General features: G+C 71.1%; 38 protein-coding genes, 1 tRNA gene and 1 pseudogene. 22 read left to right on the forward strand and 18 right to left on the reverse strand.

The window, feature by feature from the left end; translation table 11 throughout:
* Positions 1–244: SLATT domain-containing protein (locus tag ADK36_RS38480; RefSeq protein ID WP_159391250.1), on the reverse strand; the 244-nt coding region annotated here is incomplete at its 3' end.
* 318 nt (positions 245–562) lie between these two features.
* On the opposite strand from ADK36_RS38480, the gene ADK36_RS38485 reads away from it, so the two are divergent.
* The 3 genes from ADK36_RS38485 (at position 563) to ADK36_RS38495 (ending at position 2269) form a co-directional block, all read left to right on the forward strand.
* Positions 563–907, forward strand: coding sequence for a YbaB/EbfC family nucleoid-associated protein (locus tag ADK36_RS38485; protein WP_048585591.1), 345 nt, complete (start codon positions 563–565; stop codon positions 905–907).
* A gap of 101 nt (positions 908–1008) precedes the next feature.
* Positions 1009–1608 carry a recombination mediator RecR gene (recR, locus tag ADK36_RS38490; protein WP_030053254.1) on the forward strand — a complete coding sequence of 200 codons (600 nt, stop codon included), beginning with the start codon at positions 1009–1011 and terminating at the stop codon, positions 1606–1608.
* The gene (locus ADK36_RS38495) at positions 1601–2269 is read left to right on the forward strand and encodes a DUF5063 domain-containing protein (protein WP_048585592.1); all 669 of its coding nucleotides are present in this window, start codon (positions 1601–1603) and stop codon (positions 2267–2269) included. The genes recR and ADK36_RS38495 overlap by 8 nt, the downstream gene beginning before the upstream one ends.
* Before the next feature lie 43 nt (positions 2270–2312).
* Here the strand turns inward: ADK36_RS38495 and ADK36_RS38500 are convergent, their stop codons facing one another.
* Positions 2313–3149, reverse strand: coding sequence for a PhzF family phenazine biosynthesis protein (locus tag ADK36_RS38500; RefSeq protein WP_048585593.1), 837 nt, complete (start codon positions 3147–3149; stop codon positions 2313–2315).
* 196 nt (positions 3150–3345) lie between these two features.
* Here ADK36_RS38500 and ADK36_RS38505 point away from each other — a divergent pair, with 196 nt between their 5' ends.
* The gene (locus tag ADK36_RS38505) at positions 3346–3762 is read left to right on the forward strand and encodes an SsgA family sporulation/cell division regulator (RefSeq protein ID WP_048585594.1); all 417 of its coding nucleotides are present in this window, start codon (positions 3346–3348) and stop codon (positions 3760–3762) included.
* Between the two features lie 14 nt (positions 3763–3776).
* On the opposite strand, the gene ADK36_RS50755 is transcribed toward ADK36_RS38505, so the two are convergent.
* Positions 3777–8570 carry an HD domain-containing protein gene (locus ADK36_RS50755; protein WP_053200890.1) on the reverse strand — a complete coding sequence of 1598 codons (4794 nt, stop codon included), beginning with the start codon at positions 8568–8570 and terminating at the stop codon, positions 3777–3779.
* A 138-nt stretch (positions 8571–8708) separates the two neighbouring features.
* A pseudogene (locus ADK36_RS50760) lies at positions 8709–8940 on the reverse strand (sulfite exporter TauE/SafE family protein); the annotation flags it as partial.
* Positions 8941–9078: 138 nt separating this feature from the next.
* Between ADK36_RS50760 and ADK36_RS38520 the strand changes: the two are divergent.
* Both ADK36_RS38520 and ADK36_RS38525 read left to right on the forward strand, forming a co-directional pair.
* Positions 9079–9264, forward strand: a complete 186-nt coding sequence (locus ADK36_RS38520; RefSeq protein WP_053200892.1) for a hypothetical protein — start codon at positions 9079–9081, stop codon at positions 9262–9264.
* Positions 9265–9426: 162 nt separating this feature from the next.
* Positions 9427–9927 carry an SgcJ/EcaC family oxidoreductase gene (locus ADK36_RS38525; RefSeq protein WP_048585596.1) on the forward strand — a complete coding sequence of 167 codons (501 nt, stop codon included), beginning with the start codon at positions 9427–9429 and terminating at the stop codon, positions 9925–9927.
* Here ADK36_RS38525 and ADK36_RS38530 read toward each other — a convergent pair.
* From ADK36_RS38530 to ADK36_RS38545, 4 genes are all read right to left on the reverse strand, one after another.
* Entirely contained in the window at positions 9893–11278 is a 1386-nt protein-coding gene (locus tag ADK36_RS38530) for a sensor histidine kinase (RefSeq protein ID WP_048585597.1), read from the reverse strand. The genes ADK36_RS38525 and ADK36_RS38530 overlap by 35 nt on opposite strands.
* Positions 11275–11979, reverse strand: a complete 705-nt coding sequence (locus tag ADK36_RS38535) for a response regulator transcription factor (RefSeq protein ID WP_053200894.1) — start codon at positions 11977–11979, stop codon at positions 11275–11277. The genes ADK36_RS38530 and ADK36_RS38535 overlap by 4 nt, the downstream gene beginning before the upstream one ends.
* A gap of 103 nt (positions 11980–12082) precedes the next feature.
* Entirely contained in the window at positions 12083–13270 is a 1188-nt protein-coding gene (locus ADK36_RS38540) for a cytochrome P450 (protein ID WP_048585599.1), read from the reverse strand.
* Positions 13260–13997: a tRNA-dependent cyclodipeptide synthase gene (locus tag ADK36_RS38545; protein ID WP_078942709.1), complete on the reverse strand. Its 738-nt coding sequence runs from the start codon at positions 13995–13997 to the stop codon at positions 13260–13262. The genes ADK36_RS38540 and ADK36_RS38545 overlap by 11 nt, the downstream gene beginning before the upstream one ends.
* 322 nt (positions 13998–14319) lie before the next feature.
* Here ADK36_RS38545 and ADK36_RS38550 point away from each other — a divergent pair, with 322 nt between their 5' ends.
* The 4 genes from ADK36_RS38550 (at position 14320) to ADK36_RS38565 (ending at position 18924) form a co-directional block, all read left to right on the forward strand.
* Positions 14320–15612, forward strand: a complete 1293-nt coding sequence (locus tag ADK36_RS38550) for an aspartate kinase (protein WP_048585600.1) — start codon at positions 14320–14322, stop codon at positions 15610–15612.
* Entirely contained in the window at positions 15609–16661 is a 1053-nt protein-coding gene (locus ADK36_RS38555) for an aspartate-semialdehyde dehydrogenase (RefSeq protein ID WP_053200896.1), read from the forward strand. Before ADK36_RS38550 ends, ADK36_RS38555 begins: the two co-directional genes overlap by 4 nt.
* A 443-nt stretch (positions 16662–17104) precedes the next feature.
* The gene (locus tag ADK36_RS38560; protein WP_234330039.1) at positions 17105–17785 is read left to right on the forward strand and encodes a SigE family RNA polymerase sigma factor; all 681 of its coding nucleotides are present in this window, start codon (positions 17105–17107) and stop codon (positions 17783–17785) included.
* Positions 17786–17874: 89 nt separating this feature from the next.
* Complete coding sequence (locus ADK36_RS38565; protein WP_048585631.1) at positions 17875–18924, forward strand: hypothetical protein; 1050 nt, start codon at positions 17875–17877, stop codon at positions 18922–18924.
* A 116-nt stretch (positions 18925–19040) separates the two neighbouring features.
* Here the strand turns inward: ADK36_RS38565 and ADK36_RS38570 are convergent, their stop codons facing one another.
* The gene (locus ADK36_RS38570) at positions 19041–19877 is read right to left on the reverse strand and encodes an SURF1 family protein (protein ID WP_048585602.1); all 837 of its coding nucleotides are present in this window, start codon (positions 19875–19877) and stop codon (positions 19041–19043) included.
* A gap of 44 nt (positions 19878–19921) precedes the next feature.
* On the reverse strand, positions 19922–20296 hold the full coding sequence (locus tag ADK36_RS38575) for a nuclear transport factor 2 family protein (RefSeq protein ID WP_048585603.1): 375 nt from the start codon (positions 20294–20296) through the stop codon (positions 19922–19924).
* Between the two features lie 114 nt (positions 20297–20410).
* Here ADK36_RS38575 and ADK36_RS38580 point away from each other — a divergent pair, with 114 nt between their 5' ends.
* Positions 20411–22264, forward strand: a complete 1854-nt coding sequence (locus tag ADK36_RS38580; RefSeq protein ID WP_053200897.1) for a S9 family peptidase — start codon at positions 20411–20413, stop codon at positions 22262–22264.
* Between the two features lie 140 nt (positions 22265–22404).
* The gene (locus ADK36_RS38585) at positions 22405–23130 is read left to right on the forward strand and encodes a hypothetical protein (protein ID WP_063784527.1); all 726 of its coding nucleotides are present in this window, start codon (positions 22405–22407) and stop codon (positions 23128–23130) included.
* A gap of 55 nt (positions 23131–23185) precedes the next feature.
* Here ADK36_RS38585 and ADK36_RS38590 read toward each other — a convergent pair whose 3' ends face one another.
* Positions 23186–25120 carry an NAD-binding protein gene (locus ADK36_RS38590; protein ID WP_053200902.1) on the reverse strand — a complete coding sequence of 645 codons (1935 nt, stop codon included), beginning with the start codon at positions 25118–25120 and terminating at the stop codon, positions 23186–23188.
* A gap of 234 nt (positions 25121–25354) precedes the next feature.
* Between ADK36_RS38590 and ADK36_RS38595 the strand changes: the two genes are divergently transcribed.
* From ADK36_RS38595 to ADK36_RS38610, 4 genes are all read left to right on the forward strand, one after another.
* Positions 25355–26410 (forward strand): permease, encoded by a 1056-nt coding sequence (locus tag ADK36_RS38595; protein ID WP_053200905.1) that lies wholly within the window; start codon positions 25355–25357, stop codon positions 26408–26410.
* A complete protein-coding gene (locus ADK36_RS38600; protein WP_048585608.1) occupies positions 26407–27132 on the forward strand; it encodes a TIGR03943 family putative permease subunit in 726 nt (241 codons plus the stop codon). The genes ADK36_RS38595 and ADK36_RS38600 overlap by 4 nt, the downstream gene beginning before the upstream one ends.
* 76 nt (positions 27133–27208) lie before the next feature.
* Positions 27209–28429, forward strand: a complete 1221-nt coding sequence (locus ADK36_RS38605) for an amidohydrolase family protein (RefSeq protein ID WP_053200907.1) — start codon at positions 27209–27211, stop codon at positions 28427–28429.
* A 125-nt stretch (positions 28430–28554) separates the two neighbouring features.
* The gene (locus tag ADK36_RS38610; protein WP_048585610.1) at positions 28555–28743 is read left to right on the forward strand and encodes a ferredoxin; all 189 of its coding nucleotides are present in this window, start codon (positions 28555–28557) and stop codon (positions 28741–28743) included.
* On the opposite strand, the gene ADK36_RS38615 is transcribed toward ADK36_RS38610, so the two are convergent.
* The 4 genes from ADK36_RS38615 to ADK36_RS38630 all read right to left on the reverse strand — a co-directional run bounded on the left by ADK36_RS38615 (position 28733) and on the right by ADK36_RS38630 (position 35181).
* Positions 28733–29506 (reverse strand): glycosyltransferase family 2 protein, encoded by a 774-nt coding sequence (locus ADK36_RS38615; protein ID WP_234330041.1) that lies wholly within the window; start codon positions 29504–29506, stop codon positions 28733–28735. The genes ADK36_RS38610 and ADK36_RS38615 overlap by 11 nt on opposite strands.
* On the reverse strand, positions 29503–30108 hold the full coding sequence (locus ADK36_RS38620) for a UTRA domain-containing protein (protein WP_425315352.1): 606 nt from the start codon (positions 30106–30108) through the stop codon (positions 29503–29505). Before ADK36_RS38620 ends, ADK36_RS38615 begins: the two co-directional genes overlap by 4 nt.
* A 295-nt stretch (positions 30109–30403) precedes the next feature.
* On the reverse strand, positions 30404–34513 hold the full coding sequence (locus tag ADK36_RS38625) for a WD40 repeat domain-containing protein (RefSeq protein ID WP_048585612.1): 4110 nt from the start codon (positions 34511–34513) through the stop codon (positions 30404–30406).
* Positions 34514–34899: 386 nt separating this feature from the next.
* The gene (locus tag ADK36_RS38630) at positions 34900–35181 is read right to left on the reverse strand and encodes a hypothetical protein (protein ID WP_053200909.1); all 282 of its coding nucleotides are present in this window, start codon (positions 35179–35181) and stop codon (positions 34900–34902) included.
* 195 nt (positions 35182–35376) lie between these two features.
* On the opposite strand from ADK36_RS38630, the gene ADK36_RS38635 reads away from it, so the two are divergent.
* The 6 genes from ADK36_RS38635 to ADK36_RS38660 all read left to right on the forward strand — a co-directional run bounded on the left by ADK36_RS38635 (position 35377) and on the right by ADK36_RS38660 (position 42492).
* Positions 35377–36045 carry a Crp/Fnr family transcriptional regulator gene (locus ADK36_RS38635; RefSeq protein WP_048585633.1) on the forward strand — a complete coding sequence of 223 codons (669 nt, stop codon included), beginning with the start codon at positions 35377–35379 and terminating at the stop codon, positions 36043–36045.
* Positions 36046–36180: 135 nt separating this feature from the next.
* Positions 36181–36951, forward strand: coding sequence for a hypothetical protein (locus ADK36_RS38640; RefSeq protein ID WP_063776941.1), 771 nt, complete (start codon positions 36181–36183; stop codon positions 36949–36951).
* A complete protein-coding gene (locus ADK36_RS38645) occupies positions 36944–39313 on the forward strand; it encodes a hypothetical protein (RefSeq protein ID WP_053200911.1) in 2370 nt (789 codons plus the stop codon). Before ADK36_RS38640 ends, ADK36_RS38645 begins: the two co-directional genes overlap by 8 nt.
* Positions 39310–40383 carry a hypothetical protein gene (locus tag ADK36_RS38650; RefSeq protein ID WP_053200913.1) on the forward strand — a complete coding sequence of 358 codons (1074 nt, stop codon included), beginning with the start codon at positions 39310–39312 and terminating at the stop codon, positions 40381–40383. Before ADK36_RS38645 ends, ADK36_RS38650 begins: the two co-directional genes overlap by 4 nt.
* Positions 40376–41806 carry a DUF4407 domain-containing protein gene (locus ADK36_RS38655; RefSeq protein WP_053200915.1) on the forward strand — a complete coding sequence of 477 codons (1431 nt, stop codon included), beginning with the start codon at positions 40376–40378 and terminating at the stop codon, positions 41804–41806. The genes ADK36_RS38650 and ADK36_RS38655 overlap by 8 nt, the downstream gene beginning before the upstream one ends.
* Positions 41807–41958: 152 nt before the next feature.
* Positions 41959–42492 (forward strand): Pycsar system effector family protein, encoded by a 534-nt coding sequence (locus tag ADK36_RS38660; protein ID WP_048585618.1) that lies wholly within the window; start codon positions 41959–41961, stop codon positions 42490–42492.
* Between the two features lie 128 nt (positions 42493–42620).
* On the opposite strand, the gene ADK36_RS38665 is transcribed toward ADK36_RS38660, so the two are convergent.
* The 3 genes from ADK36_RS38665 to ADK36_RS38675 form a co-directional block, all read right to left on the reverse strand.
* Positions 42621–42694: transfer RNA gene (locus ADK36_RS38665), tRNA-Pro, on the reverse strand.
* Between the two features lie 33 nt (positions 42695–42727).
* Positions 42728–43537, reverse strand: coding sequence for a Pr6Pr family membrane protein (locus ADK36_RS38670; protein WP_053200916.1), 810 nt, complete (start codon positions 43535–43537; stop codon positions 42728–42730).
* Between the two features lie 143 nt (positions 43538–43680).
* A partial coding sequence (locus tag ADK36_RS38675) for a metallophosphoesterase (RefSeq protein ID WP_234330042.1) occupies positions 43681–44564 on the reverse strand: 884 nt, incomplete at its 5' end.

Consider the following 44564-nt stretch of genomic DNA (forward strand, 5'->3'; position numbering starts at 1 on the left):
CCCCGCCCCGCAACGCCCAAGCCCCCCGCCGCTTCCACACCCGGTCCGCGAGATACCACGCCGCCGTGTCCATCGCCCCGCGCTCCACCCACCGGTACAGCTCGTGCAGCCGTACCGCGGGCTCCCCCCAGTCGCCGAGCGGAAACGCCCGCCCCGTCAGATCGCCCGGCCGTGGTCCGGCCGCCCCCTCACCACCCCGCCTGTCCCGCGGCGACCTGTCGGGCTGCATCTCCGGCTGAACCACCCGGCACTCCCTACTGATCACGGTGCGTGACCTTGCGTACGACCGGGGTACGACCCCCGCGGCGCACGGAACGTCATGCAACACCTGAGGCTGACGCGCCGGACCCTTCCTACCGCCCAATGGGTGGCGAAGAGATGCCTTTCGCCTCTTTTCCGCCCAGAAGAGGGTCTTGATCAGGTCTTGATCAGATATAGGACGCCAGTTCCTCTCACTCGAAAGAGTGCCGGGGCGACGGCTGCCCGGACCACGTAGGCTCGTGCTGAACGGGAAACCGAGCGGAAACCCCGTACAGACCCCGTAATACGCAAGGAGCTGATCGTGATCCCCGGTGGTGGCCAGCCCAACATGCAGCAGCTGCTCCAGCAGGCCCAGAAGATGCAGCAGGACCTGGCGAGGGCGCAGGAGGAACTGGCTCAGACGGAGGTCGAGGGCCAGGCGGGCGGCGGCCTGGTGAAGGCCACCGTGACGGGTTCCGGCGAACTCAGGGCGCTCAAGATCGACCCGAAGGCGGTGGACCCGGAGGACACCGAGACCCTCGCCGACCTGGTCATCGCGGCCGTACAGGCGGCCAACGAGAACGCGCAGACGCTCCAGCAGCAGAAGCTGGGCCCGCTGGCCCAGGGCCTGGGCGGCGGCAGCGGCATCCCGGGCCTGCCCTTCTGACGTCACGGACGTTTCAGGTGTTCCCGGGCGTGCCTTTCTAAGACGGGCCGCCGCCAACTACCGTACGTACCGTAAGGAACCCCAGGAAGGACGGCAGTCCGTTGTACGAAGGCGTGGTCCAGGACCTCATCGACGAGCTGGGACGGCTGCCCGGCGTCGGTCCCAAGAGCGCGCAGCGGATCGCTTTCCACATCCTGCAAGCGGAACCGACGGACGTACGGCGCCTCGCCCAGGCCCTGATGGAGGTCAAGGCGAAGGTCCGCTTCTGCGCGACGTGCGGGAATGTCGCGCAGGAGGAGCTGTGCAACATCTGCCGGGACACGCGCCGTGACCCGGCGGTGATCTGCGTGGTCGAGGAGCCGAAGGACGTCGTGGCGATCGAGCGGACCCGCGAGTTCCGCGGCCGCTACCACGTCCTCGGCGGCGCGATCAGCCCGATCGAGGGTGTCGGACCGGACGACCTGCGGATACGAGAACTTCTCGCGCGGTTGGCCGACGGGACGGTCACGGAGCTGATCCTGGCCACCGACCCGAACCTGGAGGGCGAGGCCACGGCCACGTACCTCGCACGCATGATCAAGCCCATGGGCCTGAAGGTCACCCGCCTGGCCAGCGGCCTCCCGGTGGGTGGCGACCTGGAATACGCGGACGAGGTCACCCTCGGCCGCGCCTTCGAGGGGAGACGACTCCTAGATGTCTGACGCCACGCTGCACGCGACCGAGCCGGACCCGGACGACTTCGCGGTCCAGATCTCGGACCAGATCGAGAGCTTCCTGGTCGCCGTCACGGAGGTCGCGAAGGGCGACGAGCCGGGCTCGACCGTGCCCTTCCTGCTGCTGGAGGTCTCCCAACTCCTCCTGGCCGGCGGTCGCCTGGGCGCCCACGAGGACATCGTCCCCGACGAGCGCTACGAGCCCGACCTGGGCCCGGAGCCCGACGTCGACGAACTCCGCGAGAACCTCGCCCGCCTGCTGGATCCGGTGGACGTCTACTCGGAGGTCTTCGACCCCTACGAGCCCCGTAAGGCCCCGGTCCCGGCCCGGATCTCGGACGACCTGGCCGACGTCATCACCGACCTCCGCCACGGCATGGCCCACTACCGTGCCGGCCGCACCACCGAGGCCCTGTGGTGGTGGCAGTTCTCGTACTTCTCCAACTGGGGCACCACGGCCTCGGCGACCCTGCGCGCCCTGCACTCGGTGCTGGCCCACGTCCGCCTGAACCAGCCCCTGGAGGAGCTGGACGGGCTGGACACGGACCAGAGCATGATGGGCGACGAGACGCTCGAGTTCGAGGCCGGGAGGGTCATGGCGGAGGAGATCGGGGGGCCGCTCGGAATCCGGCCCGCCCAGCGCCAGTAGCTCGGACCGGTCAGCTCGGATCCGTCGGCCCGGATCTCCCGCCTCAGATCCGTACGGCCGTGCCGGTCACGCCGATACCCGTGTCCGGCCCGGCCGGTACCGTCACCGTGATCGTGCTCGGCCTGCCCATGTCCGCGCCCTGATGGATCGTCAGGGTGGCGGGCGGGGCGACGAGTTCGAGCTCCCGCAGATAGCCGCCGAACGCGGCCGCCGCCGCACCCGTGGCAGGGTCCTCGACCACACCGCCGGGCGGGAACGGGTTGCGGGCGTGGAACACCGTGGCGGACTCCCGCCAGACCAGGTCGACGGTGGTCCAGTCCTCGCGGGCCATCAGCTCGGCGAGCGCTGCCATGTCGTAGTCCAGCTCGGCCAGCCGCTCCCGGCTCGCGGCGGCGATCACCGGGTGCCAGGCCCCGCCGAAGGCCACGCGCGGCGGCAGCGCCGGGTCCAGGTCCTCGGCGGCCCAGCCCAGGATCGCCAGCAGCTCGGCCAGTTCGGCCTCGCCGATCGGCGCCGTCCGCGGCGCCACGCTGACCAGGGTCGCCACCACGGTGCCGTCCGCCGTGCGGTCGGTGGTCACGGTGACGGGGCCCGCCTGGGTACGCAGCGACAGGCGTCCGGTGCCGTGTCGTTCCGCGTGGGCGACGGCCGTCGCGATCGTCGCGTGGCCGCAGAACGGCACCTCGGCCAGCGGGCTGAAGTACCGCACGTCCAGCGTGCCGTCGGCGGACGGCACCACGAACGCCGACTCCGAGTAGCCGACGTCGGCCGCCGTCGCCAGCATCGCCTTGTCGTCGACCCCGGTGGCGTCGAGGACCACACCCGCGGGGTTGCCTCCCGAGGGATCGCTGCTGAAGGCCACGTATCGCAAGATCTCCATCCGGGGACCGTAGCCGTGCGAGGGGAAGCGGGCCAGGGATTACTCGGGCGCCCTGAGGGAAGGGTGACGCGCGTTACAGGAAAAGGCTTCTGAAGTGGCGTAATGCGCGGGCCCCCTGGGCGGTCTCACAGGCGCACATTCACCAACGGCCACACCCGGCCGGTGCCCCCGCCGCCCCCCGAATCGGAGCCCGACCATGTACGTCACCCTGGAGCAGCCGACCGGCGCCTGCCTGATCACCGCCGCGGACAAGGACATCGCGATACCCGCCACCCTCCGCTACACCTCGGCCGACCCGCTGGCCGTGCACCTCGACTTCCCGCCCCACGTCACGCTCGACGGCGAGGTCACGACCTGGACGTTCGCCCGCGTGCTGCTGAGCGACGGGCTGCACGCCCCTGCCGGGCTCGGCACCGTACGGGTCCGGCCGTGCGGGTCGTCCCACACGTACGTCGAGTTCCACTCACCGGCGGGCACGGCCGTGCTCCGCTTCGCCACCGCGGACCTGTACCGCTTCCTGGCCCGCACCTTCACCGTGATCGCGCCGGGTGAGGAGACGGTGGGGGCGGAGCTGGACCACGGGCTGGTGGCGTTGTTCGGGGGGCGGGTGTGAGCAACGCGGGCTGATCACGGGGAGCCGCCTTCCCATTCCAGGCCGGGGACGTGGGGGAGGGCGGCGTGGACGGCGTCGACCACTCGCTGGAGATCGACGCCGAGACGGGTCAGCCGTCGCACGAGTTCGTCGACCGGCAGGTCGGCGTAGCGGGCGATGAGGAGGAAGTCGGAGATGGGCTGACCCAGCCCCAGGGGGAGGCGGATCGTCTCGGAATCCTTGCTGTGGGATTCCACGCAGAGACGGCGATCGACCTCGTCCCACTCGTCGGCTCGGTACTCCGGGATCCGGAAGCCAAGGGCGGAAAGAGCTTCCGCCACCTCGTCGGGCTCGATCTCCAGCCTGGCCGGTGCGGAGATCAGATGGTGCGGCGGTACTGGTTCGTTCCAGTCGAGCCATCGCCGAGTGCTCCTGTTGTGTTCAGGTCCCAAGAGGACGAGAGCGGGATCGAGTTCATCCGGAGCTGTTGGCAGCGGTTCGTAGGAGGTGCCCAGTCCGTACTGAGCCAGACGGTCAATCACATCCCGCAGTGGCATACGGAGTTCAACGGAAACAGTGATCACACGGTGCGTCGGCACTCGTTCACCGGGCGTGTACGAACTCCTCATGCTGGAGCCGTCCCGCTCTCGGCGGACCAGCGTGACGTCGTCCGGCCCGAGGCTTTCGGGGAACGGCGCATCCGGCGGGACCAGGCCGTAGGCGCGGAGTCTGGACGCCACCGCTGCCGGTGGCAGCCCAGTCACACCGGACGCATGTGCCACATGGAGGAGGGGGACCTCCGCTCCAGCGCTCAGCCAGGGGCTGTCCTCGTCGGCATCGACCCTGAGAAACACCAGGTCAGAGCTGTCGGCACGGTCCGGCAGGGCGGGGGGTGGGGTGAGGCCCACTGCTGCGATCCGTCGGGAGATCTCCGCCAGCGGCACATCGTGCTGTACCGCCACGTCGGCGACAGCACCTGGCGGAACGGTCTCTTCCGTCATGCCGGTCAGATCTCTGATGTTCCAGCCCCACTGCGCGCCCTGCGACAGGAGGTCGTCCGCACGTGGTTCGTGCGCCGGGTCGAGATTCACCTCTAGCCCATGGCTGCGGAGTCTGCTCGTCACCTCTGGCACTGGCCATCCCAACTCCGCGGCCGCGGCGAGTACCTGGCCGATCGCGACGGGCTCGGCCGGAGTCAACCAGGGCCAGTCGCCGTTCAGGTTCCGGCTGAGCAGCCTGAGCGTCTCCTTGTCCTGGGTGTCCAACAGGCAGGCATCTTCGGGGACCTCGAAGCCGAATGTCTTCATACGACATGCCGCTTCGCTGACGCTGATGCCCAGCGCATGGTGGGCTTTGAGGAGATGTCCCGGAGGCACCGGTTCGTCGGTGGTGAGCCAGGTCAGCGGATCCTCGTCTCGGTTGAGTCCGTGCAGGTCATCGCTGAGTAGCGCCAGGTTGATCGAGTCGGCAACGGGCTCGGCACCGTATGGTGCAGGGGCGGGAAGCCTGAGTTGCCGCAGGCGTGCCACGACGTCCGTGTACGAGGTTCCGCAGACAGTGGCGACGAAGAGGCTGTGGCCCGGCGTGCCGAGCTGCTCACGCCCGTACTCGTCGTCGGGCCAGAGCCGGTAGTCCCAGTTCTGGAAGTACGCGGTGCGGATGAGGACGTCAGAGGGACGGGCGGCGAGTACGCCCTCGACCCGGTTCAGATCCGGCACTATCTCGGCCAGCGCCTCCAGTTCGGCGTTGGGACGCTGACCCAGCAGCCGCCAGAGCAGAGTGACGTCGTCGGGATCGCTGTAGACCTTGCCGGCCAGGGTCTCTCCCAGGGACGCCTCGGTTTCCGACAGCCCGGAGTGATCACGGTGGACGATATGGACATCCTGGGGAAAGAACCCGGCCCTGGCGACCGGCGACGGCTGACCATGCAGCTCCAGCTCGCACCCGTGCTCCCCCGCGGCATCGGTCACGATGTCCGCCAGCCCGGGGCTGCGTCCCGCGACCTCGGCCAGCCACTTGGCGGTCAGCCAGGGCTCCTCCTTCCCTCGCCGCACCACCCGGCTGGTGACCAACGCCGGCAGGGAAGCCCTGATGAGCCGCTCCACCTTGTCGGAGACATCCTCGTCGAGGATCTCGGCGCGGTCCGTCGAGAGGCGCCTGGGCAGGCTCCTGCCGCTGAGGTTCACCACGACGCCCCGCAGCTGTCGGCGGTTGTCGGGGTCCGTCAGGACGCCGCGTCGTTCCCGGGGTTCGACATGGATGCCGTCGACCAGGATTCCGCCGCCGCCCTCGCACCAGACGACCTGGCCGTCGAGCCGGCCCGAATCGTCCGACCAGGACAACAGCGCGCCGTGGGCGTCGAAGCCGTCGGGCCGCAGCCTCGGGGCCTCTCTGGGGCGCAGCACATTCGCCTGCCAGGTCTCCTTCTGCGATCCGTGCTCGGCGACGGTGTCGAACTCGGCGATGCCGAGCAGCCTTCGGAGTTCGCGGACGCAGGAGGGTGCGGTGTCACCGTCCCGCAGGTAGAGCCGGACGCTGGTGCCCGGTCCTCTGCGTGGCTCGTCGGAGGAGCGGACCTGGAAGTAGTGTCCGGGGCCGGTGATGATGACGGTGAGTTCCCTGCGCGTGTCCATGCGGCGGGTCGTGACGCGGATCTCGTCGGCGAGCATGAAGTAGCTCAGGACGCCGATGCCGAAGCGGCTGGTGGGGTGCATGCGGATACCGCGTCTGTCCCATTCCTGCTGCTCGTCCTTGAAGTCGGGAAGATCGGTGAACCGGACCCCGGCTTGTGAGAAGGCCTGCGACAGGATGGTCTCGTCCATGCCGATGCCGTTGTCCCGGCATTCCAGAAAGTGCCGGCCCTCCTCGACGCCCTGAGTGAACTCGATCCTGCCCTGGTAACCGGTGTGCGGGTCGTCGGCCTTCGTCCGGGCGTGACGGTACCGGCAGGCGTCCAGAGCGTTCTGGTACAGCTCACGGATGGCGAGGGACCGGTCGCGGTAGAGGTTTTCCCCCATGAGGAGTTCCTGCACCCGCGCCTCGTCGAGCCGGAACCGGATCACCCCGTTGACCGGCCCCGGGGTGCCGTTCCCGTCGGGTGAGCGCAGGTCACTGGCGCTCGCGTAGGCGGGCAGCGTGCCGAGGCCGGGTATGTCCGCGTGCCGCACATGCCGCAGCAGCAGCTCCAGCCGCCGTGTGTGCTCGGTGAGGGCGTCCACGATGGCGGGGTGGTCGCACGTGGCCTTCAGCCGCAGGGCATCACGCTGATCACTCCAGGACGCCTTCTCCTCCTCCAGCGTGCGCAGGACCCGGCCGGGAGAGAGGGCGTACGGAATGCCCACATGCTCCACGACGACCGAGGGGAGGTCGGTGACCTCGATCGCCATGCGGTGGGCGATCGCGAACAGCGACCCGGTAAGGCGTTCTCGCACCTTCGGGTACTCAAGGCCGCGGAGGTTGAGCTGGAATTCCTCGGCGCGCAGATGTCCTTCGCGCGTGACGTCGAACAGTTCCTGCGGCGGCACCTGCACGCACGTCACCAGGCGCGTCACAAGCTCCGGATCGAGCACGCGCCTGATGTCGCTGCCCTCCGGGCACACGGCGGCCAGGAGCCGGTCGAGATTTCCGGCCTGTTGGTTCGCCCACTGGTGGAACAGCCACCATCCGACCTCCCGCTCTCCGTCGGGATCGCCGTGCAGATGACCGCGCTTCGCCTGCCGGACGAGTCTGCCGTGTCCGCGCAGCAGCACTTCGTACTTCCGCCGGAGCGAGGCGGCCGGGGTGAGTTCGTCGAGTTCGTCCAGACGGGCCGGATCCACGTCGGTGGCCAGCTCGGCAGCGTTGCTCGTCCGGTATGCCTGGTAGAGGAAGGGCAGCAGGGCGAGCAGGGCGGCCTCGGCGGACGCGAGGCGGGGTTCCGAGTCCGGCCAGAGGACCCTGATCAGATGGTTGGTCCGGTGGGCGATCCGCGGCGCGAGGTTCTCGTCGTGCCACGGGTCGTCGCTGATGCCGCCGCGCGCCGTGTCGTAGAACCCGGCCAGGCGGGCGACCACTTCACCCGCCTGTTCCTTCAGGCCGGCGGGTCTGTCCGGGTGGGCGGGCTTCACCAGGTCCCACACCGGTGAACCCGACACCGTGGCCCGCCAGTTCTCCACGGTCCGGGAGACGGGGACCGAAGCGGACGGGGAGGCCGCGGCCGACGTGTTCGCTGTGCGGGTCAGGAGCTCAAGGTCGGGCCAGTGCCGGGTCATGACCTCCGTGGGCATCATCCGCCCGTTGCGCACGTCGCGGGCGCCGGACGCCGCCGTGACCATGCCCACGACCTCACCGGTGTCCTCCAGGGCGACCGCGGCACCGCTGAAGCCCCTGGCCAGTGGTTGCCCGCCCTGCTGCCACGCCTCCAGCTGGACCCACTCCTCGCTGATCAGCTGGCGTGCCGTGATGCGGCACTCGGCGAGCGTGCCCTCGTTGTAGCCGGCGGGGAAGCCGTACACCACGAGCTTGCGCGGCCGTGCGCCGTACGCGACGCCGACGGGGGCCAGCGCGGCCGGCCTGACGGGTACGTCCCGCTCCAGCTTCAGCACGACGAGGTCGCCCGGGTCGGTGGGGTGCCCGGCCCAGCCGCCGTGGTGGACGACGCGGGCCTGCACGGTGGGCCGGTCGCGGCACGCGACGAACGTGACGGCGAGCCCGGCCTCTTCGGCGTACTGGGCGACGTGAGCGCAGGTCAGCACGGTGTCCGGGGCGATCAAAAAGCCCGCTCCGGCCACCTTGCCGCCGTACTCGATCCGAGCGTGCCACTCGGCGCTGCCCGTGAAGTGTTCCTTCATGACCCGGCGGTGGGGGTCGGGGACCAGAGGCGCCCGCCCTGACGATCAGATGACGAACTGTCCATGACGCCCCCGATTCCCGCCGGCTGAATGACCATCTCCATTGTTGCGGACTGTACTTGGGCAAGTCCCGGCTCCGGCGGACCGTGCAGGCCGCCGCGGCACACAGCGGCACCATCGCGCCCGGCCGCACCTGCCGCCGGCCGTTCGCCAGGCCCACCGCACTGATCACGCCGCACGCACAGTTGGCGAGGGCGACGCCTTCCGCCGGCCCGAGCAGCAGCACCAGCGCGGGTACGGCGACCAGCGCGAAGCCCATGCCGGTGAGCCACTGGACGCAGGAGCCGAGCAGCACGATGCCGGCCAGCAGCGCCTCACCCGTCACGGTGTAGCCCACTCCACCTCCCTTTTGGGAGACCACTCCGTCGTCGCTCGCCCCCGGAAACGGAATCGTTGATCTCGCCAGGTCAACGGCCGCCGCAGCGGCCCCGCCCCGAAGGAAACGGTCATGAAGGCCCTGCTCTCCTCCCGCCCCGTCCTGTGGTTCCTGCTCCTCTTCAACGCCGTAGTCGCCGTGGCCGCCCCGTTCGTCGTGGACGGTGCCCAGTCCGTCGCGACCGGCGTCGGCATGGGCGTAGTCTCCCTCGGGGCCGGTTCCGCCCTGCTGCACCGCCGGAGTGCGAACGTGGTGTAGTCGGCGGCTCACCCCGCGTGAATTGGGCAGGCGCTGTCCCGGCCCTGTATCTGCCTTGTACGGGCCCTAACCGGTGCCACGCGAATCTGGAGTCACCTCCACCGCAGAGAACACAGAAAGCGGAGGGAGACCCACCAGACCGCACAGCACTGGGAGTTCGCGATGACCCGTCGATCCATAAGCAAGCGCGTAGCCGTCGTCACCGCAGCCGCCCTCGTCGCCGTCGGCACCTTTGCCGCAGGTGGTGCCGTCGCCGGACCGGAGGAGGCGGCGAAGCCCACCAAGAAGCAGGTGGCCACCCTGTTCGACGAGTGGAACGCGGCGCTGAAGACCCAGGACCCGGAGAAGGTCGCCGACCTCTACTGGGACGACGCGGTCCTGCTGCCCACCCTTTCCGACCAGGTCCGTGACGACCGCGAGAGCCGCATCGACTACTTCGAGCACTTCCTGGCGAACAAGCCGGTCGGCAAGAAGATCGAGACGCACATCAACGTCCTCGACTCGGACTCGGTGCTGGACGCGGGTCTCTACCAGTTCGCGCTCACCGACCACGACACGGGCAAGAAGAGCATCGCCAAGGCCCGCTACACCTACGAGTGGGAGAAGCGGGACGGCGAGTGGAAGATCGTCAACCACCACTCCTCGTTGATGCCCGAAGGCTGATCCGCACGGACAGCCCGCCCCCGGGAGCGTCGCCCAGGGCCACCGTGCCGCCGTCGTCGGTCACCAGCTGCTTGACGACGGCGAGGCCGAGGCCGGATCCGGCCTTCCCGGTCAGGCCCTGGCCGCGCCAGAAGCGGTCGAAGGCGCGGGACTTCTCCGCGTCCGACATGCCGGGGCCCTCGTCGTCCACCGACAGGATCACCTCGTCGCCCCTCGGCTCCACCCGCACGGTGATCGTGCCGCCGTCCGGTGACACCTCCAGGGCGTTCGAGAGCACGTTGTCCAGCACCTGGTCCAGATGACCGGGGCTGGTCAGCACAAGCAGCCGGCCGTCGGCACTCCCCCTGAGCGTGATGGTGACTCCACGCTCGTCGGCGGCCGGCCTCCACACCGCCAGCCTCTCCTGCACGATGTCCCAGAGGGGCAGGGGTTCCGTCGCGCTGACCTTCGCCTCCGCCCGGGCCAGGACCAGCATGCCGTTCACCAGGCGGCTCATCCGGACGACTTCCGCAGTCGCCTGCGCGACATCCTCCTTGACGAAGTCGTCGTCCACACCGTCCGCGATGTTGTCCAGCGACAGCCGCAACGCGGTGAGAGGAGTACGGAGTTGATGCGAGGCGTCGGCCACGAAGATGCGCTGCGCGGCGATCAGGGTGTCCAGGCGCTCGCCCGCTTGGTTGAGTGTGCGGGCGAGGGTCTGTGTCTCCTTCGGGCCCGTCACGGGAGAGCGGGCCGTCAGGTCGCCGTCGCTGAACTTGCTCGCCGTGTCGTTGAGCTGGCGCAGCGGGCGGGTGAGCCGACGGGCCACACCCGCGCCGACCACGGCGGCCGCGACGAGGACGGCCACCGCGAGGCCCGCGCGGAAGCCCCAGATCGTCCACAGCCGGTCGGTCAGATCGCTGGTCTTGTACACGATGCGTACGGCGCCGACGACCGGGCCCCTGTTGCGGCCGTCGAGGTCCCTTGTGCTCTCGCGGGCGGCCACCGTGATCTTCAGCTCCGGCCCCCAGATGAAGGACGAGCCCCAGTCGGTCGTGGCCTCGCCCGTCTCCAGAGCCTTGGTCAGGGCCGCGTCCTGCTGCGGGCTCGGCAGGCGTGTTGCGCAGCGCTCGGTCACCTCGACCTTGCCGGGTGTCTGGCCGGCGTAGGCATCGGCCATCTCGTCCAGCGCCGCGCAGGACGGGGTGTTCCCGTTGCCGAGCAGCAGGGCCATGGTGTCGGCCTCACGCCGGACGGAAGCCGCGGTGTCGTCCCGCAGCTGGTCCGTGAGAGAGAAGGCCACGGGCACGGTGAACACGGCGACGGCGCCGGCGACGAGCACGACATAACTACGGATGAGCTGGCGGATCATGACGTGCCACCACCGCCGTTGTCCTGGTCACCCTTGACGATCTCCAGCCGAAACCCGACCCCCCGCACCGCCTCGATCGTGATCACCCCGGCGAGCTTGCGCCGCAGCGCCGCCACATGCACGTCCAGCGTCTTCGTCGGCCCGAACCAGTTGGCGTCCCAGACCGCCTCCATGATCTGCTCGCGCGACATAAGCGCCCCGGGCTCCTCGGTGAGGAAGGCCAGCAGGTCGTACTCCTTGGGCGCGAGGGCCACCTCCTCGCCGTCCAGGCGGACGCGGGCCGCCTTGCGGTCGATGGTGAGGCGGTCGCCGTAACGGTCCGGGCCGGCCTCGGCGGCGGCCGTACGGGGCTGCATCCGGCGCATCACCGCTCGTATCCGCGCGATGACCTCGCGGACCCCGAACGGCTTGGACACGTAGTCGTCCGCGCCGAGCTCCAGCCCGACCACCCGGTCCGTCTCGTCGCTGCGCGCGCTGATCACGATGATCGGCACCTCGCTGCGCTCGCGCAGCACCTTGCAGACGTCGAGACCGTCGGTGTCGGGCAGGCCCAGATCGAGGAGTACGACGTCGTAGGGCTCGGCATGGCTCAGCGCCGCGGCACCCGTGGTGACCCAGGCCACCTCGAAGCCGTAGCGCAGGAGTCCTCGCCGGAGCGACTCGGCGACCGGTTCGTCGTCTTCCACCAGAAGTACGCGCACAGGGCGAACCATAGTGGTTGAACTTTAAAGACGACCGGACGCCGAGTCTGTGAACAGGCGATAAGCGGGTAAATCGGCTACTGGCCGACCGCTGTCCGGGTCGCTACCACATGATCGGCAGCCGCTCCGGGATCCGCTTCATGAACCCGGTCCGCCACACCAGTTGCTCGATCGGCACCGCGAGCCGCAGTCCGGGCATCCGCTCCAGCAGGGTCTCCAGGGCGATCTCGGCGTGCTTGCGGCCGAGGGCGGTGGCGGGGCAGTAGTGGCGGCCGCCGCCGAAGGAGAGGTGGGCCGTGGCGTTCTCGCGGGCGAGGTCGACCGTCTGCGGGTCGGGGAAGGCGGCCGGGTCGAAGTTCGCGCCCTCGACCAGGACCAGGACCAGCTCGCCCGCCTTCACCTCCACCTCCCCCAGCCGTACGTCCTCGGTCGCCAGCCTCGGCAGACCGTCGCCGATGGACAGGTTGATGCGCAGGAGCTCGTCCACGGCGGCCGGGACCAGGGTGCGGTCGGCGAGGAGACGGGCGTGCAGCTCGGGGTGCTGGACGAGCGACACCAGCGCCATGGTCAGGAAGCCCGCGGTGGAGATGACGCCCGCGCCGAACATCGTCACCCCGACCGTCGCGAGCATCTCGTCGGTGAGATGGCCGTAGTCGGGGTCCGCGCGCAGGGCGGCGAGCTCGGCCATCAGACCCGTCGTCGCCGGGTCGTCCAGCCGCTTGGTCATGTACGCGATGTCCCGGTCCCAGTTCAGCCGGGCGCCCGTGACCGGGCAGGCCGAGTTCATGAATGCGATGTCCAGGCTCCGCATCAGCCGCGGCGCGTCCTGCGGCGGGATGCCGAGGATCCGGCAGTGCATGCCCGCCGAGTACGGGTCGGCGAAACCGCCGCGCAGGTCCGCGGGGGCGCCCTCGCGGATCAGCCCCTCGACGAGCTCGGCGGCGTACGACCGCATCCACTCCGCCAGTCCGGGGCTCTTCGGGTTCAGCGCCTTCAGTACGGCCTTGCGCAGCCCGGCGCCGGTGATGTTCCCCATGTTGTTGACGACCTCGGGCGGGATCGTCAGCGCGTACTGGCGGGGGACACCCGGGGCCGAGGTGTCCTTCAGGCTGAACCGCGGGTCTTCGAGGACCTGCTTGCAGAGGTCGTACGACGACACGAGCCAGGCCTCGTCGCCGGCGATGGTGCGGACCCGGCGTACCGGGGTCGTGGAGCGCAACTCCTCCACCTCTGAGGGGAGTTGGTCGCCGCGCCAGGAGAACGGGAAGTCGATGAGGGTTTCAGTGGACATCGGTGGCTCCCTCTGCGGGCGTCACGATGGCGTGCCCCTGGTTGCGGGAGGCGCGCAGTCCCGCGCCCCGGGAGTAGAGCAGCTCGGCCATCGGCAGGAGCTGGTGGTAGCAGTTGAGGGAGGAGGGGACGCCCAGGATGGCGGGGGTGTCCAGGAAGAGGGGCGCCTCCGCGCAGACGTAGGCGAGGCAGACCTCGCGCTGTGCGTCGCTCGCGCGCCCCGCCTTCTCGGCCAGGAAGGAGTCGACGAGCTTCTCGCAGGTCGTGCGGAACTCGTCGTCGGTGGCGAGGCGGGCCTGGAGACGGTCGTGGATCTCGCGGTACGCCGGGTTGCCGCGGAAGTCGGACATGGCGTGGGCGTAGAGGCGGGTGCCGGCGGGGTCGACGGCCTGGACCGCGCCCGTGACCTTGGCGCGCACCCCGCGCAGGTTCTTCACCGCTTTGCGGCGCGCGTCGTCGGGTGGATAGCCGGACGCCGCGTACATCTCGGCCACGTACAGGTCCGTGTAGACGAAGTCCACCCGCTCGAAGCGGGCGAGGCCCCAGCGGGCCAGGTCGTGGACACGGCGGGCGGAGAAGTAGCTGTTGCCGGGGGAGACGCCGATGACGGCGTGGTCGCCCGCGGTGCGGATGACCTCGCAGTGGGGCGTGAAGGGCCGGATCTCGAAAAGGCCGGCCGGGGAATCCGTATCGGCTTGCGTGACGTGCTGGATCTCTGAAGCGGTCACAGTCGTCAAAGGAAGAGATTCCTTCGCGTCGCTAGTCCCGATGGAGCCTTGTGCCCCTGGTGTGGCGACGACGACGCGAAGTTAGCGCCCGACTACGGAGAGCGTCAATGGCCGATTTCGCGCGCCGGGGCCGCACGGCGCGCGCCCGGGGTGCGCATGCCCGCCCCACCCCGAGTGACCTGCACCACTAAACCGATTGCCCCACCCCCGACCGGGCAGACACGACTCCGAGCGCCCGAATCTCACCATCTGGGAACCCCAAGGTCGAATTCGGACGCTCGATAGACTGAGCCGACACACACGGACTGAGCGAGGAGCGCACGTGGGCCTTGTCGTGCAGAAGTACGGAGGCTCCTCCGTAGCCGATGCCGAGGGCATCAAGCGCGTCGCCAAGCGGATCGTGGAAGCCAAGAAGAACGGCCACCAGGTGGTCGCCGTGGTTTCCGCGATGGGCGACACGACGGACGAGCTGATCGATCTTGCCGAGCAGGTATCCCCGATGCCTGCCGGGCGCGAGCTCGACATGCTGCTGACCGCGGGAGAGCGGATCTCCATGGCCCTGCTGGCCATGGCGATCAAAAACCTGGGCCACTCGGCCCAGTCGTTCACCGGCAGCCAGGCAGGTGTCATCACCGACTCGGTCCACAACAAAGCCCGGATCATCGATGTCACGCCCGGCCGGATCCGCACCTCGGTGGACGAGGGCAACATCGCCATCGTCGCCGGGTTCCAGGGCGTCAGCCAGGACTCGAAGGACATCACCACGCTGGGACGTGGCGGGTCCGACACCACCGCCGTCGCGCTGGCCGCCGCCCTCGACGCCGAGGTCTGCGAGATCTACACCGACGTCGACGGCGTGTTCACCGCCGACCCGCGGGTGGTCAAGAAGGCGAAGAAGATCGACTGGATCGCCTTCGAGGACATGCTGGAGCTGGCCGCGTCCGGCTCGAAGGTGCTGCTCCACCGCTGTGTGGAGTACGCCCGTCGCTACAACATCCCGATCCACGTCCGGTCCAGCTTCAGCGGACTTCAGGGCACGTGGGTCAGCAGCGAGCCACTCGTTCGAAAGACGCAGCAGCAAGGGGACAAGCAGGTGGAGCAGGCCATCATCTCCGGTGTCGCGCACGACACCTCCGAGGCCAAGGTCACGGTCGTCGGCGTTCCGGACAAGCCGGGCGAGGCCGCGGCGATCTTCCGGGCGATCTCCGACGCCGAGATCAACATCGACATGATCGTGCAGAACGTGTCCGCCGCCTCCACCGGCCTGACGGACATCTCCTTCACGCTGCCGAAGTCCGAGGGCCGCAAGGCCATCGACGCCCTGGAGAAGAACAAGGCCGGCATCGGCTTCGACTCGCTGCGCTATGACGACCAGATCGGCAAGATCTCCCTGGTCGGCGCCGGCATGAAGACCAACCCGGGTGTCACGGCCGACTTCTTCAAGGCGCTGTCCGACGCCGGCGTGAACATCGAGCTGATCTCGACCTCCGAGATCCGTATCTCGGTCGTCACCCGCGCCGACGACGTCAACGAGGCCGTCCGCGCCGTGCACTCCGCCTTCGGACTCGACTCCGACAGCGACGAGGCCGTGGTCTACGGAGGCACCGGGCGATGACGTCCCGTCCGACGCTCGCGGTCGTGGGGGCGACCGGAGCCGTCGGCTCTGTCATGCTCCAGATCCTGTCCCAGCGCGCGGACATCTGGGGTGAGATCCGTCTGATCGCCTCGCCGCGCTCGGCCGGCCGCAAGCTGGCCGTGCGCGGGGAGGAGGTCGAGGTGGTGGCGCTCACCGAGGAGGCCTTCGCCGGGGTCGACGTCGTGATGTTCGACGTACCGGACGAGGTGGCCGCCCGATGGGCGCCCATCGCCGCCGCCAAGGGCGCGGTGGTGGTGGACAACTCGGGCGCCTTCCGGATGGATCCGGAGGTGCCCCTCGTCGTCCCCGAGGTCAATCCGCACACGGTCCGGATGCGGCCGCGTGGGATCGTCGCCAACCCCAACTGCACCACCCTGTCGATGATCGTGGCGCTGGGCGCGCTGCACGCCGAGTTCGGGCTGCGCTCCCTGGTGGTGTCCTCGTACCAGGCGGTGAGCGGGGCCGGGCGGGCCGGCGTGGAGACCCTGCGCCGCCAGCTGTCCATGGTCGCCGGCACGGCGCTGGGGACCAGCCCCGGTGACGTACGGCGGGCCGTCGGCGACGACACCGGTCCGTTCCCGGAGCCGGTCGCGCTGAACGTCGTGCCGTGGGCCGGGTCGCTGCGCGAGGACGGCTGGTCGTCCGAGGAGATGAAGGTGCGGGACGAGTCCCGCAAGATCCTCGGCCTGCCGCAGCTGCCGGTCGCGGTGACCTGCGTCCGGGTACCGGTGCTGACCGGGCACTCGCTGACCCTGCACGCCCGCTTCGAGGGCGAGGTCACGGTCGCCAAGGCGCGCGAGATCCTGGCCACCGCCCCGGGGGTCGTGCTCTACGACGACCCGGACGCCGGCGAGTTCCCGACGCCGTCCGACGTGGTGGGCACGGACCCCACCTGGGTCGGCCGGGTACGGCGCGCGCTCGACGACCCGACGGCGCTCGAACTCTTCGTCTGCGGAGACAACTTGCGCAAGGGCGCGGCCCTCAACACCGCACAGATCGCGGAGCTGGTGGCGGCGGAGTTCCGGTGAGCTGCCCGGTGGCGCCGGAAATCTCCTGGGCTCCGACGGATTCGTTTGTAGGATCTGTGTGAAAAGTGTGAGCCGATCGATGGTCCGGACCACTTGAACCGGACACTGTCGGCAGTTGAAGATTTTCCTCCCCGCTCTGCAACCGCTTGCAGGGCGGGGAGCGTCTTTGCGGTCGCCTTCAGGGGGCGCGGAGACGCGTTTTTTCTGGCGTGGGGACGCCGAATGGGCTGGGCGTGGGGACGTCCACCCATATGGGACATAAGGGAAGAGCGGGTAGGCATGTGGGCGTTTGACGCACGGTCGGCTGTGCTGCCTGGCGCGAGACGGTCTGTCGCGGGGGTGAGAAGGTCGGCTGTGGCTTTTGGAGGGGCGACTGCGGCGACTGTCGCAAAAGTGACGTCCGGCACGTACAACCCTCGCGGGGGGAAGCGTGTCCAACAGACGTGGCAGAGGTACTCGACTTCACTGCGGCGACCCGCGGCACGGCCCTACGGCCGCCCCGCCGGCGTGGCCGATCCCGCATGCCCGGTGCGCCCGGCGGCATGCCGGTGATCGCGCCCATGCCCGCAGCGCGGCCCGCCCGCATACCCAGTCAGCGCGACGGAGCCGAGGCCGAGAACGCCGCGGCAGCCGGTACGACCGTCGACCATCTCACCGAGACCTACCGGGCCCACTACCGCTCGCTGCTGGGTCTCGCGGCCCTCCTCCTCGACGACACCGCCTCCTGCGAGGACGTCGTCCAGGAGGCGTTCATCCGCGTCCACTCCGCGCGCAAGCGCGTCCGTGACCCGGAGAAGACGCTGGCGTACCTGCGTCAGACGGTCGTCAACCTCTCCCGCTCCGCCCTGCGCCGCCGGATACTCGGTCTGAAGCTTCTGTCGAAGCCGATGCCCGACATGGCGAGCGCGGAGGAGGGGGCGTACGACCAGCTGGAGCGGGACTCCCTGATCAAGGCGATGAAGGGCCTGCAACGCCGGCAGCGCGAGGTGCTGGTCCTGCGGTACTTCGCGGACATGACCGAGGCGCAGGTCGCCGAGACGCTCGGCATCTCGCTGGGCTCGGTGAAGGCGTACGGCTCGCGCGGCATCGCGGCGCTGCGGGTCGCCATGGAGGCACCGGCATGAGCGAGGACCATGACGAGCGGCGTGATCCGCACGTCACCCACGAGCCGGACAAGCAACAGCCGAAGCAATCGCACGCTGGGAACGGAACTGTGAACCACGGCCCCGACGAACAGGGCCCCGAGGGGTTCGACTCGGATGAGCTGGCACTGCGCCGCATGCTCCACGACGCGGTGGAGGAGATCGAGCCACGCGACGGCACACTGGACCATCTGCGGCGGGCGGTGCCGGCCCGACGGGCGCGCAAGCGGCAGGCGCTCGTCGGCGCGGCGGCCGCGGTGCTCTTCGTCGGCACCGCCGTCCCGGCCCTGGTGCACGTCTCCAACTCCACCGGCGCCAACGTCAACTCCTCGAACGCCGGCCATGGCGAACAGGCGCAGGGGGGCGCCGGTCAGGGCAAGGAGACGGAGGGCGGCGAGAGCACGTCCGGCGGCTCCTCGGGCAAGACCGAGGACAAGGGCAAGGGCAACGAGAAGGACGAGGACAAGGGCACCGGCACCGGTCCGGGGACCGGCTCCGGAGCCTCCGACGACCCCTTGGTCCCCAGCACGGCCGGCGTCCCCGTCTGCACCGCCGAGCAGCTCGGCACGGGGAGCGGCACCGCCGAGATCCCCGACGTGTCCGGCGCGGTGTACGGCACCTTCAGCTTCAGCAACATCTCCACCGTCGACTGCACGGTGGGCAGCCCGGGCACGGTGGGCTTCGTCACGGCCGGCGCGGCGGACGTCACGAAGATCGGAGCCCCGGTCCGGCATGTCGCCGGTGACCCGGCGGCCGGTCTGCCCGACCCGTCCCAGGAACTCGCCTCGCTCGTGCTCAAGCCGGGCGACTCGTACCAGGTGAAGTTCGCCTGGGTCCCCACGGAGACCTGCCCGTCGACGGGCGAGAACACCGGCGGCAGCACGGGCGGCGGCGACCCCTCACCCACCCCGACCCCGACCGAGAACCCCACCGGCACGACCGAGGGCACCTCCACGGGCGGCGACACCGGAACGACGACCCAGATGGTCGCCGCGGAGGGCACGGCCGACGGCAGCGTCACGATCACCAACACGGCGGAGGCGGGAACGACCGCCTCGGTGTCGGTGTCCAACGCGTGCGCGGGCAACATCTACTGGACGGGCTTGCTCGCAGGGGCGTAGCGGACGGTCGGCGCAGGGGCGGCGGGGCAGCACAGGGGCTCTCGCGGCGGGGGCAGAAGCTCTCGCGAGACTGCGCACCCGCCGACTGCGCACCTGCCACGCGTCGTGGCGTGCGCCTAGGCGTTCGTCGGCTGCTGCGGCTGGTCCTCGGTCGGCTTCTCAGGCCGGGCGGCCACGGAAGCGGTGGCCTCCTCGTCCGGCAGCAGCCCCAGTTCCGCGTCCCGGATGGACTCCACCTCGCGGCGGAGCAGCCGGAACCACATGAAGACCACGAAGCCCGCGAAGACGAACCACTCGCCGGTGTAGCCGAGGTTCTGGAACGCCTTCAGGTCGAGGCCGGTGTCGTTGGCGGCGGTCACCGGTACCGGCTTCATGCCGGAGTCGGCCTTGGCGAGGGTGATCCAGGCGTCGTAGACGTCGTAGGACACCAGGTTCACCAGCGATGCCGCGCTGATCGCCGCCGTCTGGCCGGACGGCAGACCACCTCGCGCCGGAACGCCGTTCTCACCCGGTACCTCGGACGCCTGGAGCGCGCCGGTGACCGTGACCTCGCCGGTGGGCGCGGCGGGCGCCTCGGCCCGGTCGGCGTCACCGGGCAGCCAGCCCCGCACGACCGGCAGCGCCCTGCCGTCGTCGGTGCGCAGCAACGTCAGGACGTAGAAGCCCTGCCTGCCGTCGAGCTCCCGGTCCGGCACGAGCAGCTGCTCGCCGTACCGGCCGCTCGCGGTGGCCAGCCGGCCCGACGTGGCCTTGTCCACCGGCAGTAGCTCGGCGAGCGGGCGGGGCGCCTCGTGCTCGGCCTTCTCGGCCAGCTCGCCGGCGGTGCGATGGTCCTGCACCCGCGCCTCGAACCGGCTCAGCTGCCACGACCCCATGAACACGCAGAAGGGGATGGCGAGCAGCACGAAGACGTTGATCCCCCACCAACGGGGCGTCAGCAGAAACCGGTACACGCCCTCAAAGGTACGGGGCTCCCGCGGAGGGCCCGGCCGCGGGGTCAGTACCGCTCGGTGAGGTGCTCGCGGCCGGCGGGGGGCTCGTAGGGCTCCGGCCAGAAGTCGACGATCACGGATATACGGCCGCTCTCGTCACCTGTGAAGAAGGAGACGGCGGGCATCTCCGCCGGCCCCACGGTGACGTGGAGCCAGGTCACGACCTGGCCGGGCTCGGCGACGACCCGCTCGATCCGCAGATGCCAGTCACCCGGATACTCCCGGTTGAACTGCACGTACCGCTCCCGGCCGCTGATCCGCTCCCGTGTCTGGGGCAGGGTGTACACGACGTCCTCGGCGAGCGTGTCGGCGAACGCGTCCCAGTCCCGGGCCTCGGCAGTGGCCCAGAACCTCTCGACTGTCTTGCGCAGATCCGTCATGCCGAGGAGTCTGCACCCCGGCACTGACAACGCGGCTGGCGACGGATGCGAAAGTTATCCACAGGCTGGGGGCCTCGCCAGCGGATTGTCGGCGGGGCCAGGCACTATGGGGCCATGACTGACAGCCACGGGTCCGATTCGCGGGATCACCACATGCAGCACAAGGGCATTGCGGACAAGGCCATGCCGGACTGGGAGAAGCGCTTCCGGGCGCCTCGGGTGTCGCTGCCCGACTGGGCTGAGGACGCACCGGACCGCTCCTTGTTCGTGTCGAACGCCACAGGGACGTACGAGCTGTACGCCTGGGACCGTTCCACGGGCGAGCAGCGCCAGGTGACCGACCGGCAGAACGGCACGACGGACGGTTTGCTCTCCCCGGACGGCGCGTGGATCTGGTGGTTCGACGACAAGGACGGCGACGAGTTCGGCGTGTGGCGCCGACAGCCGTTCGCCGGCGGTGAGGACGAGCTCGCCGCGCCGGGCCTGGACCCGTCGTACCCGGCGGGCCTCGCTCTCGGCCGGGACGGGCGTACGGCGATCGTGGGCCGCTCGACGGACGAGGACGGCACGACGATCCATGTGGCCCGTTTCGGCGAGCCCCCGGTGGAGATCTACCGCCACCGTGAGTCCGCGGGCGTCGGCGACCTCTCGCACGACGGCTCGCTGATCGCCGTGGAGCACACCGAGCACGGCGACGCGATGCACTCGGCGCTGCGCGTCCTGCGCCCCGACGGCACCGCGGTCGCCGAACTCGACGACACCAAGGGCGGTACCGAGGAACTGGGCCTGGAGGTCCTGGGCTTCGCCCCGGTCGACGGCGACACGCGCCTGCTCATCGGCCACCAGCGGCGCGGCCGCTGGGAGCCGCTGGTGTGGAACGTGGCGACGGGGGAGGAGACGGATCTCGCGCTGGAGCTGCCGGGTGACGTCAGCGCGGAGTGGTATCCGGACGGGGCCGGGCTGCTGATCGCGCACAGCTTCGAGGCGCGCAGCGAGCTGTTCCGGTACGACCTGGCCGGGCGTGAGCTGGTGCGCGTCCCGACTCCCGCGGGGTCCGTGTCGGGGGCGACGGCCCGCCCGGACGGCAGTGTGGAGTACCTGTGGTCGTCGGCGGCGGAGCCGTCGGCGGTGCGGTCGACGACGGGGCGGGTGGTGCTGGATCCGCCCGGCCTGAAGTCCCCCGGCTCGGTCGCGGTGGAGGACGTGTGGGTGGAGGGGCCGGGCGGCCGCATCCACGCGCTGGTGCAGCGGCCGGCCGGCACCGAGGGCCCGCTCCCGACGGTGTTCGACATCCACGGCGGCCCGACCTGGCACGACAGCGACGCGTTCGCGGCGGGCCCGGCGGCCTGGGTGGACCACGGGTACGCGGTGGTCCGGGTCAACTACCGCGGCTCGACGGGCTACGGGCGCGCGTGGACGGACGCGCTCAAGCACCGGGTCGGGCTGATCGAGCTGGAGGACATCGCGGCGGTCCGGGAGTGGGCCGTGACGTCCGGCCTGGCCGACCCCGACCGGCTCATCCTGACCGGCGGTTCCTGGGGCGGCTACCTCACCCTGCTCGGCCTCGGCACCCAGCCGGACGCGTGGACGCTCGGCATCGCGGCGGTCCCGGTCGCCGACTACGTCACCGCGTACCACGACGAGATGGAGGCGCTGAAGGCCATGGACCGCACGCTCCTGGGCGGCACGCCCGAGGAGGTCCCGGAGCGGTTCGAGGCATCGTCACCCCTGACGTACGTCGACCAGATGAAGGCACCGGTCTACATCTCGGCCGGTGTGAACGACCCGCGCTGTCCGATCCGGCAGGTCGACAACTATGTGAAGCGGCTGGAGGCTCGCGGGGCGGTGCACGAGGTGTACCGGTACGACGCGGGGCACGGGTCGCTGGTGGTGGACGAGCGGATCAAGCAGGTCCGTCTGGAACTGGACTTCGCGGAGCGGCACTTGGCGGGTCGGGCCCCGAAGTAGGAGGGCCGAGTCCCGAAGTAGGAGGGTCGGGCCCCGAAGCAGGCGGGTGGGGTCCCGAAGCAGGGGCGGTACGTTCCCGCGACGACCACGCGCACCTGTGCGTCGTCGCAGGAACGCCCGGCGCGGGGGAGGACCAGACGATGAGGCGTGCGGTGATCCCGGCCGTGGCGGCGGCCATGGTGCTGATGAGCGGCTGCGGCGAGGACGTGCCCGGCTGCGGCTGGGAGAACCGGCCGAAGAGCTTCCCGATCGAGGGCGAGAAGCGTCCCGTGCGGATCCGGCCCAGCGAGGAGCATCCCGGGCTGGGCGGACGCGAGGTGACGGCCGCGCTGCCTGCTCGCCCCGACCGGGACGCCGGCCCCACCGCGCAGGCGTTGTACGACCTGCAGGAGAAGACGCTCGACATGGTGGGCGAGCTGGGCGAGATCGAGCCCGGCCGGTGCGAGGGCGGCGAACTCGCCCTGGACGTGGGGGACACCACGCGCTGCACCGTCACCTACGAGGACGTCGAGGTGCCCTGGCAGGTGAAGATCACCAACGCCGTGCCCCAGGGCCTGGGCGAGCCCTACGGCATCGACTACCAGTACACCGCCCGCCCGTTGAGAACCGTGGTGCTCGCCCAGGAGGTCTACGACTGGTTCGCCTGGGAGGCCGGGAAGAACGGGCCGGACAGTCTGTCGGCGCCCCGGGAACCGCGGTGCGACAGGCTTCCGAAGATCTTCACGGCGGAGCCCGGCCGCGACACGGGCTACCACTGCCAGAGCCTCAGCTGGTCGTGCACCAACGGTGACTACGACTTCGAGTGGAGGGACGTGCCGATCCGGGTCGACGAGGAAGGGGAGGTGAGGGTCGGCGGGAGTTCGTAGGAGTAGGAAGCCGCCCCTGAAGGGACGACCGTCGCGCCGCACCCCCGGAGCCCGCTCACCCCGTCGTGCCACGCCCCGCCCGTTCCCGTGACCGCCTCCCGAGCAACTCCGCCAAACCCCGCCGCGTGGCGGCCAGGACGACCCGGTCCCCCTTCTGAAGGACGTAGGTGTCGGGCAGGTCCCACACCCACCCCGAGGCGCCGCCCGGGTACGGGTCCTCGTACGCCTCCTCCACGGCCGGTTCCTCCCGGCCACCGTCGCGGCGTTCGTCCCGTGCGGTCCGGTCCAGTGCCAGCACCCGCCAGGCGCCCGCCCGGAAGGTCTCGCCGACCGTCTTGTCCTCAAGCTGTGGATGACCGGCCACATCCACCGCCGCGAACAGAAGCACCCGCCGCTCGACGGGAATCGCCCCCAGGATCTGGCGCCCCATCATCGCCCCGGCGAACGCGGGCGCGGCCAGATGGGTCACGCTGCGGCTGCGGGTGGACGCGTGGGGGTGCGCGGCGCGCAGGGTGCGGTAGACGGCGGTGGCGAAGTCGTCGTCGTACAGGCGCAGGACCACGCGCAGGTCGGGGCGTACGGAGCGGGCGTACAGCGCGGCTTCGAGGTTGGTCGTGTCCGCGCTGGTCACGGCGAGGAGCGCGTGCGAGCGGTGGATCTTCGCGGCCTCCAGGACGCCCTCCTGCGTGACGTCCCCGAGCACCACCGGCACCCGCAGCCGCCGCGCCGTCGCCATCCCGCGCGCCTCCGGGTCGGACTCGACGCACACCACGGGGATGTTCAGTTCCCGCAGCCGGGTCAGCACCCGGGTGCCGATCTTGCCCAGGCCGAGCAGGACGACATGGCCGCCGAGCCCGCGCGGCGGTTTGCGCAGGGCGGAGGCGGTGCGGAAGGTGCCGAGGGCCTCCAGCACCGCGGCGAGCAGCACCGGAAGGAGCAGCAGTCCGGTCAGCCCGGACAGCAGCTGGAGGATCTGGCGGGCCATGGACTGGTGGAGGGCGGGTTCGTTGATGGCGAAGAGGTCGAGGAGGGTCATGTACGTCGCGTACAGCGGGTGTTCCCCGGTCACCACCGTCAGCGCCACGGCCAGCGCCGCGACACACCCCACCAGCCCGGCCAGCGACCACCTCAGCCGCCGCGAGAACAGGGAGCCGAACGACGGTACGACGCTCCGGCCCGACGGCAGGGACGGGCCCGCGTACGACACCTGTTCCAGGACGACCGTTCCGCGGCCCCTGGCCCCCTGCACGGCCGCCGCGTCCGGCAGCAGCAGCGGGCCCTGGTCCCCGCTGCCCTCCGAACCGTCCGTTCCGGCGGGGTCGTTGCTGGTCGTGGACAGCAGGGCCAGCGTGGCCAGCCCGGACGGTGGTGTCTGCCCCGGCCGCGGGGGCGGGCGCTCCACCGCGCGCAGCAACAGGCCGTCCGTCTGGACGACCTTGGTGGTGCCGGCGACGGCGGTGGCGGCCAGGGCGGGCGCGGCCGTGTCGGCGTCGGACAGGACGGTCGTGGAGGCGTCCAGGGCGGCGTCTCCCATGCCGGTCGCCAACGCGGCGGCCTGGTCGAGGAGTTCCTCGATGTGCTGGCCCAGCCGGCGGTTGTACAGACGCAGGACGAGCCGCAGGCGGGGGTTGAGTCGGCGGGCGGTGAGGGCGGCGCGGATGTTGGTCTCGTCGTCGTCATAGACGAGGGCGAGTGCGGCGGCCCGTTCCACGCCCGCGTCGGCGAACGCGGCCTCGGTGGCCTCGGCGGCCTCCACCACCCGGATGCTCCCGGCCGGTTCGTTGCCGCCGCCGGCCCCGCCGCCCGCGCGGCCCACGGCCGCGGTCACCGCCCCGAGCAGCGCCGCCGACGCGGCCCGGGCCCGGCCCACGACGGGGGGCCGTACCGAGCGCTCGGAGGGCGGCACGACGAGCGTGACCTGTTCTCCGTACACGCCGCGCAACTCGGCGGCCAGCCGGTGCGCGAGACCGTCGTCGCCGCACACCACCATGTGCGCGGCCGTGTCACTCCCCAAGCCCTGATTCGGAACGCTCCCCACGAGGGAAAAGACTGCCTCATGGTGACGGTGGTTCCAGAAGCGGCCCGCCGCTGACCGAACCTCCGCGACCGAACCTCCGCGACCGAACCTCCGCCGAACCTCCGCGACTGAACGTCCACGCTCCGCCGGCCGTACTGGAGGGGAGGGAAACCAGCGCCCTTCCGCACCACCGGAGGTACCTCGCCCGTGGCGATCACCAAAGCGGCCCCGCAGAAAACCGGCGAGACCGGCGAGACCGGCGAGACCGGCGAGACCGGCGAGACCGGCGAGACCGGCCGGGCCGGGCAAGAGGGCCGGCACCTCAACTCCCCCCTCCTCCTCACCATGCTCATGGTCGTGCTGGTGCTCCTCCAGAGCCCGATCCGCCGCGCGCTCTCCGCTCCGGTCATGCAGAGCTGGACCACGGTGTTCGTCGCGGTGATGGTCCAGGCGCTGCCCTTCCTGGTGCTGGGCGTGCTGCTCTCGGCGGCGATCGCCGTGTTCGTGCCGCCGTCCTTCTTCGCCCGCGCCCTGCCCGGCCGCCCCGCCCTCGCCGTTCCGGTCGCCGGCGCGGCCGGCGCGGTGCTGCCCGGCTGCGAGTGCGCGTCCGTGCCGGTGGCCGGGGCGCTGGTCCGGCGCGGCGTCGCCCCGGCCGCGGCGTTGACGTTCCTGCTGTCCGCCCCCGCGATCAACCCGATCGTGCTGACGGCGACGGCCGTCGCCTTCCCCGGCAACCCGGAGATGGTCCTCGCCCGTCTGGTCGCCAGCCTGCTGGTGGCCTGCGCGATGGGCTGGCTGTGGCTGCGCCTGGGCCGGACCGACTGGCTGAAGCCGCCCTCCCACCCGTCCCACGACGGCCAGAGCAAGGGCGAGGCATTCTGGGGCTCCGTCCGGCACGACGTGATGCACGCCGGCGGGTTCCTGGTGGTCGGCGCGATGGCGGCGGCGACCCTCAAGGCGATGGCGCCGGAGAGCTGGCTGCGCGCGGCGGCCGACAACCCGGTGCTGTCGGTCCTCGCCCTCGCGATCCTCGCGGTGGTGCTGTCCATCTGTTCGGAGGCGGACGCGTTCGTGGCGGCGTCGCTGTCCCAGTTCTCGCTCACGGCCCGGCTCACCTTCCTCGTCGTGGGCCCGATGATCGACCTGAAGCTGTTCGCGATGCAGACGGGCACCTTCGGCCGCGCCTTCGCCCTGCGCTTCGCACCGGCCACCTTCACGCTGGCCGTCGTCGTGTCGGTGCTGACCGGGTGGGTGATCCTGTGAACCGCCAGGCCCAGTCGGCGGTCCTGTTCCTGCTCGGCGCGTCCCTGCTGCACGCGGGCACCACCGACCTCTATCTGCGGTACGTCAAGCAGGGCCTGCGCCCGCTGGTGCTGGTGTCCGGCGCGGTGCTGATCGCGGCGGCGGTGGCGACGGTCTGGTACGAGCGCAAGCGGGCACGACGGCACAACCCGGACGGCGCCCAGGGCCATGTCCACCCCGAACCCCGCGTCTCCTGGCTCCTCGTCCTGCCCCTCCTCGCCCTCATCCTGGTCGCCCCGCCCGCCCTCGGCTCCTACAGCGCGACCCGCACCGGCACGGCCCTCCAGGAACCCCTCGCCTACCCGGCCCTCCCGGCCGCCGACCCCCTGCCCCTCAGCGTCGTCGACTACGCGGGCCGCGCCGTCTACGACCACGGCCGCACCCTGCGCCACCGCCAGGTCCAGCTCACCGGCTTCCTGGCCCTGGACCGCGACGGCACGCCCTACCTCGTCCGCATGGCCCTCAACTGCTGCGCCGCCGACGCCCAGCCGGTCAAGGTCGCCCTCACCGGCGAGGTCCCGCCGGTCCTCCAGCCGGACACCTGGCTGCGGATCACCGGCACCTACACCCCGCGCCGCGCCGAGGACCCGGTCAACGGCGGCCCGATCCCGTTCATCGAGGTCACGGAGGCGAAGCCGGTGCAGGCACCGAAGGATCCGTACGACGAGAGCTGGAACGGCTGACGCCGCTCTCTCTTGCCGCTCCCCGGGACGCCCTCTACGCTGAATCTGATGGGTCGTCAGATTCGGGAGGCGTGGCGTGGCCAGTTCCGAGAGCGGCACGAAAGACCTGCCCAAAGTCATCAGCGTGGACGATCACGTGATCGAGCCCGCGCACCTCTTCGAGACCTGGCTCCCGGCCAAGTACCGGGACCGGGGTCCCAAGCCCCTCACCGCGGGGATCGGTGAACTGGAGTACGTCGGCGGGAAGTACCGGTTCACCACGGACCCGGAGGGCCAGATCACCGACTGGTGGGAGTACGAGGGCGGCCTCTTCCCGTACAAGCGCATCATCGCGGCCGTCGGCTTCTCCCGGGACGAGATGACGCTCGACGGGATCACCCGGGAGCAGATGCGGCGCGGCTGCTGGGACCCGAAGGCCCGGCTGGCGGACATGGACGTCAACCATGTCGAGGCATCGCTCTGCTTCCCGACCTTCCCCCGCTTCTGCGGCCAGACCTTCGCCGAGGCCAAGGACAAGGAGGTCGGGCTGGCCTGTGTGCGCGCCTACAACGACTGGATGGTCGAGGAGTGGTGCGGCGACAGCGGCGGCCGCCTCATCCCGCTGTGTCTGATCCCGCTGTGGGACATCGACCTCGCGGTCGCGGAGATCCACCGGAACGCGGCGCGCGGGGTGCGCGCGGTGACGTTCAGCGAGATCCCGACGTATCTGGGGCTGCCGTCCATCCACTGCGGTTACTGGGCCCCGTTCTTCGCGGCCTGCGAGGAGACCGGCACGGTCGTCAACATGCACATCGGCAGCAGCTCCCAGATGCCGGCCGCGTCGCCCGACGCCCCGCCCGCCGTCCAGGCATCCCTCAGCTTCAACAACGCCATGGCGTCGATGATGGACTTCCTCTTCTCCGGGGTGCTCGTGAAGTTCCCACGGCTGAAACTCGCGTACAGCGAGGGCCAGATGGGCTGGATCCCGTACGCCCTGGAACGCGCGGACGACGTCTGGGAGGAGCACCGGGCCTGGGGCGGCGTGAAGGACCTGATCCCGGAGCCGCCGTCGACGTACTACTACCGCCAGATCTTCTGCTGCTTCTTCCGCGACAAGCACGGCATCGAGGCCATCGAGACGGTCGGCGTCGACAACGCCACCTTCGAGACGGACTATCCGCACGTCGACTCGACCTGGCCGCATACCAAGCGGGTGGCCGAGGAGCATGTCGGCGGGCTCTCGGACGAGGTGGCGTACAAGCTGCTGCGCGGAAACGCGATCAGGATGCTCGACCTCCCCTTCGATCAAGGGGATTGAGGAGAAGCGGGGGGGAGCGGGAGAAGCGGGGAGGAGCGAAGGAGCGAGGAGGGTTGAACGGGCTCACCGGGTGGGCAGTGCAGTGGTGAAAGTCCATGCCGGGAGTGCGTACGACGGGAGCGCGGATGAAGGTCTCCATCGACCCGAACCTCTGTTACGGCTCTGCGGAGTGCGTGCATCGCGCCCCGTCGGTCTTCGAGTTCGTGGACGACTACGGCGTGGTGCGCCCGGGCCGGGAGGAGAGCGGCGGCGACCCGCGGGTCCGGGAGGCGGCCGAGAAATGTCCCTCCCAGGCCATCGCCCTCACCGAGTAGCGGGCGGATACCGCCACCCGAACGAGCCCAGGGCCCGCGCCCTGGCCTCCACCACCGCCATCCGCGCCGCCCGCTCGGCCGGGTCGATGTGCGAGGACTGCCCCGTCGCCTGGCCCTCCCACTTCCGGTAGAGCAGCCCCACCTCGGCCGAGAACCAGCCCCGGCTCACGGAGTTGAGCGCCAGCAGCAGCCCCGTGTCCTCGGAGGCGGGCAACGCCATCCAGCCGCCGAGCGCGAGCAGCAGGTCCCGGCGTACGCACAGGGTCGCCGGGTGGACCTGGGCGCGGAAGTCGTTCGCCGCCCAGAAGTCGAGTACGGCGCCCCGTTCGACGGGCCCGTCGTCGGGGTCGCCGGGGAAACCGGCCGTCGACCCGTCCGGCAGAAGGTCCAGTACCCGGGAGGTCGTCCAGCCGATGGCGCGGTCGGCCTCCAGGGCGGCCAGGTCGCGGGCGAGCGCCCCCGGGGTGAGCTGGTCGTCGGCGTCCAGGATCTTCGCGTACTCGCCCTCGGTGTGCGCGAGCGCGATGGTGCGCGCGACGCCGGGGCCCCCGGGGCGGCCCTGACGGAAGGTCACGCGCGCGTCGTCGGGGACGTAGGGGCGGACCTCGTCGGTCCGCCCGTCCTCCTGGATCACCCAGTGCCACTCCCAGCCGGCCGGCAACTCCTGCGCGCACAGCGACTTGTGGGCCTCGGGCAGGAACATCGCCGACGGGCCGTGGACAGCGGTGACGACGATGAGGCGCCGGGGCACAGCGGCGCTCACCACCTTTCCAGGGAAGTGGTGAAGAGCAGCTCGGCGCGGTCGCCGGGCAGCGTGACCTCGGAGACGTCCACGACGCGACCGGTGATGTCGTACGACGTCTTGCGCAGCCGGATCACCGGCGCCCTCGGCGGCAGGCCCAACTCCCGGGTCTCGCGCGGCGTCGGCGGTCGCGCGGTGACCCGCTCCTCGACCCGGCCGACCTCGATGCCGACCGTGAAGAGCTGGTTCTGGGTGCCGCCCGGCCAGGGCTCGTTGGCGGCGTCCAGCAGCTCGGGGTTGGCGGCGATCATCTCGCGGACCAGGTAGGACGTCACCAGGCTGAACGGGGCGCGCTCGGCGGCGGACCGCGTCCGGTAGGTGCGTTCCAGGAGGGGGGTTCCCTCCGGTACGCCGAAGACGTACGCGAGTTCCGGGGGCGCGGCGACCTCGCGGTAGCGGGCGTGGAAGACGAGGTCCCGCACCTGGAGGCCGGTCTCGTGCTCGGTGGCCCCGGTCGCGGCCCGGGTGGTGAGCGGGCGGCGGGCCCGGTCCTTCTCCCACTGGTGCCGGTGGTTGTCGCGGAGCAGCGCACCGCGGGTGCGGTGCGGTTCGTCCGTGATCACTTCGTACGCCTTCGGCACTGGCGGTCACCGGCTTGTTGTCCGGGGTCAGACACGATCAGCGTACGACTCCTCGCGAGGGCGTGCCGGTCGGGGCGGGCGCCGCCCCGGGTGTCGCGGACATGCGAAGGCCCGATCGCTGGCGACGGGGGATGCACCAGCGATCGGGCTGCACCCACAGTAACAAGGCTGCCTGCCTCACGGGAGCCGCCTGATCCGCTGTGAGGAGGGGTTGTGATCGGGATCACGGAAACCGCTGTCCGTCGAACCCCCGTCATCTCACTGTGTCCCGGTCCCGTCACGGAGCGCACGGCGGCTCGTAGGACAGCCGGGGAAGGTACTCGTGCCACTTCTCCCGGGTCAGTACGCCCTGCGTCGTCGCGCAGACGCGGCGGATCGCCTGGTCGACGTCCAGGTTCCAGAGCCGGACGGTGTCGGTGCCGCTGGAGACGCCGAGCATGTGGCTCGTGGGGCTGAACGACAGGAAGTTGCCCGTCTTGGCGTTGGGGCTCATCGCCTGGCCTATGGGCGAGGCCTCCGACGGGCTGGCGACCTTCCACAGCCGGACCGTGTTGTCGTTGCCGCCGCTGGCCAGATAGCGGCCGCCCTTGCTGAACGTCAGGGAGACGACCGCCTCGGTGTGACCGGTGAGGGGAGCGCCGTGCGGGGTCGCCGCGCGTGTGTCGGTGACGTCCCAGAGCCGCACGGTGTCGTCGTCGCTGCCGCTGGCCAGCGTATGGCCGTCCGGGGTGTAGGCGAGCGCGTTGACCGGCCCGGTGTGACCGGTGAGGGGCGCGCCGAGCAGGGTGGGACGGCGAGGGTCGGTCACCTTCCACAGCCGGATGGTGGCGTCCGCGCTGCCACTGGCCAGGGTGCGGCCGTCCGGGCTGAAGGCGAGGGAGTTGATGTAGCCGGTGTGCCCGGTGATGGGCGGGCCGAGCGGCACGACATGGGCGGGGTCGCTGACGTCCCACAACCGGATGGTGCGTTCGTCGTATGCGGTGGCGAGCGTGCGCCCGTCCGGGCTGTACGCCAGCGCGTCGGGCCCCATGAACCGGGTGCGCAGCAGGATGGGGGAGTCGTAGGGGGCCGGATGGGCCGGGTCCCGCACGTTCCACAGGCGCACGCTCTGCTCGCCCGTCGTCACCGCGAGCGTGTGGCCGTCGGGCGAGAACACCTGTGAGCGCTGGCCGGTGTCCCCGGGCAGGAACGGCTTGCTCAGCGCCACCGGCCGGGCGGGATGGCGTACGTCCCACAGCCGGATCCGTCCGTCGCGCGCGGCCGTGGCGAGCACCTTGCCGTCCGGGCGGAACGCCCCGTTGCCGCCGACCATGTCCGACGTGGGGATCGACCACAGGCGCACCTTGCTGTCGCCGCTGCCGGTGGCGAGGGTACGGCCGTCGGGGCTGAACCCGAGCGCGTACATCTCCCCGCTGGCGCCCGCGAGGGGCTCGCCGACCTGCGAGGGATACGCCGGGTCGCGCACGTTCCACAGGCTCGCCGTGCTGTCCGCGCTGGCGGCGGCGAGCATGGTGCCGGCGGGGTTGAAGGCCACCGACCAGATGGGGCCGGTGTGCCCGGTGAGCGGTGCGCCCAGCTGGGTGCCGTGCCGTGGGTCGGAGACGTCCCAGAGCCGGATGGTGTCGTCGGAGCTGCCGCTGGCGAGGGTGCGGCCGTCCGGGCTGAAGGCGACGGAGTGCACCAGGGCGGTGTGGCCGGTCAGCTTGGCGAGCTCCTTCGGCCGGTTCCGGTCGGCCACGTCCCACAGCCGGATGGTGTCGTCGTCGCCCCCGGCCGCCAGTGTCCTGCCGTCGGGGCTGAAGGCCACCGACCGCACGGCGGCCTCGGCACCCTTCAGCGTGGCGAGCGCCTTGGGCCGCCCGGGGTCGGCCACGTTCCACAGCCGCACGGTCCGGTCCTCGCTGACGGACGCGAGGGTGCGGCCGTCCGGGCTGAAGGCGACCAGGTAGATCGTGCCGTCGTGCCCGGTCAGGGGCGCGGTGAGCGGACGCGGCCGGCTCGGGTCCCGTACGTCCCACAGCCGGACCGTGCCGTCGTCGGCGGCGCTGGCCAGGGTGCGGCCGTCGGGACTGAAGACCGCGCTGCTCACCCAGCTCGTGTGCCCGGTCAGGGGCTTGCCCAGGGGCTGGGGCCGCTCCGGGTCGGCCACGTTCCACAGCCGTACGGTCCGGTCGTAGCTCGCGGTGGCCAGGAGCTTTCCGTTCGGGCTGAACGTGGTGAGGTAGACGGCGCCGGTGTGGCCGCGCAGGGGTGTGGCCAGCGGGGCGTTCACGATGGAGATCAGCCGGCTGGTGGTGTCCTCGTCGTCGGGGCGCAGCCGGTGGGCCACCAGGCCGAGCTGGGCGGACAGCGACGGGTCCGTGTACTGGAACCGGTCCGCCTCGGCGAGCACCTGCGCGAAGACGGCGTCGTCGCGCTGCTGCCAGGCGACCACCGCCGCGCCGACGGCCAGCATCGCCAGCGCGACCAGCGCCGCGACCGCGCTCCGCATGATCCAGACCGTGCGCCGGCGCAGCCTGACCGAGGCCGCCAGGAACTCCACCGCGCTCCGGGTGAGGAAGGTGTCCCCGGCGGACCGCGCCCAGCCGTGCGCCTGCTCCAGCCGGGAACCCCGGTACAGCAGCGACGAGTCACGGTTCGAGCCCTCCCAGGCCCGGCCGTCCTCCTCCAGCCGCTGACGCAGCAGATTGCCCTGCCGGTCCTCGTCGATCCAGTCCCGCAGCCGCGGCCAGGCATGGAGCAGCGCCTCGTGCGTGATCTCCACGGTCTCCGCGTCCAGCGTGACCAGCCGGGCCCGGACCAGCGCTTCGAGCGACTCCTCCGTCTTGCCGGGATCCGTCGACTCCGCCGCCAGCTGGCGCCGCGTCCCGCGCCGCCGGGTCGCGGCGGTGTCCTCGCCGAGGCGGACCAGCCTGAGCAGCAGCAGCCGCGCGGCCGTCCGCGCCGCCGGGTCGAGGCCGGACCAGGCGCGCTCGGCGGTGGCGGCGACGGCCCCCTGGATCCCGCCGGCCGCGCGGTACCCGGCGAGCGTCAGCCGCCCCGCCTTGCGCCGCTGCCAGGTGGCGAGCAGCGCGTGCGACAGCAGCGGCAGCACCCCCGCGTCGTGTGTCCCGCGCGGCCCGTCGGCGCTCACCTCCCGCACGATCAGCTCCGCCAGTCCCGGCTCCAGCTCCAGCCCCACGGCCTTGGCCGGCCCGGTCACCGCCTCGCGCAACTCCGGCGTCGTGAGCGGCCCGAGCACCATGTGCCGGTGCTGGAGCGCGTCGGCCAGGTCGGGGTGGGCCAGGCACTGCTCGTAGAAGTCCGCGCGGATGCCGAGGAGGACGAGGACGGGCGGCAGGTCGCCGGGTTCGGCGGGGGTGCAGGCGGCGTGCAGGAGCCGGATGAAGGTACGGCGGTCGGCTTCGTCGGGGCAGAGGGTGAAGGTCTCCTCGAACTGGTCGACGATGAGCACGGCGGGGGCGGAAGGGGAGGCAGGGGCGGCGGAAGGGTCGCCGGGGTCGGCGGCGGAGGCTTCGCGCCGGGCCCAGGCGAGGACGGCGGCGCGGGTGGCGTCCGCGAAGTCCGTGGATCGGCGGGCGGCACCGGTGCCGGACCCGTACGGCCCGTCGAGGCCGGCCGAGCCCTCCGGGCCGCCCCCGCCCGGCTGCTCCGGGTCCTTCGACTCGTCCGACTCCTTCGACTCGTCCGAGGAGGAGACGACATCGGCGAGTTCCGGTATCCGACGGGTCAGCTCGCCGAGCGGATCGGCACCCGGCACGAGCTGCACCACCGTGCCGACCGGCCCGCCGCTCCCACCGCCCAGCGCGCCGTTCCGCAGCGCGGGCACGAGGCCGGCGTTCAGCAGGGAGGACTTCCCGGCCCCCGAGCCGCCCACGAGCATGACCAGTCCGCCGGTCTTCTCCACGGCACGGAGCTGGGCGACCAGGGCGTCTGTACTCCGCTCCCGCCCGAAGAACCACCGGGCGTCCTCCCGCCGGTACGAGGCCAGACCCCGGTACGGACACACCCCGCCGGCCACGGCGGGGGCGTCGACGGCCGGAGCCTGTTCTTCCTCTTCCCCGGACGTGGCCCGCTCCCACAGGCGCTGCCACTGGCCCAGGTCGTACAGGCCCGCCGAGACGGGCGTGGGCCGCGCGCGCCGCGCCTGCGGGATCAGGACGTGCAGTACGGCCGACAGCGCGGCGAACTGGGCGGGCACGTTCCTGGCCCGACGCCAGTCGCTGATCCGCTGAGCGGACACCCGTACGGGTCGCCCTCGTTCGTCGACCCGCTGAAGCCGGACGACCGCCTCGGCCACACTCTTGAGGGGAGGGTTGCCGGCCTCCTTGTAGAGCAGCGCGAGCCGTTCCGCGAAGGCTGTGCGTGCCGCCGAGTCGGAACTCAAGGCCTCCCCTTCCTTACTCCGCCGCACCTGGATATCCGGACCGGAAAACTCACTTTATACGGCTGACCTGCGGTTAATGAGGCGTCCGGACACCGGATGCTCCTCGTGCGCACCTCCGGCTGGCAGGATCACGACGCAAGTGCGCATCTCTCGCGCGTCCCCCAGGCAGGCCACCAGCTCCAGAGCCCGGAGACCTCACTCATGGCGCCGCATGTTCCCGGACACCTTCCGCAGGATGGCCGTCCCAAACAGCCACCCGCACCCGGCGCCGCCCCGATCCTGCTCGATCCGCACTGACCCGCCGACGCGGGACGGCACGGATCGACTCCTCCCCGCCGTTCGGCACCGGTCCCCACGAGGGGAGGGACCGGTGCCGGACGACGCGGTCAGCAAGACGAAAGGCACACCTGGGCCGTGTCCGCACGGCCTGGCCGTCGGGCAGCGCCGCCGCGCGATGCTCCCACGCCGTGCGGACGTCCTCCCCGAACGATCCCGAACCGGGGGATGACCGCGACGCGGCGTCCCTCCGCGCCGTCGAGCCAGATCTCCACCGAGCGCTCCGCGATCGCCGCGTCGAGCTGCGCGAGCTGGTCGCCGTACTCCCAGGCCGGTACCGAAGGGGTCGTGAACGGTCCGGCGGCCTGCGCCCCGGCGTCGGGCGTGTCCACGAGTTCGTGTGGAGAACGCTCATTCGGTCATTTCCGGCTGCGAAGCGAGAAAACAGGCCACATGCCGTTCGGGCCGTGTGCGGGAACACCGCTTGACGGCAGCATGGTCAGGCATTTGAGGGGCGCGCTGCGCCGCGGAGACCGTCGGGGGTGCTGGTGAATCGCGCGTGGCCGCCGTCCACCTTTCTCGGCCTGTTGCGGAATACGACACGTGCCGAACTCCTGGAACAGGGCACCCCGATCGCCTATCCGCCGCATCGGGCACTACTGCAACAGGGCGAGGAAAGCCGGCACGTCCTGTTGGTCACGAGCGGTGTCGTGAAGGTGGTCGCCAGCACGGAGAGCGGCTACGACATGCTGCTCGCCGTCCGTATAGCGGGTGAGCTGGTCGGCGAGATGGCGGCCTTCGAGGAGCGCCCCAGGTCCGGCACCGTCGTCGCGTGCAGTGACGTGACCGCCCGGATCATCCAGGTGAGGGCGCTGGAGACCTTCCTCACTCGCCACCCGGACGCCATGCGGGCCATACTCCACATGCTGTGCGCCCGGCTGCGCTGGGCCAACCGGCGCCGGATCGACTTCCAGGCGTACGACTCGCTGACCCGGCTGGCCCGGGTCCTGGCCGAGCTGAGCCAGGCCTACGCCCAGCCCGTGCCGGACGGCGACGGCAAGCGGTGCGACCTCGGTGTGACGCTCACGCAGAGAGAACTCGCGTCGCTGGCGGGCCTGGCGCTCAACACGGCCGAAAAGAACCTGGCCGCACTGGCAGCCATGGGGCTGGTGGAACGCAGTTACCGAAACATAACCATCTGTGACGTTCCGAAACTGCTGGAATTCGCCAAAGTCGTTGCCGACAACCCGTATTGATACGGAATCACTTCACCCGCTCTCTCCTAGCCTCTCGGGCACGCACTACATGGGCAATGTCCGCCCATGGCCTGCCCAGAGAGGAATGATCGGGTGGATGAGTGGCCCGGGTTCTACCCCTGCACCTGTATAGCCGTGGACGCACAGTCCTACGGCAGCAAGAACGACCGTAGGCAGTCCGAAACCCAGCACGACCTGCCGAGGCTCCTCGACCGGGCCGCCAGGGGCGCCGGCCTGGACCGCGCGCAGTGGCACATCCAGCGCAAGGGCGACGAGCAGCTCGCGGTGCGCCCCCTGGACGGCACCGAGCCACGTCTGGTCGACGACTACGTCCGCCATCTCGTCGCCGAGCTGCGCGAATACAACGCCCAGCGCGTTCCCGACGCCCGGATGCGGCTGCGGGCCGTCATCCACCAGGGACTGGTGGCGCTGGCCGACAACGGCTTCGCCGGCACGGCCGTGGTGGCCACGGCGCGCCTGCTGAACGCGCCCCCGCTCTACGACGCCCTGGCCGCGCACCCCCACGCAGACCTGGCGCTGTTGCTGTCCGACGACGTGTTCCGGTCCATGGTGGTGGGCGGCCACACGACCCTGACCACCGAGGACTTCACCCACGTCACCGTCCGGGTGAAGGAGTACGAGGCCACGGCCTGGCTGCGCGTGCCCGCGCTCGGCGCACCGGCCGCCGCCTCACATGAGCCCGGGACCGCGGAGCCGGGGAAGCCCGCGGTCCCGGCGTCGGGGGAGCCCGCGGCGGACCGGTCCGCACCGGCCGCCGCGGGCGGAGCCGACGGCGGGGCGCGGATCAGCAACGCCTACCAGGCCGACCAGGTCAACGTCACCAACATGGCCGGACCCGTGGATGCCCGGGGAGCCGTCTTCGGCTTCGGGAGCGCAGGTGGCTGACGCGTCGGACCCGGCCGACGGCGGACCGGTCATATCGCCCGTATCACCCGTGCCGCCCGTGTCGCCTCCCGGCGAAGACGTCACGCCGCCGCCCACGCCGGACGCCGCCGGCGCCGCGGCAGCGGCCGGGGAGGACGCCCTCGGCCCGGATCCCGGACCGGAGGGGAAGGCGGAGTCGGCGGAGGCGGCGGAGGCGGCTTCCGAACGGCGGAAGGAACAGGACGAACGTGAGGAGGACGACCGGGGCTACGACGATCTGCGCCGCGTCCACCAGCTCGTCAACAACAACTTCTACGGGGGCGTCGACGCCTCCGGAGCGGCGTTCGGCTTCGGCGCCGCCTCCTCTCCCGGGCTCGCCCCCGGCACCATCGAGCCTGAAGAGACGGACCGCGCCCTGCGGTTCTACGTCCCGCCGCAGCTCTGCTTCGACGAGGCGCTCGGCAAGCTGCACGACCACGCGCTCGTGGTGCTGACCGGCCAGGACAACTGCGGCCGGGGCGCCGGCTCCCTCGCCCTGCTCAGGAAGATCCTGGGCGAGGGAGCCAGGCTGCGCAGCCTGTCGCCCGCCAACGCCCTCGCCGAGCTGGCCGCTTCACGGGACCTCAAGCCGGGGCAGGGGTACGTCATCCTCGACTACGTCGGCGAGCTGCAGGCCGAGGCCGTGCAGGCGTACGAGATCGGGCGGCTGAGCGAGGAACTTCGCCGCAAGGGGTCGTACCTGGTCATCACGGCCGACGACACGGCCCGCCGCCGGCTGGCGCTGCGGGACCACTGCGTGCCGTGGCGGGCCCCGGACCCCGTGGAACTGTTCGATCACTGCCGGGAGAAGCTGCCGTACGGCGACCTCGAACCGGACACCGAGAAGGAGCTGCTGGAGCGGGTCGGCGAACAGCGGCGGCCGGCGGACGTCGTCGCCGCGGCCGTAGCGCTGTCCCAGAAGGGCCCTCAGACGGCGCTGGAGACCCTGCGCGACCGGCACCGGGAGCTGGTCCAGGCGTGGTTCCGCAAGCGGCCGGGCGCGGACGACCTGCTCGCGCTCGCGGCACTGGCCTTCCTGGAGGGCATCCCTGAGCGGACGTTCGAGAAGGAGTGCGCCGCTCTCGCCGCTCATGTGCGCAACTGGGAGCAGAGCGGCGAGACGCCGGTCGCCGAGCCGGACGGCCCGGCCGGGGCGCCGCTGAGCGGTGCCGTGACCGGACAGTCCCGGGCCCGGTGGCGCGAGCGGGCGGTGGGGCTCGTGACCACGGAGTTCCGGCTCGGTCCGAGCCGCGACGCCGGCCGCAGTGAGCGGTGCCTGGTCTTCACCTCGCCGCGCATCCGCGAACTCGTCATCGCGGAGCTGCACGACCTCTACGGCTACGAGCTCTGGTATCCGCTGCGCCGGTGGCTGGGCGAACTCGCCCTGCTGGGCGACCTGGACACCCGGGCGGAGGTGGCCCGGGGCGTGGCGCTCCTCGCCCGGTACGCGCTGGTCGAGGTCGACGAGAACCTGCTCCAGGTGTGGTCCGAGGGCATCACCAGCCAGCGGGTGACCGCCGCGCTGACGCTCCAGTTCATGTGCGACGTGGAGCACCTCGCCCCGCAGGCCCGGAACATCGTCCTCAGCTGGGTGGACAACCGCGGTGCCGGACGCGCGGTGACGGCGGCCATGGCGCTGACGGGGCGCCTCGGTTCGCTCTACCGCCTGGAGGCGCTCAACTGGCTGTGGTTCCTGGCGAACCGGGGCGAGCGGGTCGCGTTCTCGGCCCGCCGCTCCCTGGTCCTGCTGCTCCAGACCGCGGAACAGAACCCCGAACGTGCCCTGTTGATCCTCCGGTACGTACGGACCGTGATCGCGAAGGCGGGACCGGGCTCCCGGGAGCGGTCCATCGCCCTGCGGACCGCCGTCCAGCTCCTGGAAGCCAACCGGCTGGAGGCTCCCTGCGAGCCCTTCACCGCGGCACTGCTGCGCACGGTCCCGGACAGTGCCCGCCACCTCGGGGCGCTGTGGGCGAACGTCCTGCACAGCAGCAGCCGGAGCCGTGCGGTCAGCGCGCTGTGCCGGACGCTGGTGCAGCTGCGCGACGACCCGTCCGTCACCGGCGCCGTACAGGAACTCGGCGAAGCCATGCGCAACGCCATGAGCCCCAGGCAGTGGACCGCGTTGCGCCACCACCTGTCCATCGCGCTGAAGCACCCCGACTACGCCATCCCCGGCGCCGGCCGGCTGGCACAGGTGCTCCTCGGATCACTGCGCGGCCGGACGCCGACGGACGCGAGGCGCTCCACAGCGTCCCTCACCTCCCCCCGACCCCCCGGCTCCCACCGGTCCAGCCGGTCCACCCCTCCCTTCCCTTCCGCTCAAGGAGGCAGAAGCAAGTGAACTACCCGGTCATAGCCGAGCACATCCTGGCCACGGTCCAGGGCACCTGGTGGTCTCGGCGTCGCCGCCGAGAGGACGTACCGCAGCTGCCGCCCGGCGCGGTCTACGTCTTCAGGGTCGGCGGGAACTACCGCACCTTCCCCGAGGGCATGGTGTTCGACCCGTCCCACCCCGACGTGCTCGACGCCTCCTCGGTCAGCCTGGTCGACACCCGGGCACGCCTGGTCGACGTGGAGCGCCCGCTGCCCTCGGTGAGCGAGGCGGACAACTTCACCATGCGGGCGTCCTTCACCTGCCAGGTGACCGACCCGACCGTCATCGCCCGGCAGGGCATCATCGACGTCACCGTCCCCCTGCGCGCCTACCTGATGGGCGACAGCGACCTGCCCAGGGTGAGCGCCGGACACCGCGTGGAGGAGATCAACGCGGTGCGCACCGAGGCCGGTCACCGGATGACCGCCTACAGCGCGATCGTGCCGCCGCGCGTCGCGGGCATGAGCGTCGAGTTCGTGAACGCCGAGGTGCACGCGTCGGACGACCTGCGGGACTGGGAGCAGCGGCTGCGCGACGAGCGGCGCTCCTGGGAACTCCAGCGGGGACAGCGCGACTTCGAGACCCAGGACGCCATGCGGATCGCGGAACTGCTCTCCCAGGGATCCGACCACGTGGACGCCTTCGGCATCGCCCGCAAGGAGATCGACGTCACCGAGGCGGCGGCCCGCATCCACCGGATCACCGAGGAGGACTCGGCCCGCCGCCACAAGGCCGAGACGACGGCCCGGGCCCACGCGCAGTCGCTGGAGACCTCGGAGGCGCAGATGCGCCGCGAGATGCTGCTGACGCTGCTGCGGCAGATGGGCGGCAGCGAGTACGTCGACTACCACCAGGTCCTGGAACAGGTCCTGCGCGAGACGGGCGGCCAGGCCGCCCCCGGCATCGGAGCCGCCGCGGACACCGCCCGCATGGTGGAGTCGGGGCAGGCCCGCCCCGGTCGCCCGGCTGTGGTCCGGGACGGCTCACGCGACCCGCAGGGCGGTTTCGTCAAGGACGAGGACGATCTCGTTGACTGAGTTCCTGACGAACCACGCGACGGCCTCGGCCTCCGGCACGGCGGCCGACCAGGAAACCGGCGAGACGGCGCCCTCGCGAACACCGAACCTCCGGACCACGGCAGGAACCGCCGGCGACGGGTCCTCCGCCCGAACCCCCCGCCGCCGGCGGGTCGACTCCGACCCCGCGCGGCGGCTACGCACCCTGACCGGTGTCGACGAGGAGTTGCTGGCCAAGGTCAGGTACGAGCGGAGCAAGTACACGGCCCTCGGCGGGGTGGTGCTCGGTACCTCCGTCATCGCGGCGTTCTCCATGTGGAACTTCGCGACCGAGGCGCTCGGCAGGGTCTCCCTGATGGCCATGGTCCCGACGGTCATCTGGATGCTGTTCGTGCTCAACCTCGACCGCTGGCTGGTCACACCGCAGCCGAACGCGCGGCGACGGGTGGGGCCGCTCCTCACGCGTCTGCTGATCGCCCTGCTGCTGGGCACGGTGATCGCCGAGCCGCTGGTGCTGCGCATCTTCCAGACGGCCATCGAGGAACGCGTCGCCGACGAACGCACGGACGCCGTCGACCAGTTGCGCACGAACCTGGTCCGCTGCAACCCCGTACCGTCCACGACGCGGACCGTCACCCCGGAGGGCTGCGACAGGACGTACGTCCTCTCCTTCCGCGCGACGCCCGGCGAACGGGTCGAGGAACTGGCCGCCCTGCGCTCGGACGCCGCCGCCCTTCAGACGCGGGTGGACCGGGACAGCGCCAGGCTGGAGGACATCGACTCCGAGGTACGGGACGAGTGCCGCCGGCTGGTCCGCATCGCCGCCACCGGCCTGTACCAGCGGACGTCAGAGTGCCTGCGCCTGCGCGACAAGGCGCGGGACTACCGGACCACCCACCGCACCGGTGAGAACGAGAAGCGACTCGCCGGCATGAACACCCGCATCTCGGAGATCGAGGCCGAGCTGACCTCGTCCCGCAGCGAGTTCCTCGAAGCCCGGGCCGACGGCATCGAGCAGCGGCTGGACGCGGAACGCGCGAAGCAGAAGGAGATCGGCGTCCTGGAGCGGATCCGGGCGCTTGACGAACTCGCGAGCGGGAACCCGGTGCTGTTCGTGGGCATCTGGCTGGTCCGCCTGCTGTTCATCCTGCTGGACGTGCTCCCCGTGCTGGTGAAGTACCTGAGCGGCGAGACCGCGTACGACCGGATGCTCACCAGCGAGAGCAACAGCGCGGTCAAGATCCACAGCGAGGAGGTACGGATCGCGGAGCGCCGGGCCCTGGCGAAACTCGAGATCGCCCAGGACGCCATCGAACAGGAGGTCCGACGCCACCGCGCCGAGTCCGAGGCGGCGTTCCGGGAACACACGGCGGCAATGAACATCCGGGTCCGGCAGGCGGTGAACGCGCTGGAGGACGAGATCCGCCGCTCGTCAACGGTCTGACGCACCCGCAAGCACCAGGACACAGCACACAGCACACAGCAATACGGCAACACAGCAACACGGCAACACGGCACCACGGCCGCCCCGCTCGCCGGGGCGGCCACGGGCCACCGGCCACCGGCGACCGACGGAAAGGAGGGAGAGACATCACCATGACCACACCCGGAGGCGCCCCCGACACGAACCCCGACAACACGCCCGACCGGGGCGCCGAACTCGCCAGGGTCCTGCTGTCCGAGGCGCGCGAGGAACTCGTGCGCGCCGACGGCAAGGCCGGCCTCCTGCTGGCGTCCCTGGGAGCGACCTTGACCGCCCTGCTCGGCGCCATCGGCAGCGGCGTCATCACCCCGCGGCACTACCCGGTCGTCCCGCAACTACTCCTCTGGGTGGGCTGCGCCGCCTGCGTACCGGCACTCGCCCTGCTGGGCCTGGCCGTGACCCCACGGCTGGGCAACCCCCGCCCCTCCCGCACCCACTATTTCGGCGACGCGAGGCTGGCCCTTTCGCTCCCCCACCTGAGACGAACCGTCCGCCGCACCGACCCCGTCTCCCGTGACCTGAGCCAATTGGCGATCCTCTCCCAGATCACCTGGACCAAATACCGCTGCATCCGCCACGCACTGGCCTGGGGCACGGCCTTCTTCACGCTCACACTGCTGGGCATCGTGACGGGAGCGTCGACTTGAGGTCCGTGGGACCACTGCGCGCCGACCTGACCGCCGCCGACCCCTGCGTGCTCCGACCGAGCCCCCCAGAACCACGCAGGGGCCTGACCCGCGATGCGGATCAGGCCCCTGACCTGGTGTTTCGGCTGTCGGGGTGGCGGGATTTGAACCCACGACCTCTTCGTCCCGAACGAAGCGCGCTGCCAAGCTGCGCTACACCCCGATGTCGCTGCTTGTCGCGGCGACGACGTTTACTTTAGCCCACCGGTGGCTGGAGACGAAATCCGGTTTTCGCGCGTTGGTGGACGCGATGGCGGAGCGGGTTGGGGCGGGCGTGGTCGAGGGCCACGAGGAGGATGGCCAGGGCATAGGTGGCGAGGCCGATGAGGAGGGCGTTGGCCAGGATGCTCCGGTACCCGTGCTGGGCCACGTCGAGGAAGGGGTAGAGGTAGCGGGCCGGCGTGCCGGGGACGAGCAGTTCGCCTCGGGTGAGGGTGAACGCCAGGTAGGTGAGGGGGTAGAGCATCCAGGTCGCTGCCGGGCGGAGGCGCAGTTGGCCCGGGGCCGTCAGGAGCAGCCAGTCCAGCAGGGCGGCGATGGGTGTCGCCGTGTGCAGGACGTGGGTGGTGATCACGTGCCAGCCGGTCGGGCCGGTGGCCTCGCCCGTGAGGACGCCGGGCAGCATGAACGGGCTCGCCTCGTTCGCCAGGAGCACGTGATAGGTGAGGCCCGTGATGATGGCGTAGACCAGGGTTGCGCCCGTCAGTGCTGGGGGGAGCGGGCGGCGGGCGGTCCAGGCGCGGCGGGCCGAGAGGGTGAAGATCAGGGCCAGCAGGATGTTGCTCTGGATCGCGAAGTGGCTCAGGGTGCGCAAGGGGCTGCCGAGGGCCAGTTCAATGGCCACCGCCGCGGCCGCGACCAGGGCGACCAGCAGCCGGCACGTGGCGGCCATGGGGCGGCGGGCCGGGGCCACCACCGCCGTGGCGGGAACGTGGGAGGGCAGCAGCGCGGGGATGCCCGGTATCGCGGGGAGGTCCGGGATGTCCCTGGGTATCGGGGCGGTCATGCCCTCACGCTAAGCAGGGTGGGCAAAACGGGCGATACGGGTGGTCCGTGCGGGTTACGTGCCGACCGGCTGCCCGACTCGCCCTCTTGCCCGCCTTGCTTGCCCCGCCTGCCCCGCCTGCGCCGCTCCTCCCTTTCCCGCGACTACTCCCGCCCCACCAACGTCAGCAACGTCGCCTCCGGCGGGCACGCGAACCGGAACGGCGTGTATCGGTTCGTGCCGCAGCCTGCCGAAACGTGGAGGTAGGACGTACGGCCCTCCGCCGTGTGCGTGGACAGGCCCTTCACGCGGTCCGTGTCCAGGTCGCAGTTGGTGACCAGAGCGCCGTAGAAGGGGATGCAGAGCTGGCCGCCGTGGGTGTGGCCGGCCAGGACCAGGGGGTAGTCGTCGGCCGTGTACGCGTCCAGAACGCGCAGGTACGGCGCGTGGACCACGCCCATCGCGAAGTCGGCGGCGCCGGATGGGCCGCCCGCCACCTGCTCGTACCGGTCCCTCTTGATGTGCGGGTCGTCCAGGCCGGTGAGCTCGACCGAGACGCCCTCGACCTTCAGCGTCCCGCGCGTGTTCGTCAGGTTGAGCCAGCCCGCGGCGTCGAAGCCGTCGCGCAGGTCCTCCCAGGGGTTGTGGAGCGCGCCGACGGCGGGCGGGTTGCCGTTCAGGCCGTGGCGGCCCTGGGTCTTCTCCAGCAGGTAGCGGGCGGGGTTGCGCAGCTTGGGGCCGTAGTAGTCGTTCGAGCCGAAGACATACGCGCCCGGGAACTCCATCAGCGGGCCCAGCGCGTCGAGCACCTCCGGCACGCCCTCCGGGTCGGACAGGTTGTCGCCGGTGTTGATCACGAAGTCGGGGCGCAGACCCGCCAGCGAGCGCAGCCAGCGCTGCTTCTTGCGCTGGCCGCCGACCATATGGATGTCGGAGACCTGGAGCACGCGCAGCGGACGCATGCCCGCGGGCAGAACGGGGATCGTCACCCGTCGCAGGCGGAACGAACGGGCCTCGAAACCCGCCGAATAAAGCAGACCGGCGGCGC

The sequence above is a fragment of the Streptomyces viridochromogenes genome, from assembly GCF_001270495.1.
Taxonomy (GTDB): domain Bacteria; phylum Actinomycetota; class Actinomycetes; order Streptomycetales; family Streptomycetaceae; genus Streptomyces; species Streptomyces viridochromogenes_A.

Excerpts from the sequence above, each read along its gene's own strand:
- ADK36_RS38525 (WP_048585596.1), top strand. The coding sequence starts at position 9,427 with ATGACCCGTCGATCCATAAGCAAGCGCGTAGCCGTCGTCACCGCAGCC.
- ADK36_RS38500 (WP_048585593.1), bottom strand. The coding sequence starts at position 3,149 with ATGGAGATCTTGCGATACGTGGCCTTCAGCAGCGATCCCTCGGGAGGC.
- ADK36_RS38530 (WP_048585597.1), bottom strand. The coding sequence starts at position 11,278 with ATGATCCGCCAGCTCATCCGTAGTTATGTCGTGCTCGTCGCCGGCGCC.
- ADK36_RS38505 (WP_048585594.1), top strand. The coding sequence starts at position 3,346 with ATGTACGTCACCCTGGAGCAGCCGACCGGCGCCTGCCTGATCACCGCC.
- ADK36_RS38575 (WP_048585603.1), bottom strand. The coding sequence starts at position 20,296 with ATGACGGATCTGCGCAAGACAGTCGAGAGGTTCTGGGCCACTGCCGAG.
- ADK36_RS38585 (WP_063784527.1), top strand. The coding sequence starts at position 22,405 with ATGAGGCGTGCGGTGATCCCGGCCGTGGCGGCGGCCATGGTGCTGATG.
- ADK36_RS38540 (WP_048585599.1), bottom strand. The coding sequence starts at position 13,270 with ATGTCCACTGAAACCCTCATCGACTTCCCGTTCTCCTGGCGCGGCGAC.
- ADK36_RS38520 (WP_053200892.1), top strand. The coding sequence starts at position 9,079 with ATGAAGGCCCTGCTCTCCTCCCGCCCCGTCCTGTGGTTCCTGCTCCTC.
- ADK36_RS38555 (WP_053200896.1), top strand. The coding sequence starts at position 15,609 with ATGACGTCCCGTCCGACGCTCGCGGTCGTGGGGGCGACCGGAGCCGTC.
- ADK36_RS38580 (WP_053200897.1), top strand. The coding sequence starts at position 20,411 with ATGACTGACAGCCACGGGTCCGATTCGCGGGATCACCACATGCAGCAC.
- ADK36_RS50755 (WP_053200890.1), bottom strand. The coding sequence starts at position 8,570 with ATGAAGGAACACTTCACGGGCAGCGCCGAGTGGCACGCTCGGATCGAG.
- ADK36_RS38590 (WP_053200902.1), bottom strand. The coding sequence starts at position 25,120 with ATGGTGGTGTGCGGCGACGACGGTCTCGCGCACCGGCTGGCCGCCGAG.
- ADK36_RS38660 (WP_048585618.1), top strand. The coding sequence starts at position 41,959 with ATGACCACACCCGGAGGCGCCCCCGACACGAACCCCGACAACACGCCC.
- ADK36_RS38670 (WP_053200916.1), bottom strand. The coding sequence starts at position 43,537 with ATGACCGCCCCGATACCCAGGGACATCCCGGACCTCCCCGCGATACCG.
- ADK36_RS38495 (WP_048585592.1), top strand. The coding sequence starts at position 1,601 with ATGTCTGACGCCACGCTGCACGCGACCGAGCCGGACCCGGACGACTTC.
- ADK36_RS38610 (WP_048585610.1), top strand. The coding sequence starts at position 28,555 with ATGAAGGTCTCCATCGACCCGAACCTCTGTTACGGCTCTGCGGAGTGC.